Genomic DNA, 57,012 nt, shown 5'->3' with positions numbered 1-57,012 from the left:
AGGACGTCGGCCGTCGTCTCGTCGGCGAGCGTCGCTCCCGAGAGGAGGATCCTCGTACCGGTCATCACAGGACCTCCCTTTCACCGGACAGCAGCAGGTACAGCGCCGCCATCCGCACGGACACCCCGTTCGCGACCTGCTCGAGCACCGTGGAGCGGCTCGAATCGGCGGCGGCCGAGGAGATCTCGACGCCCCTGTTCATGGGTCCGGGGTGCATCACGATGGTATCCGGGCCGAGGCGGGCGAGCCGCTCGTCGTCCAGGCCCCAGATGCGCGCGTACTCGCGGCCGTTGGGGAAGAAGCCGCTCGACATCCGCTCGAGCTGGATGCGCAGCAGCATCACCACGTCGGGCAGTCCGGAGTCGATCGCGTCGTCGAGGTCGAAGCGGATGGTGGCGGGCCAGTCGAGCGTGTCGACGGGGACGAGCGTGGGCGGGGCGACGAGGGTGACCTCCGCGCCGAGCGCGGTCAGCAGCCAGACGTTGGAGCGGGCGACCCGCGAGTGCAGGATGTCGCCGACGATCGTGACCGCGACGCCGTCGAGGCTCTTGCCGCGCGAGGCGGCGGCGCCGTGCAGCCGGCGGCGGATGGTGAAGGCGTCGAGCAGCGCCTGGGTGGGGTGCTCGTGCGTGCCGTCGCCGGCGTTGAGAATGGCCGCGTCGATCCAGCCGCTCGCCGCGAGAACCGCCGGAGCGCCGGAGGCGTGGTGGCGGATGACGACGCCGTCCGCGCCCATCGCCGCGAGGGTCTGCGCAGTGTCCTTGAGGCTCTCGCCCTTCGAGACGCTGGAGCCCTTGGCGCTGAAGTTGATGACGTCGGCCGAGAGCCGCTTCGCCGCGGCCTCGAACGAGATGCGGGTGCGGGTGGAGTCCTCGAAGAAGAGGTTGACCACGGTCTTGCCGCGCAGGGTCGGCAGCTTCTTGACCTCGCGGTTCTGCACGTCCGACATGTCCTCGGCGATGTCGAGGAGGCCGATCGCGGTGGCGCGGTCGAGGTCGCGGGTGGAGAGCAGGTGCCTCATCGGGTGCCTCCGTCCGGCGCGGACTCGATCGCGACCAGGTCCTCGCCGTCGGTCTCGACCAGGCGGACGTTGATCCGCTCGCTGAGGCTGCTGGGCAGGTTCTTGCCGACGAAGTCCGCGCGGATCGGCAGCTCGCGGTGGCCGCGGTCGACCAGGGCGGCGAGCCGGACGGCGCGCGGACGGCCGATGTCGCTGAGCGCATCGAGGGCCGCGCGGATGGTGCGGCCGGAGAAGAGCACGTCGTCGACGAGGACGACCGTGCGGCCGTCGATGCTCGCCGGGACCGCGGTGCGCGCGGGCGTCCGCGTCGGGTGGTGGGCGAGGTCGTCCCGGTACATCGTCACGTCCAGCGAGCCGGAGAACACCGGGTCGGCCCCGGGCTCGATCCTGGCGATCGTCTCGGCGATGCGCCGCGCGAGCGCGACTCCGCGGGTCGGGATCCCGAGGATCACCAGCGACTCCGCGCCGCGATTCGACTCGAGGATCTCGTGAGCGATGCGCGTGAGAGCGCGCGTGATGTCAGCGCTGCTGAGCACGATTCGTGCCGTCACACCGACCTCCTTCCCCGTCTCTCTGGACGGCCTTAAAGGAAATGCCTCCCCGAGTATAGGGGTCCGCCTGCCGCGGACGTGGAGCGGCGCAGGCGCCGCCCCTTCCCCAAAGCATGCTGGTCGAGCGGCGGAGCCGCTTCGCGTCTCGGAGGTGCGGTGAAGGACGCAGCGGCGGCCCTTCATGCTGGTCGAGTAGCCCCGCAGGGGCGTATCGAGACCCACCGTCGCCAGGAGGGCGGATCTGCAGACCCACGTTCTGACGCTGGTGGATCTCGATACGCCCGCTGAGCGGGCTACTCGATCAACATAAAAGGGCAGGTCGCCGGGGCGGCGGCGCCTTGCTGGTCGAGTAGCCGTCCGCAGGACGGCTTCCTTGCTGGTCGAGTAGCCGTCCGCAGGACGGCTTCCTTGCTGGTCGAGTAGCCCCGCAGGGGCGTATCGAGACCCGCTGTCCTCAGCAGGGCGGATCTGCAGACTCACGTTCTGACGCTGGTGGATCTCGATACGCCCGCTGCGCGGGCTACTCGATCAGCAAGGGCCGGCCGCCCCTGCTGCGTGTGGGCGTCAGGCCGTCGCGTGCGACTCCGCGACGGAGGCGAGCAGGCCGTTGATGAAGCCGGCCGAGTCGTCCGTGGAGAGCAGGGTCGCCGCCTCGACGGCCTCGGAGATCGCGACGCCGTCCGGGACCGCGTCGTTGTGCAGGATCTCCCAGACGCCGATCCGGAGGATCGCGCGGTCGACCAGCGGCATGCGCGAGAGCGTCCAGCCCTTCGCGAGCTGCGCGATCAGCGCGTCGATCTCGTCGGCGTTGTCGATGACGCCGTCGACGATCTCGCGGGCGTAGAGCCAGGAGGCCTCACGCGCCGGCTCGTTCGCCGCGCGCTCCGCCTCGGAGCGCAGCGACTCCGAGAAGGAGATCTGCCGGACGTCGGCGTTGTAGATGATGTCGAGGGCGCGCTTGCGCGCCTTCGTCCGAGCACTCACGGGAGCCCCGGCTCAGCTGACGCGGCCGAGGTAGTCGCCCGTGCGGGTGTCGACCTTGACCTTGGTGCCCTGCTCGAGGAAGAGCGGGACCTGGATCTGGTAGCCGGTCTCGACGGTGGCGGGCTTGGTGCCGCCGGTCGAGCGGTCGCCCTGCAGGCCCGGCTCGGTGTAGGTGATCTCCAGCACGACGGAGGCGGGGAGCTCGACGTAGAGCGGGTCGCCGTCGTGCAGCGCGAGGGTCAGGTTCTGGTTCTCGAGCATGAAGTTCGCCGCGTCGCCGACGACGGCCTCGGGGACCGTGATCTGGTCGTAGTCCGAGGTGTCCATGAAGACGAAGTCCGCGCCGTCGCGGTAGAGGTACTGGAAGTCGCGACGGTCGACGTTGGCCGTGTCGATCTTGGCGCCGGCGTTGAAGGTCTTGTCGACGACCTTGCCCGTCAGCACGTTCTTCATCTTGGTGCGCACGAACGCGCCGCCCTTGCCCGGCTTCACGTGCTGGAAGTCGATGACGTTCCAGAGCTGACCGTCGATGCTGAGGACGGTGCCGTTCTTGATGTCGGTGGTAGAGGCCATGCGAAGGGGGATCCGTTTCGTGGAAGTCTGCTGATCGGCCGATCCGGCCAACCCATCGAGTGTAGTCGGTCCGGCCCGCAGGCGGCCGGGCGGCCTCCCTCGGCCGGACGATGCGGGCACGGAGGAGTCCGGAGCAGACTGGAGAGACGCCCACGACCGAGGAGGTCGCATGACCCTCAGCACCGCTCACTCCGGGATCGTCTCCGCGGCGGCCCGCTCGGACTTCTTCGCACCGACCCTCCCGGGCCAGAGCATCGTTCCGCCGTGGTTCGCGGTCGTCTTCGCGATCGTGCCGATCGTCATCGTCGCGGTGATCGTCCTGATCATCGTGCTGATCGTCCGCAACACCCGCCGGGCGAAGCAGCTCGGCATGGACCCCACCACGATGCAGACGGACATGGCCGCCCGCTACCTCCGCCACGGCGTCGGCCCGGCGGGCTCCTCGCTCACCGATCACCTGGCCGAGCTCGACCGGCTGCGCGCCGCCGGAACGATCAGCGCCGAGGAGCACGCCCGCGCCCGCGAGGCCGCGCTCACCGGCGACCGCGGGCCGGACGACCGGCGGGGCTGACCCCGCCAGGTGCCGCTACGCGCCGATCTCCTGGTACGCCGCGAACAGCAGCGACGTCTCCGGCCCCTGCAGGATGCTCGGGCGCGCCAGGTCGTCGAGCACCACGAAGCGGAGCATGCCCGCGCGCGACTTCTTGTCGCGCTGCATCGCAGCGAGCAGCGTCTCCCAGCGGCCGAGCGGGTAGCTCGTCGGCAGCGTCAGCGACTCGAGGACGCTGCGCTGGCGATCGACGACGGCATCGCTGAGCGAGCCGGTGAGCCGGGACAGCTCCGCCGCGAACATCATGCCGACCGAGACCGCCGCGCCGTGCCGCCACTGGTAGCGCTCCGCGTGCTCGACCGCGTGGCCGAGGGTGTGCCCGTAGTTCAGGATCTCGCGCAGGCCCTTCTCGGTGAAGTCCTCGCTCACCACGCGCGCCTTGATGCCGATCGACAGCTCGACCAGGCTGCGGAACTCCTCCGACGTCGGGTCGGTCGCGAGGTCCACGTCCGACTCGATGATGTCGAGGATCCGCGGCTCGGCGATCATGCCGTACTTCACGATCTCGCCGAAGCCGGCCAGGATCTCGTTGCGCGGCAGGCTCGTCAGCACGTCGAGGTCGGCGACGACGGCGCGCGGCGCGTGGAAGGCGCCGACCAGGTTCTTGCCCTCGGCCGTGTTGATGCCGGTCTTGCCGCCGACGGCCGCGTCGACCATGCCGAGCACCGTGGTCGGCACCTGGACGAGATCGACCCCGCGCAGCCAGGTCGCCGCGACGAAGCCTGCCAGGTCGGTGATCGCGCCGCCGCCGAAGCCGACGACCGCGTCGGTCCGGGTGAAGTCGGACTGCCCCATCACCTGCCAGCAGAAGGCGGCGACCTCGACGCGCTTGGCGGCCTCGGCGTCGGGCACCTCGGCGAGCAGCACCTCGTAGCGGTCGAGCAGGCTCTCGCGGATCTCGGCGGCCAGGACCGCGAGGGTCGGCGGGTGCACGATCAGCACCTTGGCCGCGCGCGGACCGATCGCGTCGGCGAGGCCGTCGAGGAGGCCGCGGCCGACCGTGATGTCGTAGCCGTTCTCTCCGGTGACGGTGAGGGCGGTGGCGCCGTCGTTCATGCTCTTCTTCCGGTCGGGCGGCCGGTGGGGGCCGCCGGTTCTGTGGTGCTGGTGGATTCTGTGGTGCTGGTGGACTCGGTGGTTCCGGTGGACTCGGTGGTGCCGGTGGACTCGGTGGTGCCGGCAGCGGGGTCGCCGACGGCCGCCTCGCGCTCGCGCACCCAGGCGGCCACCTCGGCGGCCAGGGTCGTGATCGGGCGGCGCGAGGAGTCGACGACGGTGTCGGCGAGGGACTCGTAGACCGCCCGTCGCGACTCGAAGATGCGCGTCCAGTCGGCGACGCCGCCGCGCACCAGCGGGCGGCCCGTGCCGAGCCGGTCGCGCACGGCCTCGGCGGTCGTGGTCAGCAGGACGACGGGGACGCCGGCCAGGTCGGCGCGGGTGCCCTCGTCGAGCACCGCTCCCCCGCCCAGGCTCAGCACGACGGCGCGACGGACGGCCTGCTCGACGACGCGGCGCTCCTCCACACGGAAGGACGCCTCGCCGTGCAGGTCGAAGTACGCGGCGATCGGTCCGTGCCGGCGCACGAACTCGGCGTCGGAGTCGACGAACTCGGCCGCGAGGGCCTTCGCGACCCGCTTGCCGATCGTCGTCTTGCCGGCCCCCATCGGGCCGATCAGGACGACGCGGGCGCGGGCCGCGCCGGTATCGTGACCCGCCATCAGCGGGCGCTGCCGGGTAGGTGCTCGGGCATCAGACGAGACCGAGCGCCGGATCGCTGGCGGCGAGCGTGCGCAGCTCCTCCGGGATCGCGTCGAGGTAGCCCTGCAGGTTGCGGCGGGTCTCGGTGACGCTGTCGCCGCCGAACTTCTCCAGCACGGCGTTCGCGAGCACCAGGGCGACCATCGCCTCCGCGACGACGCCCGAGGCGGGCACCGCGCAGACGTCGGAGCGCTGGTGGTGCGCGCCGGCCGCCTCGCCGGTCGCGACGTCGACCGTGCGCAGCGCGTGCGGGACGGTGGCGATCGGCTTCATGCCGGCCCGGACCCGCAGGACGGTGCCCGTGCTCATGCCGCCCTCGGTGCCGCCGGCGCGGTCACTCGAGCGGCCGATGCCGCCCTCGTCCACGAAGAGCTCGTCGTGCGCCTCGGAGCCGCGGCGGGTGGTGGTGAGGAAGCCGTCGCCGACCTCGACGCCCTTGATCGCCTGGATGCCCATCAGCGCGGCCGCGAGCTGCGCGTCGAGCCGGCGGTCCCAGTGCACGTAGGAGCCGAGGCCCGGCGGGAGGTCGTAGGCCAGCACCTCGACGACGCCGCCGAGGGTGTCGCCGTCCTCGTGCGCGCGGTCGACCTCGGCCACCATCATGGCGCTGGTCGCCGCGTCGTGGCAGCGCAGCGGATCCGCGTCCAGCGCGTCGACGTCGGCCGGCGTCGGCAAGACCGAGCCCTCCGGCACGCGGACCGGGCCGATCGCGAGGGTGTGGCTGACCAGGGTGATGCCGAGCTCGCCGAGGAAGCGGCGGGCGACGGCGCCGAGCGCGACGCGGGCCGCCGTCTCGCGGGCCGAGGCGCGCTCGAGGACGTTGCGCGACTCCTCGAAGCCGTACTTCTGCATGCCGACCAGGTCGGCGTGGCCCGGGCGCGGGCGGGTGAGCGCGGCGCCGCGGCCCTTGGGAAGCGTCTCGGGGTCGCGCGGCTCGGCCGCCATCACATCCACCCAGCGTGCCCACTCGGTGTTGCCGATGCGCAGCGCGATCGGGCCGCCCGTGGTGGCGCCGTGGCGGATGCCGGACGAGACGTTCAGCTCGTCCTGCTCGAACTTCATCCGGGCGCCGCGACCGTAGCCGAGCTTGCGCCGGGCGAGGTCGGCGCGGACGTCGTCGAGGGAGACGGGGACACCCGCCGGCAGTCCTTCGAGGACGGCGACGAGTTCGGGACCGTGGGATTCCCCGGCCGTGAGCCAACGGAGCATCCTCCGATTCTCGCACACGCGCTCCACCGCGCCCGCGCCCGGCGCCCGCAGGCTCAGACCGCGGAGTCCGCCGGGAGAGTCGCGCGCATCGCCGCGAGCACCGCGTCCTCGTCGGGCAGCGGCACGGCCGGGTCGCCGCCGACGAACACCCGCACCTGCAGCAGCGCCTGGTGCAGCAGCATGCCGAGACCCGAGATCACCGGCGAGCCGGCCGCTCCCCAGCGCAGCGCGAGCGGGCTGGGCCAGGGCGAGTACGCGACGTCGAAGAGGGTCGAGGTCGACACGACGGCGTCGGGCACGACCAGCCCGGCGGAGGCGCCGCCCGGCAGCGTGGAGACGAGCAGCGGCGCCGCGTCCGCGCCGTCCCACGCCGAGAACGGACGGACGTCGAGGGCGACGCCGACCGCCTCGGCGATTGCGGCGAGCAGAGCAGCCCTCTCCGGCGAGCGGAGCGTCACCGTCACGCGCGCCGCACCCAGCTCGGCGGCGGCGGCGAGGGCGGAGGCGGCGGTCGCCCCTCCCCCGAGGATCTCGACGCGCTCGGCCGAGTGCACCCCCGCCTCCCCGAGCGCCCGGACGATCCCGGCCACGTCGGTGTTGAAGCCGCGCAGGCGGGGCGCGCCGAGGGAGCGGTCGAGCAGGACCGTGTTGACGGCTCCGGTCGCCCGCGCGACCAGGTCCTCCTCGTCGAGCAGCGGCCTTACCGCGTGCTTGAGCGGCATCGTCAGGGACAGGCCGTGCCACTGCGCGGCCGGATCGGCGACGACCGCCGCGAGCGTCGTCTCCGTCGCCTCGACCGCGGTGTAGCTCCAGTCGAGCCCGAGCACCCGGTACGCCGCCGCGTGCAGCTCGGGCGAGCGCGAGTGCGCGATCGGCGAGCCGAGGACCGCCAGCCGGCGCCCGGCCGGCGCCGGCTGCCCGAGGGTCACTGGTACTCCGGGTGGTCCCGCATCCACGCCTGCCACTGCGCCACGGCCGCGTTGTGCTCGGCGTCGGTGGTCGAGTAGACCGTCTCGCCGGTCTCGAGGTTCACCGTGACGAAGTAGAGCCAGGTGCCGTCCGCGGGCTGCAGCACGGCCTGAATGGCGACGTCGCCCGGGTTCGAGATCGGAGCGGGCGGCAGGCCGTCGCGCTGGTAGGTGTTGTAGACGTTGCTCGCGTCGTTGCGCTCGGCGTCGGTCGTGGTCACCCGGTCGGTGGCGCCGGTGCCGTAGGCGACGGTCGCGTCCGACTGAAGGCGCCAGCCCTGGTCGAGGCGGTTCTGGAAGACGCGCGCGACCTTCGGGAAGTCGTCGGCGACGCGGGCCTCGCGCTGCACGAGCGAGGCGAAGACGACGGTCCGGTAGCGGTTCTCGACCGGGACGCCGGCCGCGTCGAGCGACTGGTACATCCGGTTCACGAGGGTCTGCAGGATGTCGTGCGCCGACGTGCCCGGGTCGATGTCGTAGGTCGCCGGGAAGAGGAAACCCTCGAGGCTGGTCGCCTCGGCGGGGAGCCCGTAGGAGCCCCAGTCGGCGGCGGCGGCCTCCAGATCAGCGAGCGCGACGCCCGAGCCGTCCGCGATGAGCGGCAGCGCGCCCTTGAGCGAGGTGCCCTCCGGGATGACGAAGGTGTTCGCGAGCCGGGTCGACTCGGAGTCGAGCAGCGCGGACAGCGCCGCCTTGGCGCTCATCTCGGCCTTCAGCGAGTAGGCGCCCGGCTGGAAGACCGGCTCCGGGTTCTCGGCCAGCAGCAGCTCGTAGAACGGCGTGTACGACTTGATGACGCCGTCCGTGACGAGGTTCTCGGCGATGGTGCTGCCGCCGTCGCCCTGGTGGATCGTGAAGACCACCTCGCTCGTGCCGGTGCCGGTGAAGTCGGTCGGCTCCGGCTCCGCGAAGAGCGCGCGGACCGGCTCGACGAAGATCGTCACGGCGATCGCGACCAGGGCCACGAAGACGCCGAAGGCGAGGAGCCCGCCGATCAGCCCGCGACGGCTGCGGCGGGGCTTGTTCTCGCGCTTCGCGCGGCGGCGACGGGTCGACGGGGCGGCATCGGGATGCGCCGCGGCGACGGCTTCACCGCGGTCGCGCGGGGCGCCGACCTCGGGGCCGGCGAACAGGTGGTCGATGGGGTCGTGCTCGGGCGCAGTGTGGTCGGGCGCAGTGTGCTCGGCCTCAGAGGCGGGGCGCTGCTCCGGGCTGTGCGGGAGCTGACTCTGCTGATCGGCCTCGGCTGCGCGGGCGGCGCGGCGGCTCGGGGGGACGTCGGTCACGGCTGGGTCGTCCTTCGTTCGGTTCGAGCGCGGATCCGGCGGGGGTACCGGAGGAGCGCTCGGAATCGATGGCGTGCTGCAGGATCACCACGGCGGCGACCTGGTCGATCACGGCGCGGGAGCCGCGGGTGCTGCGTCCCGAGCGGTGCAGCGCGTTCTGGGCGCTCACCGTCGAGAGCCGCTCGTCCACGAGCCGCACCGGGGCGGTCGGAACGGCGGAGGCGAGGCGCGCCGCGAAGGCGCGGGCGTCGTCCGTCGAGGCCGTCTCGGCCCCCGACAGCGACAGCGGGAGGCCGACGACGATCGCCGACGCGCCGAACTCGGCGGCGAGGGCCGCAATCCGGGCGACGTCGGAGCCGTCCGGCGCCTCCGCGACGCGCGCGACGGTCTCCACCGGCACGGCGAGGAGACCGTCGGCGTCGCAGCGCGCGACTCCGATGCGGGAGCGGCCCACATCGATGCCGAGCCGGACGCCGAACCTCTCCATTCAGCGGGTCGCTTCCTCGACGACGGCCTCGAGCGCGGCACCGATGGCGGACACGTCCGAGCCGCCGCCCTGCGCCAGGTCGTCCTTGCCGCCACCGCCGCCGCCGAGGATCCCGGCGGCGCGACGGGCGAGCACGCCCGCCTTCCGGCCGAGCTCGCGGGCGGCGGGGGTGGTCGCGACGATGACGGCGGGCTTCCCGGCGACGTCGGCCGCGAGGGCGACGACCGCGGCGTCCTGACCGAGGCGCTCGCGCACCGAGATCACGAGCGAGCGCAGCTCGTCGCCGGAGCCGGCCGTGCCGACGTTCTCGGCGACGATCGTGACGCCGTTGATCGAGCGCTTCGTGGCGGCGATGGCGGGGACCCGCTCGGCGAGCGCGCGGGCCTCGAAGGTCGCGATCCGCTTCTCGGCGGCCTTGAGGCTCGCGACGAGCTCGGCGATCCGATCGGGCAGCTGCTCGCGCGGCGTCTTGAGCGAGGAGGAGATGGTGCTGACCAGGGCGCGCTCGGCGACGAGCTCGCTCAGCGCCTCGCGGCCGACCAGCGACTCGACGCGGCGGTTGGTCGAGCCGACCGAGGACTCGCTGATCAGGCTGATCAGCCCGATCTCGGCCGAGGTGCCGACGTGGGTGCCGGCGCACAGCTCGCGCGACCAGGGGCCGCCGATGTCGACGACGCGGACGACCTCGCCGTACTTCTCGCCGAAGAGCGCCATCGCGCCGAGCGCCTTGGCCTCGTCGAGCGGGAGCTCGCGGGTGACGACCTCGAGGTTGTCGCGGATCGCGCCGTTGGCGATGTCCTCGATCTCACTGCGGGTCTCGAGCGAGAGCGCCTGGTTCCAGGAGAAGTCCAGGCGCAGGTAGCCGGCCTTGTTGAACGAGCCGGACTGGTGCGCCTGCGGGCCGAGGACCTGGCGCAGCGCCGCATGGATGAGGTGGGTGCCGGAGTGCGCCTGGCGGGCACCGCGGCGCCAGTCGCGGTCGACGACCGAGGTGGCGGCGTCGCCGACGCCGACCTCGCCGCTGGCGACCTGGACCTTGTGGCTGATCAGGCCCTTGACCGGCTTCTGCACGTCGAGGACCTCGAGGTCGAAGCCGTTGCCGACGATGCGGCCGGCGTCGGCCTCCTGGCCGCCCGACTCCGCGTAGAGCGAGGTGGCCTCGAGGATGACCTCGGCGATGTCGCCGGCGACCGCCTTCTGCACCGCGTGCCCGCCGACGATGAGGCCGAGGATCCGGGACTCCGTGTCGAGCACGTCGTAGCCGGTGAAGAGCGTCTCGCCGTGCGCGCGGAAGTCGGCGTAGACCGAGAGGTCGGCGAGGGCGTTCTTCTTCGACTTCGCGTCGGCCTTCGCGCGGGTGCGCTGCGCCGTCATCAGGGAGTCGAACGCCTCGCGGTCGACGCTGAGGCCGGACTCCTCCGCGATCTCGAGGGTGAGGTCGATCGGGAAGCCGAAGGTGTCGTGCAGGAGGAAGGCGGTGTCGCCGGGGAGGGTCGCCGCCTCCGCCTTCTTGGTCTTCAGCACCGCGAGGTCGAGGATCTCGGTGCCGGCCGCGAGGGTGCGCAGGAACGCCTCCTCCTCGCCGTAGGCACTGGTCGAGAGGCGCTCGAACTCGGTCGACACCTCGGGATAGGCCGACGCCATGGCGTCGCGCGAGGCGGTGAACAGCTCGGGGAAGGTCGCGGTGTCGACGCCGAGCAGGCGCATCGCGCGCACCGTGCGGCGCATGAGGCGGCGCAGGATGTAGCCGCGGCCCTCGTTGGACGGCGTCACGCCGTCGGAGAGCAGCATCAGCGAGGAGCGGACGTGGTCGGCGATGACGCGCATCCGCACGTCGTCCTCGTGCACGGCGCCGTAGCGGCGGCCCGAGAGCTCGGCGGCGCGGTCGAGGACCGGGCGCACCTGGTCGATCTCGTACATGTTCTCGACGCCCTGCTTGAGGAACGCGACGCGCTCGAGTCCCATGCCGGTGTCGATGTTCTTGCTCGGCAGCTCGCCGAGGATGTCGAAGTCGACCTTGCTCGTGCCCTGCCCGCGCAGGTACTGCATGAAGACGAGGTTCCAGATCTCGACGTAGCGGTCGTCGTCGGTGGCCGGGCCGCCGTCGATGCCGTAGGCGGGCCCGCGGTCGAAGAAGATCTCCGAGCAGGGGCCGGCGGGGCCGGGCTGGCCGGTCGACCAGTAGTTGGTGTCCTTGTCGAGGCGCTGGATCCGCTCGTCGGGCAGACCGGCGATCTTCTTCCAGAGCGCGATGGCCTCGTCGTCGTCCTTGTAGACGGTGACCCAGAGGTCCTTCTCGTCGAAGCCGAGGTTGCCGTCGCTCTCGCTGCCGGTGAGGAGCTCCCAGGCGTAGCCGATCGCCCCCTCCTTGAAGTAGTCGCCGAAGGAGAAGTTGCCGTTCATCTGGAAGAACGTGCCGTGGCGGGGGGTCTTGCCGACCTCCTCGATGTCGTTCGTGCGGATGCACTTCTGCACGCTGGTCGCGCGGCTGAACGGCGCCGGGACGACCCCGGTGAGGTAGGGCACGAACGGCACCATGCCGGCGACCGTGAAGAGGAGGCTCGGGTCCTCGCTCACGAGGGAGGCGGAGGGGACCACGGTGTGGCCGCGGCTTCCGAAGAAGTCGAGCCAGCGGTTGCGGATGTCTGCGGTCTGCATGGGTTCCGTTACGTTTCGGTCGATCGGATCGACGCGGATGTCTGTCGGGTCTGCGGGGTCTGTCGAGCCGGCAGGGTCTTTCGGGTGACGCGGGGCGTCAGCCCTCGCCGATGGCGGCCTTCAGCTCGGCCTCGCGCTGGTGGTAGCCCTCGGAGACGGCGTCGCCGAGCTCCTTCGCCGTGCGGTTGAGGTCCTCGAAGAGACGGGCACCCGCCTCGGTGCGGGACACCTGGTGCGCGACGGCGAACCCGAGACCGATCCCGATGACGATCAGGACGATGTTCTTCACGGCGATTCCTTCCACACGGCGACCGGCGCGAGGGCGCGACGACCCCCTCGATTGTAGGGCGCGAGCAGGGACCTACTTCGTGGACGACCTGCGGGTGCGCCGAGAGCGGCGCGCGGCGCCGCGTCCGACCGCGGCGCCCGCCTTGTCGGCGGTGCGGCCGGCGACCAGGACGGCGCGGACGCCGGCGGTGAACCCGGCGAGCTTGATCAGCGGTCCGCCGATGGTCGCGGCGGTCAGGGCGACGAGCGCGTTCACGTTGCCGGTGACCTCGGCCACGTCCTTCGTGATGGTGTCGACGCGGGCCAGCTGCTGGTTCGCCTCGCGCAGCGTCGACGCCGACTCGTCGAGGATCGGGGTCAGGCCGTCGCTGGCCTGCTTGATCGCCTCGCTCGTGCTGTCGAAGACCCGTCCGAGCTTCCAGAGCGGGATCGCGGCGACGGCCACGAGGATCGCGAACACCCCCGCGGCGATGAGCCCTGCGATGTCTCCACCGGACACGATGACCTCCGTTTCGGCGCCGCCGGATGCGGCACCCCAGCCTACCGACGGCGCGGAGCCGCCCAGGTCCGGCCAGGGCGCCGTCGGCGGACCTCCGGCACGCGGAGGCAGCCCCGGCACGTCGGAGCACCCGGATCCCGCGAGCCGGAGCTCGGATCGCGAGCCGGACGGCCGCGGCTGGAGCGCACCCGCCGCGCGCCGAGCAGGCCCGGGAACGAGGAAAGGCCCCGGCAGGAGCCGGGGCCTTTCGAACGGGGGGTGCGCTGACTAGCGGGCCGCGTAGTACTCGACGACGAGCTGGACTTCGCAGGTCACGGGGACCTCGGCGCGCTTCGGGCGGCGCAGCAGCGTCGCCTGGAGCTTGTCGATCTCGACCTCGAGGTAGCCCGGGGTCTTGGGGAGGACGTCGACGTGTCCGCCGGCGGCCGCGACCTGGAAGGGCTCGGTGCCCTCGGAGCGGGTCTTGACGTGGATGACCTGGCCCGGCTTCACGCGGAAGGAGGGACGGTCGACCGTCTGGCCGTCCACCATGATGTGGCGGTGGGTGACGAACTGGCGAGCCTGCGCCGTGGTGCGGGCGAAGCCCGAGCGCAGGACGAGGGCGTCGAGACGCATCTCGAGGAGCTCGACCAGGTTCTCACCGGTCAGGCCCTGAGTGCGGCGCGCCTCCTGGAAGGCGATGCGCAGCTGCTTCTCGCGGATGCCGTACTGGGCTCGCAGACGCTGCTTCTCCCGCAGGCGGACGGCGTAGTCGGAGTCGGCCTTGCGCTTCGAGCGGCCGTGCTCACCGGGAGCGTAGGGACGCTTCTCGAGGTAACGGGCGGCCTTCGGGGTCAGGGGGATGCCGAGGGCGCGCGAGAGGCGCGTCTTCGAACGGGTACGTGAGGTGGTCGACACTGTGGTCCTTCCAGGGTCTGAGAGGTTCGGTCGCAGTCCTCGTCCGCCGGCTCCGGGAGGAGGGCGGGCGCCGAGGTCGTGTCCCCCCGCGGGTGCGGGAGGCAGGGTGACCGCGGTGGCGGACTGCGCGATTCAGAGGGATGCGCTGCTCCGCTCGGCTACAGAGCGGTGGGCAACCTCGCAAGACTACCAGGCGCGGGAGCCGGCGTCACGCACGGCCGCGGATGATCCGCAGCAGCTTCGCCAGCCGGGCCGACACGTCGCGCTCGTTGCCGTGCTCGGTCGGCGCGTAGTAGCGCGCGCCGCGGAGCTCGTCCGGCAGGTACTGCTGCTCGAGGACGCCGAGCTCGGCGTCGTGCGGGTAGCGGTAGCCCTTGCCGTGGCCGAGCCGCTTGGCGCCCGGGTAGTGCGCGTCGCGCAGGTGCGGCGGCACCCGGCCGGCCTTGCCCGCGCGGACGTCGGCGATCGCCCTGTCGATGGCCGTGTAGGAGGCGTTCGACTTGGGCGCGGTGGCCAGGTGGACGACGGCCTGCGCGAGCGGGATGCGCCCCTCCGGCATGCCGATGAACTGGACGGCGTCGGCCGCGGCGATCGCGACGACGAGCGCCTGCGGGTCGGCCATCCCGATGTCCTCGGAGGCCGAGACGATGATCCGGCGGGCGATGAAGCGCGGGTCCTCCCCCGCCTCGATCATCCGGGCGAGGTAGTGCAGTGCGGCGTCGACGTCCGAGCCGCGGATCGACTTGATGAACGCGCTGATGACGTCGTAGTGCTCGTCGCCGTTGCGGTCGTAGCGCAGCAGCGCGCGGTCGACGGCCCGGGCGACCACCTCGACGGTGATCAGCGGGAGCTCGGGCTCCGCGGCGGCGGCCGGCTCGGCGGTGTCCTCGTCGTCCTCGTCCTCGTCGTCGCCCTCCACCGCGGAGGCCCGCGCGACGCGGTCGGCCTCGCGCTCCTCCGACCTCGCCGAGGTGGCGGCGGCCTCGAGTGCCGTGAGTGCGCGCCGCGCGTCCCCTGAGGCGAGCCGGACGATGCTCGCCCGCGCCTCGTCGTCGAGCCGGACCGAGTCGCGCAGCCCGCGCTCGTCGTGCAGCGCGCGGTCGACGAGCAGCCCCAGGTCGTCGTCGTCGAGCGTGTTCAGCGTGAGCAGCAGGGAGCGCGAGAGCAGCGGGGCGATCACCGAGAACGACGGGTTCTCGGTCGTCGCCGCGATGAGGATGACCCAGCCGTTCTCGACGCCGGGCAGCAGTGCGTCCTGCTGCGCCTTGGTGAAGCGGTGGATCTCGTCGAGGAAGAGGACGGTCGAGGTGCCGTAGAGGTCGCGGGTGGACAGCGCCTCCTCCATCACCTGGCGGACGTCCTTGACGCCGGCCGTCACGGCCGAGAGCTCGACGAAGCGGCGGCCGCTGGAGTGGGCCACGGCCTGCGCGAGCGTCGTCTTGCCGGTGCCGGGCGGGCCCCAGAGGATCACCGAGACCGCGCCGCGCTCACCGGTGGTGTCGGCCGCGAGAGCCACCAGCGGCGAGCCCGGGGTGAGCAGGTGCCGCTGCCCGGCGACCTCCTCCAGGCTGCGGGGACGCATGCGCACGGCGAGCGGGGTCGCCCCGGAGCGGAGTCCGGCCTGCTGCATGGTCATCGCCCCAGCGTAACGACGGCCTCCGACAGTCGCCCCCGGCGCCCGTCCGGCGCCCGGCGCCGCGGTGTCCGGCGAGGGCGCGGCGATTCTCGTAGGCTCGACGCGCTCCGCGCTCGCGCAGAGCCGCGCCGGACGCAGGCGCGACGCACGACGGCGGAGGAACACGTGGCCCAGGGCAGGACGAACGATCGCGAGGCGCGCACCCGGCTGAGGGCCTACCAGGCGCGGCAGAGCCTGCACCGGACCCGCGCGAAGCGCCGAGTCCGCGACAACGTGATCGCAGCCGTCGCGGGCGTCGTCGTGATCGCGCTCGCCGTCGTCGCGCAGCTCCTCTACTTCTCCGGCGGCCCGGGCACCCCCGTCGCCGAGCCGACCTCCTCCGAGAGCGCCACGCCCACTCCCACTCCCGCCGCGACCGGCGAGAACACCGGCGACGTCCCCTCCGCCGACATCGCCGAGGGCCGCGACTGGACCGGCACGATGTCGATCAACAGCGACGAGCTCGGCATCACCCTGGCCGGCGCCGCCGCCCCGCAGGCCGTCTCCTCCTTCATCTCCCTCTCGCAGTCCGGCTTCTACGACGGCGTCTCCTGCCACCGCCTCACCACCGAGGGCCTCTACGTCCTGCAGTGCGGCGACCCGGACGGCGACGGCACCGGCGGCCCCGGCTACAGCTACGGACCGGTCGAGAACGCCCCCGCCGACGGCGTCTACCCCGCGGGCACCATCGCGATGGCCCGTCAGGGCGGCAACGGCTACAGCCAGGGCAGCCAGTTCTTCGTCGTCTACCAGGACACCCAGCTCCCCGAGGACGCCGCGGGCGGCTACACCGTCGTCGGCCAGGTCACCTCGGGGCTGGACGCGCTCGTCGCCGATGTCGTCGCGAAGGGGACGGCGGACGGGTCCGGCGACGGCGCCCCCGCCGAGCCGGTCGCGATCGGCGCGATCTCGCTCCAGTAGGCACCGGAGCGGGTCGCCGTCGAGCGGCGCGGACGACCCGCGGGACCGCGCACGACCGGCGGCGCGGGGAGTGCAATAGGCTTGTCGTCACTGCCCGTTCGCGGCTGAGCGCGGTCGTCGGCCTCCGGCTGTCGAGCACCGAGGCCGAGGGGCGGGACGACAGCGAAAGGCGGCACCCGATGCTGACTCCAGATGGCGACATCGACACCGTGTCCACCCCCGACACCGTGTCCCCCGACGACAGCCCGTCCTCCGCGACGACGGCCGTCCCCGAGAGCGCAGGCGTCCCCGAGGGCGCCGACGCCCCGGCCGAGACCGGCGCTCCCGAGAGCGACGGGGACTCCCCCGAGGCGGTGACCTCCGACGAGGAGGCCGCTCCCGAGGAGTCGGCCACCCCCGAGGAGGCAGCGGCTCCTGAGGACGCGGTCGCTTCGGAGGACGTCTCTGCTTCCGACGACGCAGTGGCTTCCGAGGACGCAGTGGCTTCCGACGACGCAGTGGCTTCCGAGGACGGAGTGGCTTCCGATGACGCGGCTGCTCCCGAGGACGCCGCCGCACCCGTCGCAGCGGCGACTCCCGCGGCACCGACTCCTGGTCCGTCGGCGGCCGGCCGGCAGCCGTGGGGCCGCGTCTCCGACGACGGCACGGTCTTCGTCCGCGTGGGCGACGAGGAGCGCGAGGTGGGCCAGTACCCCGACGCGTCTCCCGAGGAGGCTCTCGCCTACTACGAGCGCAAGTTCACCGAGCTCGCCGGGCAGGTCTCCCTGCTCGAGCAGCGCGCCAAGCGCGGCGCCCCGGCGACGGACGTCTCGCGCGGCGTGCAGACCCTGACGGCCGCCATCTCACAGGCGCACGCCGTCGGCGACCTCGCCTCCCTGCAGGCCCGCGTCAGCGCGCTGAGCGGATCCGTCGAGGACCTCACCGAGCAGCAGGCCGCCGAGTCCAAGGCCGCCCTGGCCGATGCGGTCGCGCACCGCGAGGCGATCGTCGCCGAGGCCGAGGCGCTCGCCGCCGTCGACCCGGCGAAGACGCAGTGGAAGCAGGCCAGCGCCGCGATCGACGACCTGTTCGCCCGCTGGCAGAGCCACCAGCAGCAGGGCCCGCGCCTGCCCAAGAACGACGCGAACGAGCTGTGGCGCCGCTTCCGCGGGGCCCGCACGACGATCGAGCAGAACCGCAAAGCGTTCTTCGCCGACCTCGACTCGGCGCACCGCGAGGCCAAGTCGGCCAAGCAGGCACTGATCGACCAGGCCGAGGCGCTGGTCTCGCGCGGCGCCGAGGCGATCCCGGAGTACCGGGCGCTCCTCGAGCGCTGGCGGGTCGCCGGTCGCGCCGGCAAGCGGTTCGACGACGCCCTCTGGGCGCGCTTCAAGGCCGCCGGCGACGCGATCTACGGCGCGAAGGCCGAGGTCGTCGCCCAGGAGAGCGTCGAGTACACCGAGAACCTCGACCTCAAGCTCGCCCTCCTCGAGGAGGCGGAGCCGCTGCTGCAGGAGCCGGACCGCGAGAAGGCCAAGCGGGTGCTGCTCTCCGTGCAGGAGCGCTGGGACGCGATCGGCCGCGTGCCGCGCGAGCAGGTGCGCACGGTCGAGGACCGCCTCCGCAAGGTCGAGGCGCACGTGCGCAAGCTCGACGAGGAGCACTGGAACCGCAGCAACCCCGAGCGCAAGGCCCGTTCGGAGGGTCTCGCCTCGCAGCTGACCGCCGCGATCCAGAAGCTCCAGGACGAGCTCGACGAGGCGAAGGCCCGCGGCGACCGCGCGGCCATCGCCCAGGCCCAGGAGGCGCTCGACGCCCGCAAGGTGTGGCTGGACGCCCTGGGCTGATCCCGCGACTCCCTGCTGGTCGAGTAGCGCTCAGCGCGTATCGAGACCCGCCGTCGTTCGGTCGTGGATCTCGATACGCCCGCTCCGCGGGCTACTCGATCAACATGGAGGGCCCGCTCCCCTAGCTGCTCTATCAGCAGGAGGCGCGCGCTCGCGCTCCTTGCTGGTCGAGTAGCGTGCAGCGCGTATCGAGACCCGCCGTCGTTCGGTGGTGGATCTCGATACGCCCGCTCCGCGGGCTACTCGATCAACATGGAGGGCCCGCTCCCCTAGCTGCTCTATCAGCAGGAGGCGCGCGCTCGCGCTCCTTGCTGGTCGAGTAGCGCGCAGCGCGTATCGAGACCAGAAGACGCGCGCTCGCGCTCCATGCTGGTCGAGTAGCGCGCAGCGCGTATCGAGACCCGCTGTCTCCAGAAGGGGTGCGTCCGATCGGCAGTGCCGCACGGACTCCCGCAGAAGGGATCCCTCCACAGATCCGCTCAGGGCGTCCTGAGGGCGGGGCGCGTCGGTCAGCATGGGCGGATGACGCGCCTCCCCTCCGTTCTGATCCCGGGTCAGCTGCCGCTCGCGGAGCTGTGCGCCGCCCGGCTCGACGGCGAGGTGGTGGCCCTCGACGAGGGCTTCCTGCTCGCCGATCTGCCGCTCGGTCCCGCTGAGCGGGGCGCTGCGCTCCTCGCGGTCGTCCCGCGCGGGACGGTGGCCGACCGGCTGTCGGCGGCCTGGGTGCACGGCGCGATGCCGGCCGCTCCCCCGGTGCACAGCGCGTCCATCGACCGCCGGAACCGCCTGCACCCGCCGATGCTCGCCCGGGTGCGCTTCCACGAGGTGCGCCTGACGGACGAGGACGTCACGGTGCTCGGCGGCTGCTCCGTCACGACCCCCGAGCGGACCCTGATCGATCTGGCGCGCACCCGGGGCAGCTGCGGGGACGACCTGCTCCGGGCGCTGGCCGCCGCCACCGCCACGCCGCTCGAGCGGGTGCTCGAGCGGCTGGACGGCGGCGCCCCGGTCTCGGGCCGCAGGATCGCCCTGCAGCGCCTGACCGGAGTGCTCGGCGGGGTCAGCCCGCGTTGACCCGGTACACGTCGTACACGGCGTCGATCCGGCGCACCGCGTTCAGCACGCGGTCCAGATGCGTCGTGTCGCCCATCTCGAAGACGAACCGGCTGATCGCCAGGCGGTCGCTGGAGGTCGAGACGGTCGCCGAGAGGATGTTGACGTGATGCTCCGAGAGCACCCGCGTGACGTCGCTGAGCAGCCCCGAGCGGTCCAGCGCCTCCACCTGGATCTGCACCAGGAAGATGCTCTTGGACGACGGCGCCCACTCGACATCGACGATCCGCTCCGGCTCCTTGAGCAGCTCCTGCACGTTGTGGCAGTTCGCCTGGTGCACCGAGACGCCGGCGCCGCGGGTGACGAAGCCGACGATCTGGTCGCCCGGCACCGGGGTGCAGCACTTCGCGAGCTTCACCAGGATGTCCGGCGCGCCCTTGACCAGTACCCCGGACTCGCTGCTGCGGCTGCGCGGCCGCGGGGAGCGCGGCAGCGTCACCTCGTGCTCGTCCGACTCCGGATCGCCCTGGATCGTCGCGACGACCTTCTCCAGCACCGACTGGGTGGAGACGTGGCCCTCGCCGACGGCGGCGTAGAGCGCTTCGACGTCGTTGTAGCGCAGCTGGCTGGCCACCTCGGTGAAGGTGTCCTGGCTCATCAGCTTCTGCAGCGGCAGGTTCTGCTTGCGCATGGCCCGCGCGATGGAGTCCTTGCCCTGCTCGATCGCCTCGTCGCGGCGCTCCTTGGTGAACCACTGGCGGATCTTGTTGCGGGCCCGCGGGCTCTGCACGAAATTGAGCCAGTCCTGGCTCGGGCCGGAGTCGGGGTTCTTCGAGGTGAAGACCTCGACGACGTCGCCGGTGGTCAGCGAGGACTCGAGCGGCACGAGGCGTCCGTTGACCTTCGCCCCCATGGTGCGGTGGCCGACCTCGGTGTGCACGGCGTAGGCGAAGTCGACCGGGGTCGCGCCCGTCGGCAGGCCGATGACGCGCCCCTTGGGCGTGAAGACGTAGACCTCCTTCGCGCCGATCTCGAAGCGGAGGGAGTCGAGGAACTCGTTCGGGTCCGTCGTCTCGGACTGCCAGTCGGAGAGGTGCGCGAGCCAGGCGAGGTCGGTGTCGTTCGAGCCGGAGGCGACCTTGCCCGTCGCCATCTGCTCCTTGTACTTCCAGTGCGCCGCGATGCCGAACTCGGCGTGCTGGTGCATCTCGTTGGTGCGGATCTGGATCTCGACCGCTCGGCCCTTGGGGCCGATCACCGTGGTGTGCAGCGACTGGTACAGGTTGAACTTGGGGGTCGCGATGTAGTCCTTGAAGCGGCCGGGCATCGGGCTCCAGCGCGCGTGGATCGAGCCGAGCACGGCGTAGCAGTCGCGCACCGAGTTCACCAGGACGCGGATGCCGACCAGGTCGTAGATCTCGTCGAAGTCGCGGCCGCGGACGACCATCTTCTGGTAGATCGAGTAGTACTGCTTGGGCCGGCCGACGACGCGGCCGCGGATCTTGCCCGCCCGCAGGTCCTCGCCGATGAGGTCGATGATGCTCTGGACGAACTCCTCGCGCTGCGGGGTCCGCACCTTCACGAGGCTCTCGATCTCGTTGTAGATCTTGGGGTAGAGCACGGCGAAGGACAGGTCCTCGAGCTCCCACTTGATCGCCTGGATGCCGAGGCGGTTGGCCAGCGGCGCGTAGATCTCGAGGGTCTCGGTCGCCTTGCGGGCCGCGGACTCGGCGGGGACGAAGCCCCAGGTGCGCGCATTGTGGAGGCGGTCGGCGAGCTTGATGATGAGCACCCGGATGTCCTTGGACATCGCCACGATCATCTTGCGCACGGTCTCGGCCTGCGCGCTGTCGCCGTACTTGACCTTGTCGAGCTTGGTGACGCCGTCCACCAGCATCGCGACCTCGTCGCCGAAGTCGGCGCGGAGCTCGTCGAGCTTGTAGTCGGTGTCCTCCACCGTGTCGTGCAGCAGAGCGGCGGCGATGGTCTTCGAGCCGATGCCGAGGTCGGCGAGGATCTGCGCGACGGCCAGCGGGTGCGTGATGTACGGCTCGCCGCTGCGGCGCTTCTGGTTCGCGTGCGCGCGCTCGGCGACCGAGTAGGCCCGCTCGATCAGCGCGATGTCGCTCTTGGGGTGGTGCGTGCGCACCGTCCGCACGAGCGTGTCGACGGCGCCGGAGGGCTGCGCGCGCGAGAAGATCCGCGGGACCAGTCTGCGCAGGGCAGCGGTCGAGGACGTGGTCGTGGTGTCGCTCACGCGGAGATCTCCATCGCCTCATTATCGTCCGTCGCGGGAGTGCCGGTGACCGGTCCGCCGGGAGCGGACAGGCCCGCGCTCAGTCGATCCGGCCGGGGCGCCCCTCGTCGTCCACGACGTCGCCGCCGGCGGCCGCCCACGCGGTCATGCCGGCCTCGATGTTCGCCGTCTCGTAGCCGGCTCCGTCGAGTGCCTGGACGACCATGGCCGAGCGGACTCCCGAGTGGCAGACGACGAGGATCGCGGCATCCCGAGGGAGCTCGTCCTGCCGCTCGCCGATGCTGCCCATCGGGATGTGGTGGGCCGCCGGAGCGTGCCCGAGCGCCCACTCGTGCGGCTCGCGCACGTCGAGCAGCCAGACCTCGTCGCGCTCGACGAGGCCGACCGCGTCCGCGGCGCTGACCTGCGCGTAGTCGGCCACGATCAGCCCTGGACGACCGGGGCCACGGCGCGCTCGCGAGCCGAGACGACCCGCTTGTCGTGCTTGCCGATCTCGGCCTCGCCGCTGCGCAGCTGGGCGTAGAGCGGCGCCGCGACGAAGATCGTCGAGTAGGTGCCGACGATGATGCCGATCAGCAGGGCGAGCGAGATGTCGCGGAGCGTGCCGGCGCCGAGGACGAAGGCGCCGATCACGAGGATCGCGGCGACCGGCAGGGCCGCGACGATCGAGGTGTTGATCGAGCGGACCAGCGTCTGGTTCTCGGCGAGGTTCACCGTCTCGGAGAAGGTCCTCGTCGTGCTGCCGAGCGCCTCCGCCGTGTTCTCGCGGATCTTGTCGAAGACCACGACCGTGTCGTACAGCGAGTAGCCGAGGATCGTGAGCAGTCCGATGACCGCCGCCGGTGAGACCTCGGTCCCGGTGATCCCGTAGACGCCGGCCACGATCACGAGGTCGTGCAGGAGCGCGACGATGGCGGCGAGCGACATCTTCCAGGTCCGGAAGTAGGCCCACATCGCCAGGGCCGCGAGGATCACGAAGATGATCAGGCCGCGGACGGCCTGCTGCGTGACGTCCGAGCCCCAGGCGGCGCCGATGAAGGACGAGGCGACCTGGTCCGTCGGGACGGAGTAGGCCTCGGAGAGCGCGTTGCGGACCTGCGTCGACTCGTCGGTCGACAGCTGGCTGGTCTGCACCCGGATCGAGTCGTCGCCGACGATCGAGACGCGCGGGACGGCGTCGGGCGAGACCGAGGTGACGGCGTCCGTCGCCGCGGTCTGGTCGAGGGTGTCCGGCGCGGTGACCGTGAACTCCGAGCCGCCGGTGAACTCGATGCTGAAGTTGAAGCCGCCGCGGGCCGCCGTGCCGAGCACGGTCAGCAGGATGATCGCGATCGAGATGAGGTACCAGGTGCGCCGGCGGCCGACGAAGTCGACCGAGCGCTTGCCGGTGTAGAGGTCGTTTCCGAACTGCGAGAAGCTGGCCATCACGCGTCCTTCCCGTTCGAGTCGTTCGAGGAGCTGCGCGCGGCGGCCGCCTCGGCGGCCTTGCGCTCGGCGATGGTCTGGCGGCGGGCGGCCTCGCGTGCCGCGGACGAGCCCTTGCCGGCCGTGCCCTTGCCCGCGAGGACCGCGTCCTGCGGGCGGAACGCCGCCCGGCCGCGGTACACCGCTCCGAGTGCGCGCGGATCCAGCCCGGAGGCCTTGTGGCCCTCCGAGAAGAACTTGGTCGTCGCCAGCAGCTGCAGCATCGGGTGGGTGAAGAGGATCACCACCACGAGGTCGATCAGCGTCGTGATGCCGAGCGTCAGCGCGAAGCCGCGGACGCTGCCGACCGCGAGGGCGAAGAGCACGACGGCGGCGAGCAGGTTCACCATGTCGGAGGCGAAGATCGTCCGCAGCGCGCGCCGCCAGCCGGCCTCGACCGAGGACTCCAGCCCGCGGCCGTCGCGCAGCTCGTCGCGGATCCGCTCGAAGTAGACGATGAACGAGTCGGCCGTGATGCCGATGGCCACGATCAGACCCGCGACTCCCGCGAGCGAGAGGCGGAGTCCCTCCCGCCAGGAGAGCAACGTGACCACGAGGTAGGTGACGATCGCCGCCACCATCAGCGAGGCGATGGTCACCGCACCGAGCACGCGGTACTGCGCGACCGAGTAGACGACGACGAGGATGAGGCCGATGAGGCCCGCGAGCAGTCCGCTGGCGAGCTGGGTCGAGCCGAGCGTCGCGGAGATGCTGTCCGAGCTCTGCACCTGGAAGCCGATCGGCAGTGCGCCGTACTTCAGCTGGTCGGCGAGGGTCTTCGACGACTCCTGGGTGAAGGAGCCGGAGATCTGCGCGTTCCCGTCGGTGATCGCGGCGTTGGTGGAGGGCGCCGAGATGACGCGGCCGTCGAGGACGATCGCGAACTGGTTCTGCGCGCCCTGCAGCCCGATGAGGCGCGAGGTGACGTCGCCGAAGGCCTGGGTGCCCTGGTCGTCGAAGGAGAGGTTGACGGCCCAGGTGCCCGTGCTGGCGCCGGAGGACGTCGTCATCAGGCCGTTCGAGGCGTCGGAGATGTCCTCACCGGTGATCTCGACCGGGCCGAGGATGTACTTGACCGTCTCGCTGTCGTCGCAGGTGATCAGGGGCTGATCGGCCGGCGCGAGGTTCGGGTCCTGGTCGTTGAGGAACGCGCAGTCGAACGAAGTGTACTGCGCCTCGAGCGCCGGCGTGATGTAGGCGAGGTCGCTCGCGCTGGTCGGCGCGGCCGTCGGCTCGGTGGCGAGCGACGGGTCGACCGGGGTCGGCGTGGGCGAGGAGGTGGAGTCGCCGCCGACCGAGCTGGTGGTCGCCTGGCTGGCGACGAGCACCGGGCGGAAGTCGAGCTTCGCCGACGCCTCGATGCGCTGCAGCGTCGCGTCGTCCGGCGTGCCCGGGATCGAGACGACGATGTTGCTCGAGCCCTGGGTCGTGATCTCGGACTCGGAGACGCCCGCGGCGTCGATCCGCTGGCGGATGATCGAGACGGCCTGCGTCAGCTGCTCGGACGAGACGGTCTGGCCGTCCGAGAGCTGGGGCTGCAGCACGATCTGGGTGCCGCCCTCGAGGTCGAGCGCGAGCTTCGGCGTCCAGGAGCCGCCTCCGAAGATGACGGCGGCGGCGTTGAGGCCGACGAGCGCGAGGATCAGGACGCCGAGCCAGCTCAGCGAGCGCCTGGCCTTCCGGACGGGGGTTGATGCGGCCACCCAGGGCTCACCTTCTTCTTCGGTCGGCGCCGGCTCTCCGGCCGACGCTGGCTCTGCGGTCGACGTCGATCCTCGCGCAGGCGCCGATCCCGAGGGTGGCGCCGGTCGTCCGATCGACGGTCTTCGATCCGGGGCGCACCCCGGACGTGGAAGGGCGGGCGGGATGCCGATGCACCCTGCCCGCCCTGGAGACTACTGCGCGTCGGGCCTGCGGTCGCGCTCGACCGGGTCGACCAGCGGGTCGGACGTGTGCGCGGCGTCGCGCTCGCCGAACGCGGGCGACTCGACGGCCGCCACGGTCTCGGTCTCGTCCTCGTCGGCGACGACCGCGTTCTCGGCCGGGTCGATGAGGCGGGCGATCGCCTGGCGGTGGATCGTCAGGAGCGTGCCGGGCGTCGACTCGATGATGATCTTGTTCTCGTCGTCGTCGATCGAGACGACGGTGCCGAACAGGCCGGAGCCGGTCATCAGCTCGACACCGGGGACCAGCCCGGTCTTCATCTTCTCCGCCTCGCGCTGCCGCTTCTTGTTGTTGCGGAACATGAAGATGATCATCACGGCGAGAAGCAGGACGAGCAGGATGATCGTCGGATCCATGGGTGAGCCTTCCGGAGTTGAGGGTGATCCGCCGTCAGCCCATGCTCTCGTGAGCAGAGTGGCTGGCGCTGGCGGATCGAGCGGCCCGTCGGGCCTTGAAGATTATAGGTCATCTCCGAACAGGGGCCGCTGGGAGGCCGAGGCGGCTCCCCCGCGCGGATCCACGCCGAAGTGGCGGTAGGCGGCCGGCGTCGCGACGCGCCCTCGGGGCGTGCGGGTGAGCAGCCCGATCCGGACGAGGAACGGCTCGACGACCGCCTCGACCGTCTCCGCCTCCTCGCCGACCGAGACCGCGAGCGTGTTGAGGCCGACCGGCCCGCCGTCGAAGCGGGTGAGCACGATGTCCATCACGGCGCGGTCGAGGCGGTCGAGGCCGAGCTCATCCACGTCGTAGAGGTCGAGCGCCGCGCGCACGGCGGTGACGTCGGCGCGGCCGCCGTGCACGAGCGCGAAGTCGCGGACCCGGCGCAGCAGGCGGTTCGCGATGCGCGGAGTGCCCCGGCAGCGGCCGGCGATCTCGGCGACCGCCTCGCCGTCGATGTCGAGGTCGAGCAGGCGCGCGGCGCGGGTGAGCACCTGGCGCAGCTCGTCCTCGGCGTAGAACTCGAGGTGGGCGGTGAAGCCGAACCGGTCGCGCAGCGGATTCGGCAGGAGACCCGAGCGGGTCGTCGCGCCGACGAGGGTGAACGGCGCGAGATCCAGGGGGACGGAGGTCGCGCCGGCGCCCTTGCCGACCATGATGTCGATCCGGAAGTCCTCCATCGCGAGGTAGAGCATCTCCTCCGCCGAGCGCGCCATGCGGTGGATCTCGTCGATGAAGAGGATCTCGCCGGGCAGCAGCGAGGAGAGCACGGCAGCGAGATCCCCGGCGTGCTGGATCGCGGGACCGCTGGACATCCGCAGCGGCGAGGAGCTCTCCTCCGCCACGATCATCGCCAGGGTGGTCTTGCCGAGGCCGGGCGGGCCGGCCAGCAGGATGTGGTCGGGCGTGCGGCCCTGCATCGCCGCCGCCTTGAGCAGCAGCTCGAGCTGGCCGCGGACCTTGCGCTGGCCGACGAACTCGCCGAGGTTCTTCGGGCGCAGGGCTCCCTCGAAGGCGATCTCGGCCTCGGAGGCGACCTCCGGGCCCATCACGTCGTCGCCGCTCACGAGCGGGCCGCCGGACCGAGCCGCGCCAGGGCGAGGCGGAGCAGCGACTGCACGCTCGCGGCGTCGGACGCCTGGGCGTCGAGCAGGATCTCGTCGACGACCTCGGCGGCGACGCGCTCGGGCCAGCCGAGGCCGACGAGCGCCGAGAGCACGCTCTGCGCGGCGGTCGCACCCGGACCGGAGCCGCGGGCGGCGCGCGGGCGGACGGCGAGCTTGCCCGCGAGCGACAGGATGATGAGCTTCGCGGTCTTGGGACCGATGCCGGAGACCTTGCGGAACACGGCGTCGTCCTCGTCGGCGACCGCCTGGGCGATGCGCTCGGGCTCGACCGCGCCGAGGACGCCAAGCGCGGACTTGGGGCCGACGCCGGTGACGCCGATCAGCAGCTCGAAGATCTCGAGCTGCTCCTCGTCCGGGAAGCCGTAGAGGGTCAGCGAGTCCTCGCGCACGATCAGCGTCGTGGTGAGCACGGTCTCGTCGCCGACCCGCAGCTCGAGGGCGTGCTGCGGCGTGACGTTGACCGCGTAGCCGACGCCGTGGACGTCGACGACAGCGAGGCTCCCGCGGGCGGAGAGGACGGTGCCGCGGAGGGAGGAGATCACCGCGTCAGTCTAGAGGCTCGAACAGGCGTTCGAGTGGAGGCCTCCGCGGCGCGCCAGGCGCGCTGGGCCGCCGTCTCCCCCTCGGCTGCGGCGGGGCCCGCGGCGATCGGTCCGCGCCAGGCGTGGCAGACGGCGAGGGCCAGAGCATCGGCCGCGTCGGCCGGCTTCGGCGGGGCGTCGAGCCGGAGGATGCGCTGGATCATCGTGGTGACCTGGCGCTTGTCCGCCGCTCCGTAGCCGGTGACCGCGGCCTTCACCTCGCTGGGCGTGTGCATGCCGACCGGAAGGCCGCGCCGGGCGGCCGAGACGAGGGCGACCCCGCTGATCTGGGCGATGCCCATCACGGTGCGCACGTTGTTCTGCGCGAAGACGCGCTCGATCGCGACGGCGTCGGGCCGGTGCTCGTCGAGCAGGGCCTCGATGCCGTCGGCGAGCGCGAGGAGACGGCTCTCGAGCGGTGACTCCGGCGGGGTGCGCAGCACGCTGACGTGCACGAGCGTCGCGCGGCGGTCGCGCCCGACATCGACGATGCCGACGCCGCACCGGGTGAGCCCCGGGTCGATCCCGAGGACGCGCATCAGCGCGCCCGCCGGGGACGAGCCGGGGTCACCGGGTCACTCCTCGTCGTTCTCGAGCTCGGCCCGGACCTCGGGCGTGATGTCGAGGTTGGTGTAGACGTTCTGCACGTCGTCCGAGTCCTCGAGCGCGTCGATGAGGCGGAAGACCTTGCGCGCCGTCTCAGCGTCGGCCTCGACCTGGAGCGAGGCGACGAACTCGACGTCGGCGGCGTCGTAGTCGATGCCGGCCTCCTGGAGCGCCGTGCGCGCCGGGACCAGCTCGGCGGCCTCGGTGCGGACCTCGAAGGACTCGCCGTGGTCGATGACGTCGTCGACGCCGAAGTCGAGGACCGCGCCGAGCACGTCGTCCTCGGTGACGCCGTCGCCGTGCGGGACGGTGATGACGCCCTTGCGCGCGAAGTTGTAGGCGACGCTGCCCGGGTCGGCCATGGTGCCGCCGTTGCGGGTCATCGCGGTGCGGACGTCCGCGGCGGCGCGGTTCTTGTTGTCGGTGAGGCACTCGACGAGCAGCGCGATGCCGTTCGGGCCGTAGGCCTCGTACATGATCGTCGTGTAGTCGATGACCTCGCCGGTGAGGCCCGCGCCGCGCTTGATCGCGCGGTCGATGTTGTCGTTCGGGACCGAGGTCTTCTTCGCCTTCTGCACGGCGTCGACGAGCGTCGGGTTGCCGGACATGTCGGCGCCGCCGATCTTGGCGGCCACCTCGATGTTCTTGATCAGCTTGGCGAAGGACTTCGCGCGACGCGAGTCCTTGATCGCCTTCTGGTGCTTGGTCGTGGCCCACTTGGAATGCCCGGACACGGTGCTCCCTCGGAAATCTCGATTCGTGCGACTCCCGCGGGCGCCGCTGATGGCTGGTCCAGTGTAATCGAGCGCCGGACGGGGCGGCCCGAGCCGCGCCCGTGGGCGGGGTGGCGCGGTGCTCCTCGTCGTGGGCGCCGTCCGCCGGGAGAGCGGACGGACTGCACGGATTCAGCCATACGGGCGTCCGCCGCCAGGAATGACCATCTGCAGATGGGTCTGCGGAAGGGTTGCCGCGGGGCGGACCAGGCTGCCGCGCAGCCGAGACGAGAACGAGGACCGCGATGACCAACGACGCGCAGAAGGACGACACGACCGGACAGGGCGGGGCTCGTCCGCCGGAGATCGGGCGCCGATCGGCGCTCGCGGTCGCCTGGACGGTCCCGGTGATCGCGGGCGCGGCGGCTGCTCCGGCCGCCTCCGCCTCGACGCCGCCGAAGGAGGACGGCACGTTCCTCGGCGTCTGGCTCGTCGCAGACGGCTTGGAGTCCCCACGTGCCTTCCGCATCGAGGTGTACCTCAACGGCACCGGGAGCCCGGGGGGCCCGTCGTCCTCCCGCAGGACGCGGTGGTGCGCGTCAGGTCCACGGGCCAGGACGTCGCCGTCTGGGCGGACGGGATCGTTCCCGAGGGTCCGCGGGCCGGCTCGATCACCATCCCCGCTGGTGTCTACGGGACCGTGACGGGGTACACGATCCGCGACAGGAGCATGGTGGTCAGCGCCCCCTACCCGGGGCCGGACACGGTGTGCGAGCTCGCCGCCGAGCCACGGGGACGATACGCGGTGGAGGCGAACGTGACACGCGGGCCCACCTACCGAGGTCCCGACCCGTACGCGGTCGGCATCTTCGGCCGCCCGTCCGCGGTGACCGTCCTCGAGTTCTGAGGGGTGCCCGCGCCGCAGACGACGGCCTCCGACTCGATGGGCGGGGGCGGTCTGCTCGATGGGCGGCGGCGGTCTGCGCCGGATCGAGCCATCTCGGACCGTTCCCCGCCAGGGATTCCGCACTCACCACGCCTGGTCGAGAGGGTGGCCGACGAGCCGGGTGGCATCCGCCGTCCGATCGACGCGAACGAGAACGAGGACACCGATGACAGCTGATCAGAGACACCCGCACGCCGGCGATCTCCGTCCGTCCGAGCCGGCGGGAGTCGCGCGGCGGACCGCTGTCGCGGCCGCCTGGACGACCCCGGTGGTCGCCGCCGCGGTCGCCGCGCCCGGGGCCTCGGCGTCACCCGCGCCGGTGATCACCTCCACCTTCGTCGGGGTGAAGGTCACGTCGTACATCGTCGGCACCTTCGGCGTCACCGCCTACATCAACATGATCGGAGCACCCGGGTCGAGCATCCAGCTGGAGGAGGAGACGTGGGTGGACATCGTGACCGACCAGGACGTCTCGAGTTGGGACAGCGGGCTCACCGCGATCGGCCCCCGGGCCGCCCGCCTGGTCGTCCCCGTCGGTCCCTACCGCGTGAACCGGACCTACACGGTCGGCAGCCGGAGCGTCTCGGTCTCCTTCAATCAGACCTACACGTCCGAGTTCAGTGCGGAGCCGAAAGGCAGGTTCACGGTCACGGCCACCGTGACCCGCGGTCCCGTCTACCTCGGGCCCGACCCCGGCGCCTTCCAGCAGTTCGGAGCGACGACCGCGACGGCGACGGTGCCGAACTGACGACGCTACTTCAGCAGGCGGGAGAGGACGCGGTCGGCCAGCGGCTTGCCGCCGGTCTGGCAGGTGGGGCAGTACTGCAGCGTCGAGTCGGAGTAGATCACCTGGCGGATCGTGTCGCCGCAGACCGGGCAGGCCTCGCCGGTGCGGCCGTGGACGCGCATCCCGAGCTTCTTCTCGCGCTTGAGGTCCGCGGCGTGCAGGCCCTCGGCCCGGCCGAGCGCCTCCTCGAGGGTGTAGCGCAGCGCGGAGTACAGGCGGTCGAGCTCGTCGGGCGTGAGCGAGGCCGGCTTGAACGGCGACATCTTCGCGACGTGCAGGATCTCGTCGGAGTAGGCGTTGCCGATGCCCGCGATCCGGGACTGGTCGCGGAGGACGCCCTTGAGCTGGGCGCGGCCCGCGGTGGCCAGGATCGCGCCGAGGATCTCGCGGGTGAACTCGGGGTCGAGCGGGTCCGGCCCGAGCCGCTCGACGCCCGGCACGTCCCGCGGGTCTCTCACGATCGAGATCGCCAGGCTCTTCTTCGTGCCGGCCTCGGTGATGTCGAAGCCCGAGCCGTCGTCGAGGATCAGGCGCGCGGCGAGCGGGCCGCGACCCGGCTTCACCGGGGCCGTCGGCCGCTCGGGGCGCCAGCGCACCCAGCCCGCGCGAGCCAGATGCAGCAGCACGTGCACGTCGCCGACCGCGAGGTCGAGGAACTTCCCGTGCCGGCTCACCCCGTGCACCGTCTCCCCCGCGAGCGAGGACGGCGGGATCGCGACGGTCTTGAGCGCGGAGATCGCGAAGACGTCCAGGCGCTCGAGCACGCGGCCGCCGAGGCGCTCGTCCAGGTCGCGCGCGAGCGCGTGCACTTCGGGGAGTTCGGGCATGCCCCTACTGTGCCGCGCCGAAGCGGGTGGCCGCGACCTTGCGCAGGAACAGCTCGTGGAAGCGGTAGTCGCCGGTGATCTCCGGGTGGAACGCCGTGCCGAGCAGGGAGCCCTGCTCGACGGCGACGACCCGGCCGTCGGCCAGGGTGGCGAGGGCGCGGGCCTGCTCCCCCAGCGCCTCGACGACCGGCGCGCGGATGAAGACCGCGTGCATCGGCGGGTCGCCGATCTCGGCGATGTCGAGGTCGGTCTCGAAGGAGTCGAGCTGGTTGCCGAAGGCGTTCCGGCGGACGGTCACGTCCAGGCCGCCGAAGCTGCTCTGGCCGTCGATGCGGTCGAGCACGCGGTCGGCCAGCATGATCAGCCCGGCGCAGGTGCCGTAGACGGGGAGGCCCGCGGCGATCGCGTCCTTCACCGGCTCGGCGAGGCCGAACAGCCGGGAGAGCTTGTCCATCACCGTGGACTCGCCGCCGGGGATCACGAGGCCCGCGACGGAGGCGAGCTCGGACTCGCGGCGCACCAGCACCACCTCGGCGCCGAGCTCGCGCAGCACGTGCGCGTGCTCGCGGAAGTCACCCTGCAGGGCGAGGACGCCGACACGGAGCCCCTCCAGGGACTCCCGCGTCTCGCCCTCGCCCGCGACGGGCGCGCTCTCGCTACCAGCCACGCTCGGAGAGGCGGTGCGGCGCGGGCACGTCGGCCACGTTGATGCCGACCATCGCCTCGCCGAGGCCGCGGGACGCCTCCGCGACGACCTTCGCGTCGTCGAAGAACGTCGTCGCCTTGACGATCGCGGCGGCGCGCTTCGCGGGCTCGCCCGACTTGAAGACGCCGGAGCCGACGAACACGCCATCGGCGCCGAGCTGCATCATCAGCGCGGCATCGGCGGGGGTCGCGACACCGCCGGCGGTGAAGAGCACGACCGGGAGCTTGCCGGTCTGCGCGATCTCGGCGACCAGCTCGTAGGGCGCCTGCAGCTCCTTCGCGGCGACGTAGAGCTCGTCCTTCGTCAGCGACTTCAAGCGGTTCACCTCGGCCGAGATGGTGCGGATGTGCTTGGTCGCCTCGGAGACGTCGCCGGTGCCGGCCTCGCCCTTCGAGCGGATCATCGCGGCGCCCTCGGTGATGCGGCGCAGGGCCTCACCCAGGTTGGTGGCACCGCAGACGAAGGGGACGGTGAACTTCCACTTGTCGATGTGGTTCACGTAGTCGGCGGGCGAGAGGACCTCGGACTCGTCGATGTAGTCGACGCCGAGCTCCTGGAGGATCTGCGCCTCGACGAAGTGGCCGATGCGGGCCTTGGCCATCACGGGGATGGAGACGGCGGCGACGATCCCGTCGATGAGGTCGGGGTCGCTCATCCGCGCGACGCCGCCCTGCGAGCGGATGTCGGCCGGGACGCGCTCGAGCGCCATCACGGCGACGGCTCCGGCGTCCTCGGCGATGCGCGCCTGCTCCGCGTTGACGACGTCCATGATGACGCCGCCCTTGAGCATCTCGGCGAGCCCGCGCTTGACGCGGCTCGAGCCGAACTGCTCCGAGGCGGAGGAGGACGTGGGGGTGGTGTCGGTCATGTTCGCGAGTCCTGTTCTGTGCGGCGACTTCCGCCGACGGCAGCGTCCAGTCTACGAGACGAGGGCGGGCGGCATCGGCGCTGGACAAGGCGGGCGGGACGGGTCTCGAGACGCGGCTGCGAGGCTGCTCGAGCAGCATGAGGCGGGCCAGGGGCGGTCCATGCTGATCGAGTAGCCCGCGCAGCGGGCGTATCGAGATCCACCGGCACCAGGACTGGAGTCTGCAGACTCGGCCTGCTGACGACGGCGGGTCTCGATACGCCCCTGCGGGCTACTCGACCAACAGAGGCAGGCGCCGTGCGGCTGCTCGACAGGACGGGCGGCCGTTGCGCGGCTGCTCACTGCGGCTGCTCGACCGGCGGGGGGGGGGGGGGCGCGGCGGGCTAGGGGCGGGGCCAGGCGGCCGCGAGGCTGGCGCGGACGTCGCCGAGGAGCTGGGGCAGGGCCTTGGTGCGGGCGATGATCGGGAAGAAGTTGGCGTCGGTCGCCCAGCGCGGCACCACGTGCTGGTGCAGGTGGGCGGCGATGCCCGCGCCGGCGACGGCGCCCTGGTTCATGCCGAGGTTGAAGCCGTCGTTGCTCGAGACCTCGCGGATCACGCGCATGGCCGTCTGGGTGAGCGCGCCGATCTCGGCCACTTCCTCGGGAGTGGCCTCGTCGTAGAGCGGGATGTGCCGGTACGGGCAGATCAGGAGGTGGCCGGAGTTGTACGGGAAGAGGTTCAGCAGGACGAACGCGTGCTCGCCGCGCGCGACGATCAGCGCCTCCTCGTCGCTCAGCGTCGGGGCGACGCAGAACGGGCAGTCGTCGTCGCCCGGCTGGCCCTTCTGGATGTACACCATCCGGTGCGGGGTCCACAGGCGCTGGAACTCGTCGGGCACGCCGGCAAGGTGCGCCGAGGACTCGGCGCCCTCGGGGACGGCGTCGTCGAACGGCTCCCCCACCGCTAGACCTGGGCCTTGGTCGCGATGGCCTCGCGGATCCGGGCGACGGCGTCGGCGACGGGGATGCCGTTCTCCTGGGTGCCGTCGCGGAAGCGGAAGCTGACCGCTCCGGCGTCGCGGTCCTTCTCGCCGACGATCAGCTGGAACGGGACCTTCTGCAGGGTCGCGTTGCGGATCTTCTTCTGCATCCGGTCGCTGGAGTAGTCGATCTCGGCGCGGACGCCGGCCTTCTTCAGCTGACCGACGACGTCCTCGAGGTAGGGCAGGTACTCGTCGGCGATCGGGATGCCGACGACCTGCACCGGCGAGAGCCAGACCGGGAACGCTCCGGCGTAGTGCTCGGTGAGGATGGCGAAGAAGCGCTCGATCGAGCCGAACAGGGCGCGGTGGATCATCACCGGGCGCTTCTTCGAGCCGTCGGAGGCGGTGTACTCGAGCTCGAAGCGCTCGGGCTGGTTGAAGTCGAGCTGGATCGTCGACATCTGCCAGGTGCGGCCGATGGCGTCGCGGGCCTGGACCGAGATCTTCGGGCCGTAGAATGCGGCTCCGCCCGGGTCGGGGACCAGCTCGAGGCCGGACTCGACGGCGACGGCGCGCAGCGACTCGATCGCCGACTCCCACTGCTCGGGGTCGCCGACGAACTTCGGGTTGCCCTCCTCGTTGGTGGAGAGCTCGAGGTAGAAGTCGTCCAGGCCGTAGTCGCGCAGCACCTGGAGCACGAACTCGAGGTTGCGGGTCAGCTCGGCCGACACGTCCTCCTGCGTGACGTAGATGTGCGCGTCGTCCTGGGTGAGTCCGCGCACGCGGGTGAGGCCCTGCAGGGTGCCGCTCTTCTCGTAGCGGTAGACGGTGCCGAACTCGGCCAGGCGCAGCGGCAGCTCGCGGTAGCTGCGCCCGCGCGAGCGGAAGATCAGGTTGTGGAACGGGCAGTTCATGGGCTTGAGGTAGTAGTCCTGGCCCTGGCGGGTGACGGTGCCGTCCTCGTCCTGCAGCTCGTCGAGGTGCATCGGGGGGAACATGCCCTCCGCGTACCACTGCAGGTGGCCGCTGGTCATGAAGAGGTCGCCCTTGGTGATGTGCGGCGTGTAGACGAGCTCGTAGTCGTGGGCGAGCAGCTGCTCGCGCATGTACTGCTCGATCTCGTAGCGGATGATGCCGCCCTTGGGGTGGAAGACCGCGAGGCCCGAGCCGATCTCGTCCGGGAAGGAGAAGAGGTCGAGCTCGTGGCCGAGCTTGCGGTGGTCGCGGCGGGCGGCCTCCTCGAGGCGGGCCTGGTGCGCGCGCAGCTCGTCCTTGGTCGGCCAGGCGGTGCCGTAGACGCGCTGCAGCTGCGGGTTCTTCTCCGAGCCGCGCCAGTAGGCCGCGGCGTTGCGGGTCAGCGCGTAGCCGTTGCCGATCATCCGGGTGTTGGGCAGGTGCGGGCCGCGGCAGAGGTCCTTCCAGACCGTCTCGCCGGTGCGCGGGTCGACGTTGTCGTAGATGGTCAGCTCGGCGCCGCCGACCTCGACCGACTCGCCGTCGGCGCCCGCGCCCTTGAGGCCGATCAGCTCGAGCTTGTACGGCTCGGCGGCGAGCTCGGCACGCGCCTCGTCCTCGGTGACGACGCGGCGGACGAAGCGCTGACCCTGGCGGATGATGCGGTCCATCGCCTTCTCGAGCGCCTTCATCGCCTCGGGCGTGAAGGGCTCGGTCACGTCGAAGTCGTAGTAGAAGCCGTCGGTGACGGGCGGGCCGATGCCGAGCTTCGCGTCCGGGTTGCTCTGCTGGACGGCCTGCGCGAGCACGTGCGCCGCGGAGTGGCGGAGGATGCTCAGGCCGTCGGGCGAGGAGATCAGGACCGGCTCGATCCGGTCGCCGGGGACGACGTCGGCGGCCAGGTCCTTCAGCTCGCCGTTGACGCGGATCGCCACGACCGCCCGGTCGCTGAAGTGCGTGAACCCGGTGCCGGCCTCCTCTACGACGGAGGTGCCGGCGGCGGGACCGGACGGTTCGGGGACGTTCGACGATGCGTTCGACACGCGCGGGTGCTCCTCTGGGGCTGGGGTGACCCCTCGACTTTAGTCGTCGGGTACGACCCCCGCGGGACGCGGGACGCGGCCCGGGAGGTGACCTCCCGGACCGCGCAGGGACCCTGACGCTCCGTCTCGATTCCTGGCGATCGGGGGCTTCGGGGTTCCCTCGACGCCGACGCGCGACCCGATCGCGCGCTCGACACCGAGACGATTCTAGAAGGACGCGCGGAGGGCGTCAGCGACGCCGTCGAGGATGTTACGGCCGACTTCACCCCTGAACTGGGGTCAGCTTCCCGGTTGTCACGAGGGCTATGTTCAGCTGAGAACCACCCGACCACCGGGACCGGCTCCGCACGAACCCTGTCGTGCACCGCCGCCCCGACGCGAGGTCCCGCCTCGACCGATCTGCTCATCCTGGGAGCACGACGATCACAGCGGTGCCGACGTGGCGACGAAGCAGCGCGGCCCCGAAACCGCGCTCGCCTCCGAGCCCGCCCTGCAGTACCCCCTTCCCCTGTAAACCCGAAATGCAGGTTGATCCCCTTGTATGCACCACTGGTGCGCGCTCTTTCCGGCGCGCCCTCACGGCTCCATCCCTCCTCGATCCGCTGTCGCCGCCCCCCGGCGACCCGGCATACGAGCGGTGGTGAGAGCAGGAGACGCCGGTGACCGCCGTCTCCACCGCGGCCCGGTCCCTCCAGCGTGATCCGCGCGCCCTCGTCCTCGTTCCGGCACCGCCGGCCGAGGCTTCGAGCTGGCGCCGCCGCTTCTCGCGCAGGGTCCTGGCCGCGGACGTCCTGATCGTCCTCGGCGCCGTCGCACTGGCCGCCGTGCTGCGCTCGGCCGCCGATCCCCGCTCCGCCGGGGCTCACTCCGCCGACCTCGTCGTCGCCGCCGTCCTCGGCGCGCTCTGGGTCTCCTCCGTCCTGCTCGCCCAGCGGCGCCTCGCGCACCGCATCGGAGCGGGAGCGGACGAGTTCCGCCGCCTGCTCTCGGCGACGATCGCGACCTTCGGGCTCGCCTCCGTCGCCTCCGTACTCACCCACGTCGACCTGCCCCGGCTGCACGTGCTGGTCGCCCTCCCCGTCGGACTCGGCGGGATGCTGGCGGCGCACGCCCTCAGCCGCGGGCACCTCGCCCGGGAGCGCCGAGCCGGTCGCGCCCTGTCGCGGGTGATCGTCGTGGGCGGCGTCCCCGACGTGACGCACATCGTCACGCAGATCGACCGCCGGCGCGGCCGCGTGGAGTACGACGTCGTCGGCGTCGCGCTCTCGACCGACGGCGCCGAGCGCGGTCGCACCGCCGATCCGCGCCGCTCGATCACCGTGCGCGGCCGCTCCATCCCGGTCGTCGGAGCGATCGACACGATCGCCCAGGCGGTCGTCGAGCAGCGCGCCGACGCGGTCGTCGTGGCCGGTCAGGTGGACGGCGGCGACGCCTACCTCCGCCGGCTCTGCTGGGCGCTCGAGCCGTTCGCGGTCGAGCTGGTGCTCGCACCGGGGCTCAGCAGCGTCGCCGGCCCGCGCATCCACTGGCGTCCGGTGGACGGTCTGCCGCTGATGCGGGTGGAGCCGCCGCGCTACTCCGGGCCGCGGCACGCGCTCAAGCGGGTGCTCGATGTGAGCGTCTCCGCCCTGGCGCTGCTGGTGCTCTCGCCGCTGCTGGCCGTGCTCGCGGTGATGATCCGCCGCGACAGCACCGGTCCCGCGCTGTTCCGGCAGCAGCGGGTCGGTCGCGCCGGGCAGCTCTTCACCATGCTGAAGTTCCGCTCGATGAGCACCGACGCGGAGTCGCGGCTGGCGGAGCTGAGTGCGGCGAACGAGGGCTCCGGCCTGCTGTTCAAGCTGCGCGACGATCCGCGGGTGACCCCGCTCGGCCGCGTGCTGCGGCGGTACTCGCTGGACGAGCTGCCGCAGTTCTGGAACGTGCTGCGCGGCAGCATGAGCCTGGTCGGCCCGCGCCCGCCGCTGCTGAGCGAGGTGGAGCGCTACGACGACGTCGTCAACCGCCGCCTCTACATCAAACCCGGCATCACCGGGCTCTGGCAGACCGGCGGCCGCTCCGAGCTCGACTGGGAGGACGGGATCCGACTCGACCTCTACTACGTCGAGAACTGGTCGCTGGCCGGTGACCTGCTCATCCTCTGGCGGACCCTACGCGTGATGCTGCGCCCGGTCGGCGCGTACTGACGCACCGGCGCTCCTCTCCCTCCTCTCTCCTCCCCTCCGGCGCTCTCCCCGCCGTCCCCTCCCCCGGCGTGCACTGACGCGCCGTCCCCTCCCCCCGGCGCGCCCTGACGCGCCGTCCCCTCTCGTCCGCGCGCTCCTTCTCCCTGGTCGGAGAGCCCGGTCCCCTCGGCGTGCCCGCACGCCGCCCTCCTCACCCGAAGGAACCCGCCATGACCACCACCATCCCCTCCCGGAGGCTCCGCGTCGCGCTCGTCGGCGCCGGCTACTGGGGCCCGAACCTCGCCCGGAACTTCTCCGCCAGCGCCGACTGGGACCTGGTCGCGATCTGCGATCTCGACCCCGTCCGGGCGGAGGCCGTCTCCCGCGCCAACGGCTCCGTGCCGGTGCTGCCCTCGCTCTCGGACGTCCTCGACCTGCCCGGGCTCGACGCGATCGCCATCGCCACCCCGGCGCGGACCCACCACGCCATCGCCATGGCGGCGATCGCCGCGGGACTGCACGTCCTGGTCGAGAAGCCGCTCGCCGACTCGAGCGTGCTCGGGATCGACATGGTGAACGCCGCCGAGCGCGCGGGCGTCGTGCTGATGGCCGACCACACCTACTGCTACACGCCGGCCGTGCTGAAGATGAAGGAGCTGATCGCCGCCGGCTCGCTCGGCGACGTGCTCTTCGTCGACGCGGTGCGGATCAACCTCGGGCTGATCCAGCCGGACGTCGACGTGTTCTGGGACCTCGCCCCGCACGACCTGTCGATCCTCGACTTCATCATCCCCGGGGGCCTGCGCCCCGGGAACGTCGCGGCCCAGGGCTCCGACCCGCTCGGCTCCGGGCGCGCCTGCGTCGGCTACCTGACCGTGCCGCTCGGCCAGGGCGCGATCGCGAACGTGCACGTGAACTGGCTCAGCCCGACCAAGATCCGCCGGATGGTGATCGGCGGCTCGCGGCGCACGCTGGTCTGGGACGACGTGAACCCGCAGCAGCGCCTCAGCGTCTTCGACCGCGGAGTCGACCTCGGCACCTCGCTCCGCGGCGGGACCTCGCGTCACGACGCGGCGATCTCCTACCGGCTGGGCGACACCTGGTCGCCCGCCCTGCCCGAGCGCGAGCCGCTCGCCGACATGGTCACGGAGTTCGCGACCTCGATCTCGGAGCGCCGCGCGCCCCGCACCGACGGCCGCGCCGCCCTGCGCGTCCTCAGCGTCCTGGAGCAGGTCAGCGACCGGCTGCTCGACGCCGGCCAGGTCAGCCGCACCACCGCTCCGGCGGTCCGCCTGGAGGAGGCGTCGTGGCTGAGCTGACCCCCTCCCCCGTCTCGCTCGAGGGCGCCGAGGTCCTGGTGACCGGCGGTGCCGGCACCATCGGCTCGACGATCGTCGACCGCCTCCTCGACACCGGCGTCAGCCGGGTCGATGTCCTCGACAACCTCGTCCGCGGGCGCCGGCAGAACCTCGAGCATGCGCTCGGGGACGGCCGGGTCCGGCTGATCGAGGGCGACATCCGCGATCGCGCGATGGTCGACTCGGTCGTCCGCGGCAAGGACGTCGTCTTCCACCAGGCGGCGATCCGGATCACGCAGTGCGCGGAGGACCCGCGCCTGGCCTTCGACGTCCTCGCGCAGGGCTCCTTCACCGTCTTCGAGGCGGCGGCGGCGCACGGCGTGGACCGGGTGGTGGCCGCGTCGAGCGCCTCCGTCTACGGGCTCGCGACGCAGTTCCCCACTCCCGAGAGCAACAACCCCTACGCCAACGACACGATCTACGGCGCGGCGAAGGCCTTCTCGGAGGGCATGCTGACCAGCTTCGGCGCGATGAACGGGCTGCGCTCGACGGCGCTGCGCTACTTCAACGTCTACGGACCGCGGATGGACGTGCACGGCCTCTACACCGAGGTGCTCGTGCGCTGGATGGAGCGGATCGAGGCGGGCGTCCCGCCGCTGATCCTGGGCGACGGCGCGCAGACGATGGACTTCGTGCACGTGGACGACGTCGCGCGGGCCAACGTGGTCGCGGCGACGGCGGGCCGCGACGGCGCGTTCAACATCGGCACGGGGGTCGAGACCAGCCTGCTGGAGCTCGCCCGCACGCTGCTGCACGTCATGGAGTCCGACCTCGACGTCGACTTCGCGCCGGCGCGCTCGGTCAACGGCGTCACCCGCCGCCTGGCCGACACCCGGGCGGCCCGCGACGAGCTCGGCTTCGTCACTGCGTACGACCTGGAGAGCGGTCTGCGCTCGCTGGTCGAGTGGTGGCGCGCCGAGCGGACGGACGCCCCCGTCCTGAGCGGAGCGACCCGATGAGCGCGGCGGGCACGGGAGCCGCGAGCACGGGAGCCGCGAGCACCGGGCGCATCGACGTGATGCGCCCCTGGCTGGGCACCGAGGAGAGCGACGCGCTCGCCGAGGTGATCGCCTCCGGCTGGATCGCGCAGGGCCCCCGGGTCGCGCGGTTCGAGGCGGCGTTCGCCGAGGCGATGGGCGTCGGCCACGCGGTCGCGCTGTCCAGCTGCACCACGGCCCTGCACCTCGGGCTCGTCGTCGGCGGGGTCTCGGCCGGGGACGACGTCGTGGTCCCCTCCTTCTCCTTCATCGCGACGGCCAACGCGGTCGTGCACGCCGGCGGACGACCGGTCTTCGCCGACGTCGACCCGGTCACGGGCAACGTCACCGCGGAGACGATCGCCGTGGCGCTGACGCCGGCCACCCGCGCGGTGATCGCGGTCGATCAGGGCGGAGTGCCCGTCGACCTCGAGCCGATCCGCGCGCTCTGCGACCCGCTCGGGATCCTCGTGCTCGAGGACGCCGCCTGCGGCGCGGGCTCGCGGTACCGCGGCCGCTCCGTCGGCGCCGGCGCGGCCCTGACCGCCTGGTCGTTCCACCCGCGCAAGCTCCTCACCACGGGTGAGGGCGGGATGCTCACCACCGACGACGCGGACCTCGCGGCCCGTGCCCGCTGCCTGCGCGAGCACTCGATGTCGGTGTCTGCCGCGGACCGGCACGGCAGCGTGCTCGCCGCACCGGAGCACTACGACGAGGTCGGCTTCAACTTCCGGATGACCGATCTGCAGGCGGCCCTCGGCCTCGTGCAGCTCGGCCGGCTGCCGGCGCTGATCGAGCGCCGCCGGGCGCTCGCGGCCCGCTACGCGGCGGCCTTCGCCGACGTCCCGGGCCTGCGCACGGTGACCGACCCGGAGCACGGCACGAGCAACTTCCAGTCGTTCTGGATCGAGGTCGGCGACGACTACCCGCTCGAGCGCGACGGCCTGATGGCCGAGCTCGCCTCGCGCGACGTCTCGGCCCGCCGCGGCATCATGGCGGCTCACCGCCAGCCGCCCTATCGCGCGCACCCGAACGCGGACCGACTGCCCGTCACCGAGCGCCTGACCGACCGGACGCTGATCCTGCCGCTCTTCCACGCCCTCACCGAGCAGGACCAGGACCGGGTGATCGAGGCCGTCCTGGCCCCGTCGCGCCTGGCCCGCGAGCACGAGACGGCGGTCCTCCGTGCGTGAGCTGATCCTGGTCGGCGCGAGCGGACTGGCGCGCGAGACCCTCGCGCTCCTCGCGGTCAGCGGCAGCCACCGCGTGATCGGCGTGGTCGACGACGGCCCCGCGCGCTGGGGCACCGAGATCTCGGGGGTCCCCGTGATCGGCGGTCTCGACGCGATCGCCGAGCACCCCCGCGCCGAGATCGCCGTCTGCGTCGGGCACGGCAGCGGCCGGGCGCGGATCGTCGATCGCCTGCGCGCCCTCGGCGTGCACGACCACCGCTACGCGCGGCTCGTGCACCCGGCCATCCACGTGCCCGACGACTGCCGGATCGGCGCGGGGAGCATCCTGCTCGCCGGCGTCGTGCTGACCGCCGATGTGGCGATCGGCCGGCACGTGGTGGCGATGCCCAACGTCACCCTCACCCACGGCGACCGCATCGGCTCGTTCGCCACCCTCTGCGCCGGGGTCACCCTCGGCGGCGGAGTGCGGGTGGGCGAGGAGGCGTACCTGGGCATGGGCGCCTCCGTCCGCGAGCGCTCGCGGATCGGCCGCCGGGCGACGCTCGGCATGGGCGCGGTGCTGCTGCGCGATCAGCCGGCCGGCGAGACCTGGCTCGGCGTGCCCGCCGGCCCGCGGATCGATCCCGTCGCCGTCCGGCGCGCGGACAGCACTCTCGAAGGAGCCTCCGCATGAGCACCGTCCGTGGACACCGATCGCCGGCACTCCCCCTCTCGGGGCCCGCGCCCCTCGTCTCGGTCGTGATCGCCGCCGTCGACGGCGCCTCGCCGACGGAGGCCCTGGTGAGCGTCCTGGCGCAGCGCGGCGTCCGGCTGGACGTCGTCGTCGTGACGGACGCGGGTCCGGTCGCCACGACGGTCGTCGCCGACGAGCGGGTGCGGCTCGTCGAAGTGCCCGCCGGCACCGGCGCGATCGCGGCGCGGAACGCGGGTCTCGCCGTCGTCCGCGGCGATTCGGTGCTGGTGCTGCCGAGCACCGACGCGCTCACCGCCGGAGCGCTCGAGCGCGCGGCGGCGCTGCTGGCCGCGCACCCCTGGGTGGCCGCGGTGCACGGCGACGCCGAGATCTCGGTGCGGCCGGCGACCGCGCCCTCGGGACGCGTGGACTGGACGCTCTGGAGCGGCGCCGACTGGATCGAGCGCACCAGCCGGCACGGCTCCGACCGGCTGGTCGACCACGCCGCCCTGGTCCGCCGCTCGATCGCCGACGCGCTCGGCGGCTACGCGGAGGACCTCCCCCGCACCGCCGACCTCGACTACGGGCTGCGGCTCGCCGCACTCGGCGGGATCGGCCGGATCAACGGCGTCGTCCAGACCCGCTGCCACCCGCAGCCGAGCAGCGATCCGCTGGCGGAGCTGCGCGAGCGGCGCCGCACGATCGAGCACTTCTTCACGGAGGCCGGGCACGACTCCTCCGGCCGCCGGGCGCAGGGCGGCGATCGGCGCGCGAACGCCGGTCGCGCCCTCGCCCAGGAGGCGATGGGCTGGGCGCTGCGCAGCCGCGCCTCCGCCCGCCCGGAGGACCACGCGGAGGGCGCCCGCTTCGCCTCGGTCGCCGCCGAGTGCTGGCCCGCGGTCGTGGACTCGGCCGAGTGGCGGCGCTTCGTCCGCGCCGGCGACCGCGCGCGGAGGCCGCTCTCGTGACCGCCGTGCAGTCCCCTCCCGTCGCGGCGGGCTCGAGCCGGATCGCGTCGGCGCTGGGCTGGAGCGCGCTCAGCACGATCGCACTCCGGCTCGGCAGCCTGGCCCTGGGCGTCGTGCTGGCCCGTCTGCTCGCCCCCGAGGCGTTCGGCGTCTACGCGCTGGCGCTCACCGTGCAGTCGGTGCTGATGGCGCTGTCCGACTTCGGGCTGAGCACCGATCTGATCCGCTCGAGCGAGCCGGAGCGGCGCGCGCCGACCGTGGCCGTGCTCGGCCTGGTCCTCGGCGGGACTCTCGGCGCGGCGATGGCGGCCTCGGCGCCGATGATCGCCGCGGCGACGGGCTCGCCCGAGACGGCCGGCGTGCTGGCGGTCCTCGCGATCACCCTGCCGCTGGCCGGGGCCGGAGTGGTCCCCTACGCCGCGCTGCAGCGCCGCTTCGCCCAGCGGCCGCTCTTCCTGATCGCCGCGGTCGACTTCGTCGTCTCGACCGCGATCACCCTCGCGCTGCTCGCCGCGGGGACCGGGGTGCTGGCGCTCGCCGTCGCCCGGGTCGTCGCGCAGACCTGCACGATGGTGCTGCTCTTCGTAGCGGCCCGCGAGCGGCCCCGCCTCGGCTGGGACCGCTCGATCGCCCCCTCCGCGCTGCGCTTCGGGCTGCCGGTGGCGATCGCGAACCTGATCTCCTGGGGCGTGCTCGGCACCGACAAGGTGGTGATCGCCGGGCTGATCGACCCCGTGGCCCTGGGCTACTACGTCCTCGCCTTCAACATCTCCACCTGGCCGATGACCGCGGTGGGTCAGGTGGTCCGCTCGGTCGCCCTGCCCGCCTTCTCCCGGGCGCACGAGGACGGCCGCCCCCTGCCCGTCGCCGCGGCGACCGGGCTGACCTGGGCGCTCGCCGCTCCGCTCGGCGCGCTGCTCGCCGCCCTGGCCGCGCCTCTCGTGCACGTCGTCTACGGCGAGCGCTGGGCTCCCGCCGCCGGCGCTCTCGGGCTGCTGGGCGTCGTCGGTGCGCTGCGGGTGGTGGCCGATCTCTTCAGCTCGGCGGCGCTCGCGAAGGGCGACTCCGGTCGCGTCGCGATCGTGCAGGGCGTCTGGTTCGCGGCGCTGACCCTCGCGCTCGTGCCCGCGGTGCTCGGCGGCGGCTTCGTCGGCGCGGCCTGGGCGCAGATCGGAGTGGCCGCGCTCGTGGTCGGTCCCGTCTTCGCCTGGCTGCTGCGCTCGATCGACGTCGATCTGCGCGCCGTCGGCCGCTCCCTGCTGCCGCCGGCGCTCGCCGCGGCCGTCGCCGCCGGTGCCGCCCTGCTCGTCCCGCTCGGCCTCGCCGCCGTCGGCCTCGACGCCGACTGGCTCGCCCTCCTCCTGGGCGGCGCGACCGGCGGCCTGCTCTACCTCCTCATTCTGCGGACCTGGCTGCTGCGCCGGGTCCGCGAGCTCACCTCCGACCGAAGGAACGCCTCATGACCACCGAGCCGATCGTCCCGCTCGCCGATCTGCACCTCCAGCACCTCGTCGTCGCCGACGTGATCCGGGAGGGCTTCGACCGCGTGCTCGCGGACTCGTCGTTCGTCCGCGGTCCGGACGTGTCCCGCTTCGAGGAGGAGTTCGCCGCCTACTGCGACGTGCGCCACACCATCGGCGTCGGCAACGGGACGGACGCGCTCGAGCTCGCCCTCCTGGCGCTCGAGCTCTCCCCCGGCGACGAGGTGCTCGTCCCCGCGAACACCTTCGTCGCGACCGCCGAGGCCGTCGTGCGCGCCGGTGCCCGGCCGGTGTTCGTCGACTGCGACGAGGACTACCTGATCGACGTCGCCTCGGCCGCCGAGGCCGTGACTCCGCGCACCCGCGCCGTGATGGCCGTGCACCTCTACGGGCAGTGCGCCCCCGTCGAGCGGCTCGCCGCCGCACTCGGTGACTGCGTTCGCATCGTCGAGGACGCGGCGCAGGCCCAGGGCGCCCGCCGCTTCGGCGCCCGCGCGGGCTCGCTCGGCGCGATCGCCGGCACCAGCTTCTACCCGGGCAAGAACCTCGGCGCCTACGGCGACGCGGGCGGAGTGATGACCGACGACGACGAGCTCGCCGCGGCCGTCCGCCGGCTCGGCAACCACGGCGGCCTCAGCGCCTACCGGCACGACGTCGTCGGCACGAACTCGCGCCTCGACTCGCTGCAGGCGGTCGTGCTGAGCGCGAAGCTCGCGCACCTGGACGAGTGGAACCAGCAGCGCCGCGACGCCGCCGCGCGCTACGGCGAGCTGCTCGACGGCGTGGACGGGCTGGTCCTCCCCCGCACCGCGCCGGGCAACGAGCACGTGCACCACCTCTACGTCGTGCGCACGCCGGAGCGGGAGCGGCTGCGCGCCGCGCTCGCGGAGGCGGGCGTCGCGACGGGCGTGCACTACCCGACGCCGGTGCACCTGCTGGCGCCGTTCCTCCCCGCCTCCGGGCGCCCGCGCTCGCTGCCGCGGGCCGAGGCGTTCGCCGGTCAGCTGCTGACCCTGCCGCTGTTCCCCGGCATCACGGCGGCGCAGCAGGAGTACGTGGCGGAGTCGCTGATCGCGGCGCTGCGGAGCACCACCTCGGCGGCCCCGAGCCCGGCGGGGGTGCTCTCGTGACGACCGCACTGGCCGTCGCGACCCGGCGCGGTCGCTCGGTCCCGGTCGAGGACGTCGACACCTCCGACGCCACCGTCTCGGTGTTGATCCCGCTGCACGACTACGCGCAGTTCCTGCCCGCGGCCGCGGCGAGCGCCCTCGGCCAGACCGGCGTGCGCGTGCAGCTGGTGATCGTCGACGACCGCTCCACCGACGACTCGCTCGCGGTGGCCCGCTCGATCGCGGCCGGCGACGACCGCGTGCTGGTGCTCGCGAATCCGCGGAACCTCGGGCCGGTGGGCAGCGTGCTCGCCGCTCTGGCCGTGGCGACCGGCGAGTTCTCCTGGTACCTCGACGCCGACGACGTGATCGCGCCCGGCGCCCTGGCCCGCGCGGTCGCCGTCGCCCGCGCGCACCCGTCGGTCGGGCTGGTCTACGGCCACCCGATGCACTTCCCCGACGGATCGGTGCTGCCCACGGCCCGGACCACGCCGACCTCGTGGCTGCTCTGGTCCGGCGGCGACTGGCTGCACGAGCGCTGCCGTACCGGGCTCAACGTGATCACCTCGCCCGAGGTGCTCGTGCGCCGCTCCGTCCTCGACCGGGTCGGCTGGCCGCGGCCGCTGCCGCACACCTACGACATGGAGCTCTGGCTGCGCCTCTCGGCCGCCGCCGACGTCGCCTACATCCAGGGCGTCGACCAGGCCTGGCACCGAGAGCACGCGGGGAGCCGCTCGGACACGGTGACCCCGCTGCACGATCTGCGCGAGCGGCTGCTCGCCTTCGAGACCTTCTTCGCCGATCCGGGCGGTCCGCTCGAGCGGCGCGCCGAGCTCGAGCACCTCGCCCGCCGCGCCCTCGCCCGCGACGCCCTCGTGAAGGGCGCGCAGCGCTTCGACAGCGGCGGCTCCGAGACGGCCGAGCTCGAGGCGCACCTCGGCTTCGCGCACGCGGTCTACCGCGACGCGGCCCGGCTGCCCGAGTGGGAGCGCCTGCAGTCCCGGCTGCTGAGCGCGCCGAGCGACCGATTCTCCCCGCGCTTCCTCGCGGAGCGGGTGCTGCGGCGCCTGCGCACCGACCGCTCCTGGCGCCGCTGGCACCGCGAGGGGAGCTTCTGATGCGCGCCTCCCGCGTCCCCCGCGAGCTCGTCCGGCGCCTCCGCAGCACCGGCGGCCGCGATCTGCTGCAGCGCGCCGTCCGCTCGCTCGGCGACCGGGTCGGCGTCCGCGAGCTCGACATGCCGCTGCTCCCCGGCGACATCGCCGACTCCGGTCTCCTCCACCTGCCCGCCGCCCCGGCCCGCGCCGAGGGTCCCGCCTCGATCGGCTGGATCTGCACCCCGCCCGATCGCGGCTCCGGCGGCCACACCACCCTGTTCCGGATGGTGCAGGGCCTGGTCGAGCGCGGCCACCGCTGCACGCTGTTCCTCTACGACCGGCACGGCGCCGACTTCGAGACGCGCGCCGCGATCATCCGCGCCGGCTGGCCGTGGCTCGACGTGGACATCCGCAGCGTCGACGACGGCGTGACCGGCGTCGACGCCGCGGTCGCCACCTCGTGGGAGACGGCGCACGTGCTCGCCACCCGCGGCACGGCACCGATGGCGCGGCTGTACTTCGTGCAGGACTACGAGCCGTTCTTCCACCCGCGCGGCACGCTCGCTGCCCTGGCGGAGGACAGCTACCGCTTCGGCTTCCGCACCATCGCCCTCGGCGAGATGGTGCGCTCGCACCTGGACGCGCTCGGCGTCGTCAGTGAGACCGCCCCGTTCGGCTGCGACACCGCGACCTACACGCTGGACAACCCGGACGGCGAGCGCTCGGGCGTGGTGTTCTACGCCAAGCCCGCCGCCGACCGCCGCGGCTACCTCCTCGGCCGGAGGGCGCTCGCGCTCTTCCACGCCGAGCACCCGGAGGTGCCGATCCACGTCTACGGCAGCGCGCCCGGAGCGTGGGACGTGCCGGTGATCGAGCACGGCACGCTCGCGCCGCGCGAGCTCGCGGCGCTCTACAACCGCTGCTCGGCCGGCATCGCGCTCTCCTTCACCAACATCTCGCTGGTGGCGGAGGAGCTTCTCGCCTGCGGCGCCGTCGCCGTGGTGAACGACTCCGTCGACGCCCGCGCCGACCTGCCGCACCCCGGTGCCAGCTGGGCCCGGCCGACCCCGGCCGGCATCGCGGAGGCGCTCGGCCGCGCGGTCACGGCCGCCCGCCCCGGCCGCGAGGTCGCCGCGGGCGTCCGGCACGGCTGGGGCATCGCGCAGGAGGTCGTCGAGCGCGTCGTGCTCGACGAGCTCGCTCGGACCACCCTCGCCGCCCCCGCACTCGTCCCTTCACTCGCCCCCGCTCGATCGGAGAGCTGACCCATGACCCTCGCCACCCACCGCCGCGTCGTCCTCGGCGGCAGCCCCGTCGATCTCGCCCGGCACGAGGAGGCGGTCCGCACCATCGCGGACCGCGCCGCCGCCCTGCACGACGCCCCGCTCGGCGTCCTCTCCGTCAACGTCGACCACGTCAACCACTTCGGCCACGGCGGCCGCTGGCAGCACGTGCTCGAGCGCCGCGCCCTGCCGATCGCCGAGGCGCCGACCCTCGTCCTGGTGCCGGTCGCCGAGGGCGAGACCGAGTGGACCGACGCGCCGCTGGACGTCCCGGCCCGCCCGGTCGAGTGGCTCTCCCTGATCGACGGCAGCCCGATCGCCCGGCAGGCCGAGCGCCTCACCGGCGTCGCCTGGCCGCGCCTGGCCGGCAGCGACCTGATCGGGCCGCTGCTGGACCGCGCCGCGACCGACGGCGTGCGCGTCGGCGTGCTCGGCGGCTCCGAGGCCGCGCAGTCCCGGCTGCAGACACGCCTGGCCGAGGAGCGGCCCGACCTGGTGCTGGCCGGCCTCTGGTCGCCGTCCCGCACGGAGCTCGCCGACCCGGTCGCCAACGCCGCGCTGGTCGACTCGATCCGCGGCGCGCAGGTCGACCTGCTCATCGTCGGACTCGGCAAGCCCCGCCAGGAGCTCTGGATCGACGAGCACGGCCCCCGCACGGGCGCGCACGTGCTGCTCGCCTTCGGCGCGGCCGTCGACTTCCTCGGCGGCTCCGTCCGCCGGGCGCCGCAATGGGTCGCCGACCGCGGGGTGGAGTGGCTCTGGCGCCTCGCCCTCGAGCCGCGCCGCCTTGCGCGCCGCTACCTCGTCGAGGGCCCGCTCGCCTACGCGCGCCTCCGTCGGCACAGCTCCACCACCCCGCAGAGCGGCCCTCTGCTGCTCCGCGCCGCGCAGCCCGCGGCACCGTCCGCCGTGCTGCCCGTGGTCCTGCCCGGCGAGAGCACCCGCTTCGCCGGCCCCGGGGAGCGCGCCGACGTGGCCGCACTCATCGTCAGCTACCGCTCGGCCGCGACGATGGAGCGCCTGCTGACCAGCCTGCGCGCCGAGGCGGCGATCGGTGGCGTCCGGATCCGCGTCGTGGTCGTGGACAACGCCTCCGACGACGGCTCGCTGGCCCTCGCAGCGGCGCACTCCGACGTCGTGGCCGTCGACGCGGGCGCCAACGTCGGCTACGCCGCCGCGATCAACATCGCCCGGCGGCACGCGGGCGACGCGGGCGCGCTCTTCGTGCTCAACCCCGATCTCGTCGTGCTGCCCGGCGCGGTCTCGACGCTGCTGGCGCGGATGGACTCCTCCTCCGCGGGCATCGTCGTGCCGCTCCTGCGCGATGCCGCGGGCGCCCCGTCGCGCTCGCTCCGCCGCGAGCCGACCCGGCTGCGCGCCCTCGGCGACGCGCTCCTGGGCGACAAGGTCCTCGACCGCCCCGCGTTCTCCAGCGAGACCGACAGCGACCCGGAGAGCTACCGGCACGCCCACCGGATCGACTGGGCGACGGGCGCCGCGATGCTGATCGACGCGCTGGTCGCCGCCCGCCTGGGCGACTGGGACGAGCGGTTCTTCCTCTACTCGGAGGAGACGGACTACTTCCGCCGCGCCCGCGACCTCGGCGCCGAGGCCTGGTTCGAGCCGGCCGCGCAGGTCGTGCACGACGGCGGCGGCTCGGGCTCCTCGAGCGCCCTCGCCGCGCTGCTCGCCCTGAACCGAGTGCGCTACGTGCAGAAGTTCCACGGCGCCCTGTACTCGAGCACCTTCCGCCTCGTCGTGCTGGCGGCGGAGTCGGCCCGCAGCCTCCTCCCCGGCACCCGCGGCCGCGAGCACCGGCACGCGGCCCTCGCCCTCGCGGTCGGCGCCCGGCTCGCCTCGCTCCCCTCGGGCGCGCTCGCCCGTCCGCTCGCCGCGCCGCACCCCAGCGGCTCCGTCGTCGTCCCCGCGCACGACGAGGAGTCGGTCATCGCCCGCACTCTCGCGCCGCTGGCCGCCGCGGCCGCGAGCGGCGCCCTCGAGGTGATCGTCGTCTGCAACGCCTGCACCGACCGCACCGCCGAGATCGCGCGGAGCTTCGCCGGCGTCACCGTGGTCGAGATCGCCGAGGCCTCCAAGACCGCGGCCCTCAACGCGGGCGACGCGGCGGCCGCCACCTGGCCGCGGCTCTACCTGGACGCCGACGTCGGCGTCACGGCGGACGCGGTCTGGACCGTCTTCGACGCCGTCACCCGCGGCGGGCTGCTCGCCGCCCGGCCGACCGCGGTGTACGACGCCACCGGAGCCGACCCGCTGGTGCGCGCCTACTACCGCGCCCGGTCGCGCACCCCCTCGCTGCACACCGCGCTCTGGGGCGCCGGCGGCTACGCCGTGAGCGGCTCCGGCCACGACCGGATCGGCGTCTTCCCTTCGTTGATCGCCGACGACGAGTTCGTCGACGGCCGCTTCTCCGCCGCCGAGCGCGCCGTCGTCGCCACCGCCCCCGCGGTGGTGCAGGTGCCCCGGAGCGCCGCGAGCCTGCTCGGCGTCCTCCGCCGCACCCAGCGCGGCAGCGCGCAGCTGGCGGCGTCCACCCCCGACGGCGAGCGCCGCTCGACCCGCACCGCCGTGCAGGTGCTGCGGGCCGTCCAGGGTCCGCTCGAGCTCGCCGACGCGGCCGTCTACCTCTGCTTCGCGCTCGCCAGCCGACTGCCCCGGCGCGGATCGGCCGCGTGGACCCGGGACGAGACCACCCGGCCCGCCGTCGCCCCGCGGTCGGGGGTCTGAGCCGTGGCTCTCCCGATCGAGCGGACCGGCCCCCCGACGCTCCTGCGTCTGGTCGCCTACGCACTGTTCCTCTTCCCCGCGGATCAGGTGCTCGCTCCCCTCGGCGCGTCCGGCTCGGTCGCGATGGTGCTCGCGCTGCTGCTCACCGGCGCGTGGGTGGCGTCGGCCCTGCTGGGGCTGCACGACCCGATCCCGATGCGCCACCCGGGGCGCGCCGCGCTCACCCTGCTGCTGCTGGTGAGCATCGCGTCCTACGTCCGCTACACCGTCAACGACACCGTCCCGCGCACCGGCGAGGGCCAGCTCAGCGCCGATCGCTGGCTGCTGCTGCTGCTCGCCTCCGCCGGGATCGCCCTGGTCACCACCCAGAGCGTGCGGACCCTCGAGGACGCGCGGGTGCTGCTCGGCTCACTGGTCAACGCGGCATCGATCTGCGCGATCGTGGCGATCGTCCAGTTCACCACCCACGTCGACCCGGTCGAGTGGATCCGGAGCGTCATGATCGGCTTCGTCGACAACGGCGGCAGCACCCCGTTCCAGGACCGGGACGGGCTCACCCGGGTGGCGGGCACCACCTTCCACCCGATCGAGCTCGCGGTCGTCTCGGCGATGCTGCTCCCGCTCGCGATCTGGCGGCTGCTCTACGACCGGACGACCCCGCGGTTCCTCCGCGCCGCCTCCTGCGTGCTGCTGGTCGTCGCCCTGGCGCTGACGGTCTCGCGCTCGGGAGTGCTCTCGCTGGTGGTGGGCCTCGCGGTCTGCGCGGTCTTCCTGCCCGCGTACGCCCGCCGGTGGGGCTACGTGATCGCCCCGGTCGGCATCGCGGCGTTCTTCGTGACCACCCCGGGACTGCTCGGCACCCTCACCGGCTCGATCGGCGCGGGCACGAGCGACTCCTCGATCACCAACCGCCTCGACAACTACCCGCGCGTGGCGGCCCTCGTCGCGCACCAGCCCCTCCTCGGCACCGGCCCGGGCACCTACCTCCCGGACAGCGCCCTGCTCATCCTCGACAACCAGTACCTCGGCGCCGCCATCACGCTCGGCCTCCTCGGCGCCGCCGCGGTGCTCGCCTACTTCGGCGTCCCGGCCCTCTTCGGGCTGATCGCCGCCCAGTTCGCCCGCGATCCGCGTCTGCGCGCGCTGACCGGGAGCGTCGCCGCCTCCGCGACCGTCGCAGCGGTCGCCTCCGCCACCTTCGACTCACTGGGCTTCCCGGTGTTCGCCCTGCTGTACCCGTTCGTGCTCGGCCTGTCCGGGAGCTGCTGGCTCCTGGTCCGCGCCGAGCTCGGACTCCCCTCCGCCCTGAGCACGGACGCCTCCGTCCCCGCCCGCGGCGCGATCGAATCCGCCTCAGAAAGGCTGTCCTGATGGACCCCGTCTCCGTTCTCCGCACCCTCTGGCGCCACCGGCTCCTCGCCGGCGTCGTCCTCGTGCTCACCGTCGCCGCGATGGCGTACGTCCTCGTGCTCTCGCCGCGCACCTACGCCTCGACGGCGACCTACGCGCTCGTCAATCCGAAGCTGCCGACCGCCGTGGAGCTCGAGAACGACCCGGCGCTCGCCGCGCTGAACTCCGACAACCCGTACCTGCGCTCCTCGGACAACTCGCTCGCCGCCCAGGTGCTCGTCACCGTGATGAACAGCGACGACACCGCGGAGGCGCTCGCCGCGCAGGGTCTCAGCACGCAGTTCGCGGTCGAGCGCTCGGCCTGGTCCGGTCAGGGGCTGCTGCTGAGCGTGACCGCCGACGCGCCGACGGCCGACGGCTCGCTGGCCACGACGACCGCGCTCGGCGACCGGCTCGTCGACACGCTGCGCAGCATGCAGACCATCAACGGCGCCGACGACCGCTACCTCTTCACCGCGCTGGAGGTGCAGACGCCCGGCAAGGCGGTCGAGCAGATCTCCGACCGGCTCCGCGCGGTGATCATGGTCGCCGTCGGCGGCATCGTGCTGCTCTTCGGAGCGATCTCGATCGCCCGCGCCGTCGACTCGCGCCGCGCGGCCAAGGGATCCGGCGCGTCCGGCTCGGCTCCGAGCCGCGACGCCTCCGCGGTCCGGCTGCCGATCGAGTCGAGGAGCGCGACGATCGCCGAGCGCGACGCACCGCCCGCCTTCGCAGCGGCGCCGCCCGCCTTGGTCCGCTCGCGCACGCCCGTCCCGGAGCGCAGCGGGATGGCGTCGCACCGGCGCTGAGCATCGGGCGGCAGTGAGCCCGGGACCCGACCGCGGCGCCGTGCCCGGACGTCAGATCCGGCTGAGCACCCCGTCGCGCTCGACGTACTCCTCCGCCGTCTCCGGGCAGCGCCAGAGCGCGCCGCCCGCGCCGTCGCCGGCCGCCTCGAGCCGCGCTCCGGCCCGGCCGACCCAGCCGACCCGCCGGGCGGGCACGCCGACCACGAGCGCGAACGCCGGCACGTCGGCCGCGACGACGGCACCGGCGGCGACCATCGCCCAGGCGCCGATGCGCACCGGAGCGACGCAGACGGCCCGGGCGCCGATCGCCGCGCCGTCCTCCACCACGACACCGACGGCGTGCCAGTCGTCCGCCGACTTCAGCGCCCCGTCCGGAGTCACGGCCCGCGGCCGCAGATCGTTGGTGAACACGACGGCCGGCCCGATGAAGACGCCGTCGCCGAGCACGGCCGGCTCGTAGACGAGCGCGTGGTTCTGGATCTTGCAGCGGTCGCCGACCACGACGCCCGGCCCGAGGTAGGCGCCCCGGCCGATCACGCAGTCGCGGCCCACCCGCGCCTGCTCGCGCACCTGGGCGAGGTGCCAGACGAGCGTGCCGTCGCCGATCTCCGCCCGCGGATCCACGTCGGCGGTCGCCTCGATCCGCGGCGGCCGCAGCGAGCGCCCGAAGCACACCGAGTGCTCCGAGCCGATGTACGAGCCGAACAGCGGGATCGGCGCGTAGCCCTGCCGCGTGTAGAACCGGATCGCGTCCGGCTGCAGCGTCCCCGTCTCGAGCACCAGGCGCACCGCACCGCGCTCGCGGGCCTTCTCCTCCAGCGCGGCGAGCACCGCGGCGGCGACCCCGGAGCCGCGCGCGGCGCGGGCGACGAACATCCGCTTGACCTCGACGACGTCCGCGCCGAGCACCGACTCCGGCAGCGGCCGCAGCCCGCCGCAGGCCACCGCGGCGCCGCCCTCGTCGACCGCGACGAGGAAGACCGGCACGTCGTCGGCCGACGGCGGCGTCCCCGGCTCGTGGTCGTCCGAGCCGTAGCGCTCGTCCAGCTCGACGCGCTGCGCCGACCGCAGGCTCTCCGCACGCGGATCCGCCCACTCGACCTCGACGATGCTCCAGCCCATGGCTCCTCCTCCGTCGCGCGCGCGGCGAGCCCGCTCGGCGGCTCCATCCTGCCCTGCGGCGCCGACCCCCGCCCCGCCCCGCCACTCCCCTCCTCCTCCGCCGCCCTAGAATCGGCGCATGCCCGACGACTCCGCCCCTCTGCCCGCGCCCGGCTGGTACCCGCACCCCGCCGACCTCGGCGCCGAGCTCTACTGGGACGGAGCGGCCTGGACCGACCGCTCGCGCCCCGCCGCCCCGCCCGCTCCCGCCTACGGCACACCCGAGCAATCGGGAGCGCCCGGCTACGGCGACTCCGGGTACGGCGCCGCCCCGCAGTACCCCGTCACCCCGAGCTCCGGCCCGGCCCCTGGCTACGGCCCGGCCGTCGGCTACGGAGCCGCTCCGGGCTACGGCGCCGCCCCCGCGCGGCGCAACTCCCTGGCGATCGCGAGCCTCGTTCTCGGCATCGCCAGCATCCTGATCAACCCGCTGCTCGTCCCGTCGATCCTCGCGATCGTCTTCGGCGTCCGCGGCCGAGCCGCCTCCGCGCAGCTCGGCGGCCGCGGCTTCGCCACCGCGGGCCTGATCACCGGTGTCATCGGCATCGTCTTCGGAGTGCTGTCGTTCCTGGCGCGCGCCGCCGGGCTCTCCAGCTGACCGGCGTGCCGCGGCGGAGCGCCCCCTGGCTCTTCGTCCTCGCCGTCGCCCTGGTGGCGCTGGTGCTGCGCGGTCCGATCGTGGCTGTCGCGCCGGTGATCGACGCGATCCGCGGCGACCTCGCGCTCTCCTCCGGCCAGGCGGGCGTGCTCACCAGCATCCCGGTGCTCTGCTTCGCCCTGGCGACCCCGCTCGCCCTCCTGGTGATCCGCCGGGCCGGGCCGGACGCCGCGGTGACGATCACCGTTGTCGGCGTCGCGCTCGGCACGATCCTGCGCTCGGCCGGCGACGTCGTGCTCGTGGTCGCTGGCACCATCCTCATCGGCGTCTTCATCACCATCGGCAACGTCGTGGTCCCCGTGGTCATCCGCCGCGACGTCGCGCCCGAGCGCGTCGACCTCACGACCGGCGTCTACACCGCGGCGCTCAACATCGGCTCGACCATCACCTCGCTCGGCACCGCCCCGCTCGCTCTCGTCCTCGGCTGGCGCGGCGCGCTGCTCGCCTGGCTGGTGCTCAACGTCCTGGCCGTCGCCGGCTGGCTGCTCGCGCGCGGGCCGGCCCGGGCGCTCCGCCCCGCGCCCCGCCCGCCGGCCGCGCGCGGACCGCAGGAGCCGGCGCCGCGGATCTGGCGCAGCGTCACCGTGCTCGCGCTCGCGGTCTGCTTCGCCAGCCAGGCCTTCTCCTACTACGGCGTCACCGCCTGGCTGCCCTCGCTCCTGGTCGACCGCAACGGCTTCTCGATCGAGGCCGCCGGAGCGAGCTCCTCCGTCTTCCAGATCGCCGCGATCATCGGCGCGATCGGCGTCCCCCTCGTCGTGCGCCGACTCCGGCCGCTCGGCAGCATCGTCCTGATCGGCGCGCTGTGGTGCACCGTCCCGCTCGGCCTGCTGCTCGCCCCGTCGCTCTGGGCGCTCTGGTGCCTGCTCGGCGGCGCGGCGCAGGGCGGCGGCATCACCGTCGTCTTCGTGCTGCTCGTGCGGCTCTCCCGCTCCGACCGGCACGCCTCGCGGCTGTCCGCCACGGTGCAGGGCCTCGGCTACGCCGCCGCGGCGACCGCGCCGACCGTGGTCGGCCTCGCGCACGACCTCAGCGGCGGCTGGGACGCGCCGCTGCTGATCGTCCTCACCGCGACCTGCTCCTTCCTCGCCTTCGGGATCCTCGCCGCGAGCCGCCAGGGCCGCACGGTCTGACGCACCGCGTCGGAGAGATCCGGCAGAGGGATCCGACGCGGAGATGCGGTGGAGAGCGCTCCCCTCCCGGATCGGGCGGCGCGGCGTCAAGGGGCCACCGCCGACCCTCCCGTGCCCGTAGCGTGTCGGCATGGCCGAGAAGAGCACGACCCGCGAGAAGACCGCGCCCGAGCCCGACGACGCGCGCAAGCCCGACTACGTGACCGACATCACCAAGCGCTCCTGGTTCTACGTGCTGAAGAAGACCGGACGCGAGTTCGGCGCCGACCAGTGCACCGACCTCGCCGCCGCCCTCACCTACTACGCCGTGCTGGCGCTGTTCCCGGCGCTGCTGGCGATCGTCTCCGTGCTCGGCCTCTTCGGCCAGGCCCAGGCGACCACGCAGACCGTGCTCGACCTGGTCGGCAATCTCGCCTCCGCCGAGGTCGTCGACCTGCTCCGCGACCCGATCCAGTCGCTGGTGAACTCCCCCGCCGCGGGCGTCGCCTTCGTCACCGGTCTCCTCGGCGCGCTCTGGTCCGCCTCCGGCTACGTCGGCGCCTTCGGCCGCGCGATGAACCGCGTCTACGAGATCGACGAGGGCCGCCCGTTCTGGAAGCTGCGCCCGACCATGCTCGGCGTCACCGTCGTCACCGTGGTCCTGATCGTCGTCGCCGCGCTCATCCTGGTGCTCAGCGGCCCGGTCGCCACCGCCGTCGGCGACGTCGTCGGCCTCGGCTCGGCCGCGCTGTCGGTCTGGAACATCGCCAAGTGGCCGGTGCTCGTGATCATCGCGGTGCTGACCATCGCGATCCTCTACTACTGGGCGCCCAACATCCGCCAGCCGAAGTTCCGCTGGATCAGCGTCGGCTCGATCCTGGCGCTCGCGATCTGGCTGCTCGCCTCGGTCGGCTTCGCCTTCTACGTCGCCAACTTCTCCAACTACAACAAGACCTACGGATCGCTCGGTGGCGTGATCGTCTTCCTGCTCTGGATCTGGATCACCAACATCGCCCTGCTCTTCGGCGCCGAGTTCGACGCCGAGCTCGAGCGCGGCCGCGAGCTCCAGGCCGGCATCGAGGCGGAGGAGACCATCCAGCTGCCCCCGCGCGACACCGCCGCGAGCGAGAAGAAGGCCGCCGTGCATGAGAAGGACGTCCGCGACGGCCGCTGGCTGCGCCTCTCCAGCGAGAACCGCGACGAGAAGGGCCCGTCCCAGGACGACGCCGCCGCCAAGGACTCCGAGAAGGACTGAGACACCGCACGCACGCTGGTCGAGTAGCCCCCCCCCAGGGGCGTATCGAGACCCACCGTCCCCAGCACGCCAGGTCTGCAGACTCGTCCTCC

52 protein-coding genes and 2 pseudogenes (1 of these 54 running past the window's edge) are annotated in these 57,012 nt (G+C 73.0%); 22 read left to right on the top strand and 32 right to left on the bottom strand.

The window, feature by feature from the left end; genetic code table 11:
* The 5 genes from HQQ86_RS18025 to efp all read right to left on the bottom strand — a co-directional run.
* Positions 1-65, bottom strand: partial view of a dihydroorotase gene (locus tag HQQ86_RS18025; protein WP_173289698.1) — the 5' end (the start) only. The gene continues 1,288 nt to the left of window position 1, outside the view; only the first 65 of its 1,353 coding nucleotides appear in the window; its start codon is at positions 63-65; its stop codon lies beyond the left edge, outside the window.
* Positions 65-1,021: an aspartate carbamoyltransferase catalytic subunit gene (locus HQQ86_RS18020; RefSeq protein WP_123704396.1), complete on the bottom strand. Its 957-nt coding sequence runs from the start codon at positions 1,019-1,021 to the stop codon at positions 65-67. Before HQQ86_RS18020 ends, HQQ86_RS18025 begins: the two co-directional genes overlap by 1 nt.
* A complete protein-coding gene (gene pyrR, locus HQQ86_RS18015; protein ID WP_123733053.1) occupies positions 1,018-1,572 on the bottom strand; it encodes a bifunctional pyr operon transcriptional regulator/uracil phosphoribosyltransferase PyrR in 555 nt (184 codons plus the stop codon). Before pyrR ends, HQQ86_RS18020 begins: the two co-directional genes overlap by 4 nt.
* Before the next feature lie 564 nt (positions 1,573-2,136).
* A complete protein-coding gene (nusB, locus tag HQQ86_RS18010) occupies positions 2,137-2,556 on the bottom strand; it encodes a transcription antitermination factor NusB (RefSeq protein ID WP_123446217.1) in 420 nt (139 codons plus the stop codon).
* 12 nt (positions 2,557-2,568) lie between these two features.
* Complete coding sequence (efp, locus tag HQQ86_RS18005; RefSeq protein ID WP_123446216.1) at positions 2,569-3,129, bottom strand: elongation factor P; 561 nt, start codon at positions 3,127-3,129, stop codon at positions 2,569-2,571.
* Between the two features lie 169 nt (positions 3,130-3,298).
* Here efp and HQQ86_RS18000 point away from each other — a divergent pair, with 169 nt between their 5' ends.
* A complete protein-coding gene (locus HQQ86_RS18000; RefSeq protein WP_173289694.1) occupies positions 3,299-3,700 on the top strand; it encodes a hypothetical protein in 402 nt (133 codons plus the stop codon).
* A gap of 15 nt (positions 3,701-3,715) precedes the next feature.
* Here HQQ86_RS18000 and aroB read toward each other — a convergent pair whose 3' ends face one another.
* The 11 genes and pseudogenes from aroB to HQQ86_RS17945 form a co-directional block, all read right to left on the bottom strand.
* Positions 3,716-4,795 (bottom strand): 3-dehydroquinate synthase, encoded by a 1,080-nt coding sequence (gene aroB / locus HQQ86_RS17995; RefSeq protein WP_123446214.1) that lies wholly within the window; start codon positions 4,793-4,795, stop codon positions 3,716-3,718.
* Positions 4,792-5,457: a shikimate kinase gene (locus HQQ86_RS17990; protein ID WP_173289692.1), complete on the bottom strand. Its 666-nt coding sequence runs from the start codon at positions 5,455-5,457 to the stop codon at positions 4,792-4,794. Before HQQ86_RS17990 ends, aroB begins: the two co-directional genes overlap by 4 nt.
* 31 nt (positions 5,458-5,488) lie before the next feature.
* Positions 5,489-6,706 carry a chorismate synthase gene (gene aroC, locus HQQ86_RS17985; protein ID WP_173289690.1) on the bottom strand — a complete coding sequence of 406 codons (1,218 nt, stop codon included), beginning with the start codon at positions 6,704-6,706 and terminating at the stop codon, positions 5,489-5,491.
* A gap of 53 nt (positions 6,707-6,759) precedes the next feature.
* On the bottom strand, positions 6,760-7,635 hold the full coding sequence (locus HQQ86_RS17980) for a shikimate dehydrogenase (protein ID WP_173289688.1): 876 nt from the start codon (positions 7,633-7,635) through the stop codon (positions 6,760-6,762).
* Positions 7,632-8,960: an endolytic transglycosylase MltG gene (gene mltG, locus HQQ86_RS17975; protein ID WP_367948720.1), complete on the bottom strand. Its 1,329-nt coding sequence runs from the start codon at positions 8,958-8,960 to the stop codon at positions 7,632-7,634. Before mltG ends, HQQ86_RS17980 begins: the two co-directional genes overlap by 4 nt.
* 25 nt (positions 8,961-8,985) lie before the next feature.
* Positions 8,986-9,447, bottom strand: a pseudogene (gene ruvX / locus HQQ86_RS17970) (Holliday junction resolvase RuvX); the annotation flags it as partial.
* Positions 9,448-12,105: an alanine--tRNA ligase gene (gene alaS / locus HQQ86_RS17965; protein WP_173289684.1), complete on the bottom strand. Its 2,658-nt coding sequence runs from the start codon at positions 12,103-12,105 to the stop codon at positions 9,448-9,450.
* 97 nt (positions 12,106-12,202) lie between these two features.
* Positions 12,203-12,394: a hypothetical protein gene (locus tag HQQ86_RS17960; protein WP_173289682.1), complete on the bottom strand. Its 192-nt coding sequence runs from the start codon at positions 12,392-12,394 to the stop codon at positions 12,203-12,205.
* Between the two features lie 72 nt (positions 12,395-12,466).
* A complete protein-coding gene (locus HQQ86_RS17955; protein WP_173289680.1) occupies positions 12,467-12,892 on the bottom strand; it encodes a DUF948 domain-containing protein in 426 nt (141 codons plus the stop codon).
* Positions 12,893-13,159: 267 nt separating this feature from the next.
* On the bottom strand, positions 13,160-13,789 hold the full coding sequence (gene rpsD, locus HQQ86_RS17950; RefSeq protein ID WP_123446206.1) for a 30S ribosomal protein S4: 630 nt from the start codon (positions 13,787-13,789) through the stop codon (positions 13,160-13,162).
* Positions 13,790-13,997: 208 nt separating this feature from the next.
* The gene (locus tag HQQ86_RS17945) at positions 13,998-15,425 is read right to left on the bottom strand and encodes a replication-associated recombination protein A (RefSeq protein ID WP_173289678.1); all 1,428 of its coding nucleotides are present in this window, start codon (positions 15,423-15,425) and stop codon (positions 13,998-14,000) included.
* 165 nt (positions 15,426-15,590) lie between these two features.
* Here HQQ86_RS17945 and HQQ86_RS17940 point away from each other — a divergent pair, with 165 nt between their 5' ends.
* From HQQ86_RS17940 to HQQ86_RS17930, 3 genes are all read left to right on the top strand, one after another.
* Entirely contained in the window at positions 15,591-16,385 is a 795-nt protein-coding gene (locus tag HQQ86_RS17940; RefSeq protein ID WP_173289676.1) for a peptidylprolyl isomerase, read from the top strand.
* A gap of 179 nt (positions 16,386-16,564) precedes the next feature.
* Positions 16,565-18,211, top strand: a complete 1,647-nt coding sequence (locus HQQ86_RS17935) for a DUF349 domain-containing protein (RefSeq protein WP_367948719.1) — start codon at positions 16,565-16,567, stop codon at positions 18,209-18,211.
* Between the two features lie 522 nt (positions 18,212-18,733).
* A complete protein-coding gene (locus HQQ86_RS17930) occupies positions 18,734-19,285 on the top strand; it encodes a type IV toxin-antitoxin system AbiEi family antitoxin (protein WP_173289674.1) in 552 nt (183 codons plus the stop codon).
* Here the strand turns inward: HQQ86_RS17930 and HQQ86_RS17925 are convergent.
* The 9 genes from HQQ86_RS17925 to HQQ86_RS17885 all read right to left on the bottom strand — a co-directional run bounded on the left by HQQ86_RS17925 (position 19,272) and on the right by HQQ86_RS17885 (position 28,415).
* Positions 19,272-21,521 (bottom strand): bifunctional (p)ppGpp synthetase/guanosine-3',5'-bis(diphosphate) 3'-pyrophosphohydrolase, encoded by a 2,250-nt coding sequence (locus HQQ86_RS17925; RefSeq protein WP_123446201.1) that lies wholly within the window; start codon positions 21,519-21,521, stop codon positions 19,272-19,274. The two genes, HQQ86_RS17930 and HQQ86_RS17925, sit on opposite strands and share 14 nt — an antisense overlap.
* Before the next feature lie 79 nt (positions 21,522-21,600).
* Positions 21,601-21,942 (bottom strand): rhodanese-like domain-containing protein, encoded by a 342-nt coding sequence (locus HQQ86_RS17920; protein WP_173289672.1) that lies wholly within the window; start codon positions 21,940-21,942, stop codon positions 21,601-21,603.
* 2 nt (positions 21,943-21,944) lie between these two features.
* Complete coding sequence (gene secF, locus HQQ86_RS17915) at positions 21,945-22,946, bottom strand: protein translocase subunit SecF (protein ID WP_173289670.1); 1,002 nt, start codon at positions 22,944-22,946, stop codon at positions 21,945-21,947.
* Complete coding sequence (gene secD / locus HQQ86_RS17910; RefSeq protein ID WP_173289669.1) at positions 22,946-24,688, bottom strand: protein translocase subunit SecD; 1,743 nt, start codon at positions 24,686-24,688, stop codon at positions 22,946-22,948. Before secD ends, secF begins: the two co-directional genes overlap by 1 nt.
* A 192-nt stretch (positions 24,689-24,880) precedes the next feature.
* Positions 24,881-25,285 carry a preprotein translocase subunit YajC gene (gene yajC / locus HQQ86_RS17905; RefSeq protein WP_173289667.1) on the bottom strand — a complete coding sequence of 135 codons (405 nt, stop codon included), beginning with the start codon at positions 25,283-25,285 and terminating at the stop codon, positions 24,881-24,883.
* Between the two features lie 102 nt (positions 25,286-25,387).
* Positions 25,388-26,416 carry a Holliday junction branch migration DNA helicase RuvB gene (gene ruvB / locus HQQ86_RS17900; protein WP_123446196.1) on the bottom strand — a complete coding sequence of 343 codons (1,029 nt, stop codon included), beginning with the start codon at positions 26,414-26,416 and terminating at the stop codon, positions 25,388-25,390.
* Positions 26,417-26,430: 14 nt separating this feature from the next.
* Positions 26,431-27,036 carry a Holliday junction branch migration protein RuvA gene (ruvA, locus tag HQQ86_RS17895; protein WP_123704431.1) on the bottom strand — a complete coding sequence of 202 codons (606 nt, stop codon included), beginning with the start codon at positions 27,034-27,036 and terminating at the stop codon, positions 26,431-26,433.
* On the bottom strand, positions 27,033-27,614 hold the full coding sequence (ruvC, locus tag HQQ86_RS17890) for a crossover junction endodeoxyribonuclease RuvC (protein WP_173289665.1): 582 nt from the start codon (positions 27,612-27,614) through the stop codon (positions 27,033-27,035). Before ruvC ends, ruvA begins: the two co-directional genes overlap by 4 nt.
* Before the next feature lie 36 nt (positions 27,615-27,650).
* Positions 27,651-28,415 carry a YebC/PmpR family DNA-binding transcriptional regulator gene (locus HQQ86_RS17885; protein WP_123446193.1) on the bottom strand — a complete coding sequence of 255 codons (765 nt, stop codon included), beginning with the start codon at positions 28,413-28,415 and terminating at the stop codon, positions 27,651-27,653.
* A 571-nt stretch (positions 28,416-28,986) separates the two neighbouring features.
* Between HQQ86_RS17885 and HQQ86_RS17880 the strand changes: the two genes are divergently transcribed.
* Positions 28,987-29,301 (top strand): hypothetical protein, encoded by a 315-nt coding sequence (locus tag HQQ86_RS17880; protein WP_173289663.1) that lies wholly within the window; start codon positions 28,987-28,989, stop codon positions 29,299-29,301.
* Positions 29,302-29,506: 205 nt separating this feature from the next.
* The gene (locus tag HQQ86_RS17875) at positions 29,507-30,088 is read left to right on the top strand and encodes a hypothetical protein (RefSeq protein WP_173289661.1); all 582 of its coding nucleotides are present in this window, start codon (positions 29,507-29,509) and stop codon (positions 30,086-30,088) included.
* A 5-nt stretch (positions 30,089-30,093) separates the two neighbouring features.
* Here HQQ86_RS17875 and HQQ86_RS17870 read toward each other — a convergent pair whose 3' ends face one another.
* The 5 genes from HQQ86_RS17870 to thrS form a co-directional block, all read right to left on the bottom strand.
* Positions 30,094-30,954 (bottom strand): Fpg/Nei family DNA glycosylase, encoded by an 861-nt coding sequence (locus tag HQQ86_RS17870; protein WP_173289659.1) that lies wholly within the window; start codon positions 30,952-30,954, stop codon positions 30,094-30,096.
* Between the two features lie 4 nt (positions 30,955-30,958).
* On the bottom strand, positions 30,959-31,567 hold the full coding sequence (gene pdxT, locus HQQ86_RS17865; protein WP_216845686.1) for a pyridoxal 5'-phosphate synthase glutaminase subunit PdxT: 609 nt from the start codon (positions 31,565-31,567) through the stop codon (positions 30,959-30,961).
* Positions 31,568-31,610: 43 nt separating this feature from the next.
* Positions 31,611-32,528 (bottom strand): pyridoxal 5'-phosphate synthase lyase subunit PdxS, encoded by a 918-nt coding sequence (pdxS, locus tag HQQ86_RS21020; protein ID WP_123446185.1) that lies wholly within the window; start codon positions 32,526-32,528, stop codon positions 31,611-31,613.
* A 383-nt stretch (positions 32,529-32,911) separates the two neighbouring features.
* Positions 32,912-33,472 (bottom strand): HIT domain-containing protein, encoded by a 561-nt coding sequence (locus tag HQQ86_RS17860; protein ID WP_173289655.1) that lies wholly within the window; start codon positions 33,470-33,472, stop codon positions 32,912-32,914.
* A gap of 2 nt (positions 33,473-33,474) precedes the next feature.
* Positions 33,475-35,382, bottom strand: coding sequence for a threonine--tRNA ligase (gene thrS, locus HQQ86_RS17855; RefSeq protein ID WP_367948748.1), 1,908 nt, complete (start codon positions 35,380-35,382; stop codon positions 33,475-33,477).
* Between the two features lie 767 nt (positions 35,383-36,149).
* Here thrS and HQQ86_RS17850 point away from each other — a divergent pair.
* The 13 genes from HQQ86_RS17850 to HQQ86_RS17790 all read left to right on the top strand — a co-directional run bounded on the left by HQQ86_RS17850 (position 36,150) and on the right by HQQ86_RS17790 (position 52,734).
* The gene (locus tag HQQ86_RS17850) at positions 36,150-37,673 is read left to right on the top strand and encodes a sugar transferase (RefSeq protein ID WP_173289651.1); all 1,524 of its coding nucleotides are present in this window, start codon (positions 36,150-36,152) and stop codon (positions 37,671-37,673) included.
* A gap of 209 nt (positions 37,674-37,882) precedes the next feature.
* On the top strand, positions 37,883-38,971 hold the full coding sequence (locus tag HQQ86_RS17845; RefSeq protein WP_173289649.1) for a Gfo/Idh/MocA family protein: 1,089 nt from the start codon (positions 37,883-37,885) through the stop codon (positions 38,969-38,971).
* Positions 38,959-39,969, top strand: coding sequence for an NAD-dependent epimerase/dehydratase family protein (locus HQQ86_RS17840; protein ID WP_367948718.1), 1,011 nt, complete (start codon positions 38,959-38,961; stop codon positions 39,967-39,969). The genes HQQ86_RS17845 and HQQ86_RS17840 overlap by 13 nt, the downstream gene beginning before the upstream one ends.
* Complete coding sequence (locus HQQ86_RS17835) at positions 39,966-41,180, top strand: DegT/DnrJ/EryC1/StrS aminotransferase family protein (protein WP_254072211.1); 1,215 nt, start codon at positions 39,966-39,968, stop codon at positions 41,178-41,180. Before HQQ86_RS17840 ends, HQQ86_RS17835 begins: the two co-directional genes overlap by 4 nt.
* Positions 41,173-41,853, top strand: a complete 681-nt coding sequence (locus HQQ86_RS17830) for a NeuD/PglB/VioB family sugar acetyltransferase (RefSeq protein WP_173289647.1) — start codon at positions 41,173-41,175, stop codon at positions 41,851-41,853. The genes HQQ86_RS17835 and HQQ86_RS17830 overlap by 8 nt, the downstream gene beginning before the upstream one ends.
* Positions 41,850-42,821, top strand: coding sequence for a glycosyltransferase family 2 protein (locus HQQ86_RS17825; protein ID WP_173289645.1), 972 nt, complete (start codon positions 41,850-41,852; stop codon positions 42,819-42,821). Before HQQ86_RS17830 ends, HQQ86_RS17825 begins: the two co-directional genes overlap by 4 nt.
* Positions 42,818-44,284 carry an oligosaccharide flippase family protein gene (locus HQQ86_RS17820; protein WP_173289643.1) on the top strand — a complete coding sequence of 489 codons (1,467 nt, stop codon included), beginning with the start codon at positions 42,818-42,820 and terminating at the stop codon, positions 44,282-44,284. Before HQQ86_RS17825 ends, HQQ86_RS17820 begins: the two co-directional genes overlap by 4 nt.
* Entirely contained in the window at positions 44,281-45,432 is a 1,152-nt protein-coding gene (locus tag HQQ86_RS17815) for a DegT/DnrJ/EryC1/StrS aminotransferase family protein (RefSeq protein ID WP_173289641.1), read from the top strand. Before HQQ86_RS17820 ends, HQQ86_RS17815 begins: the two co-directional genes overlap by 4 nt.
* Complete coding sequence (locus tag HQQ86_RS17810) at positions 45,429-46,529, top strand: glycosyltransferase family 2 protein (protein WP_173289639.1); 1,101 nt, start codon at positions 45,429-45,431, stop codon at positions 46,527-46,529. The genes HQQ86_RS17815 and HQQ86_RS17810 overlap by 4 nt, the downstream gene beginning before the upstream one ends.
* Positions 46,529-47,773, top strand: a complete 1,245-nt coding sequence (locus HQQ86_RS17805; protein WP_173289637.1) for a glycosyltransferase family 1 protein — start codon at positions 46,529-46,531, stop codon at positions 47,771-47,773. Before HQQ86_RS17810 ends, HQQ86_RS17805 begins: the two co-directional genes overlap by 1 nt.
* A 3-nt stretch (positions 47,774-47,776) precedes the next feature.
* Positions 47,777-50,536 carry a WecB/TagA/CpsF family glycosyltransferase gene (locus HQQ86_RS17800; RefSeq protein ID WP_173289635.1) on the top strand — a complete coding sequence of 920 codons (2,760 nt, stop codon included), beginning with the start codon at positions 47,777-47,779 and terminating at the stop codon, positions 50,534-50,536.
* A gap of 3 nt (positions 50,537-50,539) precedes the next feature.
* The gene (locus HQQ86_RS22175; RefSeq protein WP_173289633.1) at positions 50,540-51,907 is read left to right on the top strand and encodes an O-antigen ligase family protein; all 1,368 of its coding nucleotides are present in this window, start codon (positions 50,540-50,542) and stop codon (positions 51,905-51,907) included.
* Complete coding sequence (locus HQQ86_RS17790; RefSeq protein WP_173289631.1) at positions 51,907-52,734, top strand: chain-length determining protein; 828 nt, start codon at positions 51,907-51,909, stop codon at positions 52,732-52,734. The genes HQQ86_RS22175 and HQQ86_RS17790 overlap by 1 nt, the downstream gene beginning before the upstream one ends.
* 51 nt (positions 52,735-52,785) lie before the next feature.
* Here HQQ86_RS17790 and HQQ86_RS21015 read toward each other — a convergent pair whose 3' ends face one another.
* Together HQQ86_RS21015 and HQQ86_RS21010 are read right to left on the bottom strand one after the other, a co-directional pair.
* A complete protein-coding gene (locus tag HQQ86_RS21015) occupies positions 52,786-53,391 on the bottom strand; it encodes an acyltransferase (protein WP_216845682.1) in 606 nt (201 codons plus the stop codon).
* Positions 53,392-53,463: 72 nt separating this feature from the next.
* Positions 53,464-53,856, bottom strand: a pseudogene (locus tag HQQ86_RS21010) (GNAT family N-acetyltransferase); the annotation flags it as partial.
* Positions 53,857-53,974: 118 nt separating this feature from the next.
* Between HQQ86_RS21010 and HQQ86_RS17780 the strand changes: the two are divergent.
* The 3 genes from HQQ86_RS17780 to HQQ86_RS17770 all read left to right on the top strand — a co-directional run bounded on the left by HQQ86_RS17780 (position 53,975) and on the right by HQQ86_RS17770 (position 56,920).
* Positions 53,975-54,493, top strand: a complete 519-nt coding sequence (locus HQQ86_RS17780; protein WP_254072244.1) for a DUF4190 domain-containing protein — start codon at positions 53,975-53,977, stop codon at positions 54,491-54,493.
* A gap of 5 nt (positions 54,494-54,498) precedes the next feature.
* Complete coding sequence (locus tag HQQ86_RS17775) at positions 54,499-55,686, top strand: CynX/NimT family MFS transporter (RefSeq protein ID WP_367948717.1); 1,188 nt, start codon at positions 54,499-54,501, stop codon at positions 55,684-55,686.
* Positions 55,687-55,816: 130 nt separating this feature from the next.
* Positions 55,817-56,920, top strand: a complete 1,104-nt coding sequence (locus tag HQQ86_RS17770; protein ID WP_173289627.1) for a YihY/virulence factor BrkB family protein — start codon at positions 55,817-55,819, stop codon at positions 56,918-56,920.
* Positions 56,921-57,012: the final 92 nt, after the last annotated feature.

The sequence above is a fragment of the Rathayibacter sp. VKM Ac-2857 genome, from assembly GCF_013205025.1.
Lineage (GTDB): Bacteria > Actinomycetota > Actinomycetes > Actinomycetales > Microbacteriaceae > Rathayibacter.
Note: the sequence above shows the minus strand (reverse complement) of the source record. Positions and strands in the feature narration are given on the sequence as shown.

What these genes read in the sequence shown, in the direction of transcription:
- aroC (WP_173289690.1), bottom strand. Translation starts at nt 6,706, where the DNA reads ATGCTCCGTTGGCTCACGGCCGGGGAATCCCACGGTCCCGAACTCGTC.
- HQQ86_RS17780 (WP_254072244.1), top strand. Translation starts at nt 53,975, where the DNA reads ATGCCCGACGACTCCGCCCCTCTGCCCGCGCCCGGCTGGTACCCGCAC.
- HQQ86_RS17875 (WP_173289661.1), top strand. Translation starts at nt 29,507, where the DNA reads ATGACAGCTGATCAGAGACACCCGCACGCCGGCGATCTCCGTCCGTCC.
- HQQ86_RS17845 (WP_173289649.1), top strand. Translation starts at nt 37,883, where the DNA reads ATGACCACCACCATCCCCTCCCGGAGGCTCCGCGTCGCGCTCGTCGGC.
- HQQ86_RS17990 (WP_173289692.1), bottom strand. Translation starts at nt 5,457, where the DNA reads ATGGCGGGTCACGATACCGGCGCGGCCCGCGCCCGCGTCGTCCTGATC.
- HQQ86_RS17790 (WP_173289631.1), top strand. Translation starts at nt 51,907, where the DNA reads ATGGACCCCGTCTCCGTTCTCCGCACCCTCTGGCGCCACCGGCTCCTC.
- efp (WP_123446216.1), bottom strand. Translation starts at nt 3,129, where the DNA reads ATGGCCTCTACCACCGACATCAAGAACGGCACCGTCCTCAGCATCGAC.
- HQQ86_RS17930 (WP_173289674.1), top strand. Translation starts at nt 18,734, where the DNA reads ATGACGCGCCTCCCCTCCGTTCTGATCCCGGGTCAGCTGCCGCTCGCG.
- HQQ86_RS17805 (WP_173289637.1), top strand. Translation starts at nt 46,529, where the DNA reads ATGCGCGCCTCCCGCGTCCCCCGCGAGCTCGTCCGGCGCCTCCGCAGC.
- aroB (WP_123446214.1), bottom strand. Translation starts at nt 4,795, where the DNA reads ATGAACGACGGCGCCACCGCCCTCACCGTCACCGGAGAGAACGGCTAC.
- alaS (WP_173289684.1), bottom strand. Translation starts at nt 12,105, where the DNA reads ATGCAGACCGCAGACATCCGCAACCGCTGGCTCGACTTCTTCGGAAGC.
- HQQ86_RS18000 (WP_173289694.1), top strand. Translation starts at nt 3,299, where the DNA reads ATGACCCTCAGCACCGCTCACTCCGGGATCGTCTCCGCGGCGGCCCGC.
- ruvC (WP_173289665.1), bottom strand. Translation starts at nt 27,614, where the DNA reads ATGCGCGTCCTCGGGATCGACCCGGGGCTCACCCGGTGCGGCGTCGGC.
- pdxS (WP_123446185.1), bottom strand. Translation starts at nt 32,528, where the DNA reads ATGACCGACACCACCCCCACGTCCTCCTCCGCCTCGGAGCAGTTCGGC.
- HQQ86_RS17935 (WP_367948719.1), top strand. Translation starts at nt 16,565, where the DNA reads ATGCTGACTCCAGATGGCGACATCGACACCGTGTCCACCCCCGACACC.
- HQQ86_RS18020 (WP_123704396.1), bottom strand. Translation starts at nt 1,021, where the DNA reads ATGAGGCACCTGCTCTCCACCCGCGACCTCGACCGCGCCACCGCGATC.
- ruvB (WP_123446196.1), bottom strand. Translation starts at nt 26,416, where the DNA reads ATGGGCCCGGAGGTCGCCTCCGAGGCCGAGATCGCCTTCGAGGGAGCC.
- HQQ86_RS17870 (WP_173289659.1), bottom strand. Translation starts at nt 30,954, where the DNA reads ATGCCCGAACTCCCCGAAGTGCACGCGCTCGCGCGCGACCTGGACGAG.
- yajC (WP_173289667.1), bottom strand. Translation starts at nt 25,285, where the DNA reads ATGGATCCGACGATCATCCTGCTCGTCCTGCTTCTCGCCGTGATGATC.
- HQQ86_RS17815 (WP_173289641.1), top strand. Translation starts at nt 44,281, where the DNA reads ATGACCACCGAGCCGATCGTCCCGCTCGCCGATCTGCACCTCCAGCAC.
- HQQ86_RS17770 (WP_173289627.1), top strand. Translation starts at nt 55,817, where the DNA reads ATGGCCGAGAAGAGCACGACCCGCGAGAAGACCGCGCCCGAGCCCGAC.
- HQQ86_RS17945 (WP_173289678.1), bottom strand. Translation starts at nt 15,425, where the DNA reads ATGACCATGCAGCAGGCCGGACTCCGCTCCGGGGCGACCCCGCTCGCC.
- secF (WP_173289670.1), bottom strand. Translation starts at nt 22,946, where the DNA reads ATGGCCAGCTTCTCGCAGTTCGGAAACGACCTCTACACCGGCAAGCGC.
- HQQ86_RS17800 (WP_173289635.1), top strand. Translation starts at nt 47,777, where the DNA reads ATGACCCTCGCCACCCACCGCCGCGTCGTCCTCGGCGGCAGCCCCGTC.
- HQQ86_RS17825 (WP_173289645.1), top strand. Translation starts at nt 41,850, where the DNA reads ATGAGCACCGTCCGTGGACACCGATCGCCGGCACTCCCCCTCTCGGGG.
- HQQ86_RS17835 (WP_254072211.1), top strand. Translation starts at nt 39,966, where the DNA reads ATGAGCGCGGCGGGCACGGGAGCCGCGAGCACGGGAGCCGCGAGCACC.